61 protein-coding genes (2 of these 61 running past the window's edge) are annotated in these 55741 nt (G+C 63.0%); 41 read left to right on the top strand and 20 right to left on the bottom strand.

The features are described 5' to 3' along the window. A protein-coding gene (locus NKH54_RS02490) for a helix-turn-helix transcriptional regulator (protein ID WP_023683474.1) crosses the window boundary here: on the top strand, positions 1-234 show its final stretch. 537 nt of this gene lie to the left of the window's left edge; only the last 234 of its 771 coding nucleotides appear in the window; the start codon falls outside the window, past its left edge; its stop codon occupies positions 232-234. 31 nt (positions 235-265) lie between these two features. Here the strand turns inward: NKH54_RS02490 and NKH54_RS02485 are convergent, their stop codons facing one another. From NKH54_RS02485 to motA, 6 genes are read right to left on the bottom strand one after another with little or no spacing between them, the layout of a single operon-like run. Continuing rightward, positions 266-703 (bottom strand): BspJ family T4SS effector nucleomodulin, encoded by a 438-nt coding sequence (locus NKH54_RS02485; protein ID WP_023671756.1) that lies wholly within the window; start codon positions 701-703, stop codon positions 266-268. Continuing rightward, positions 700-1782 carry a flagellar biosynthesis protein FlhB gene (flhB, locus tag NKH54_RS02480; protein ID WP_023683475.1) on the bottom strand — a complete coding sequence of 361 codons (1083 nt, stop codon included), beginning with the start codon at positions 1780-1782 and terminating at the stop codon, positions 700-702. Before flhB ends, NKH54_RS02485 begins: the two co-directional genes overlap by 4 nt. A 13-nt stretch (positions 1783-1795) precedes the next feature. Continuing rightward, positions 1796-2812 (bottom strand): flagellar motor switch protein FliG, encoded by a 1017-nt coding sequence (locus tag NKH54_RS02475; protein ID WP_023683476.1) that lies wholly within the window; start codon positions 2810-2812, stop codon positions 1796-1798. A gap of 44 nt (positions 2813-2856) precedes the next feature. Further along, entirely contained in the window at positions 2857-3246 is a 390-nt protein-coding gene (gene fliN, locus NKH54_RS02470) for a flagellar motor switch protein FliN (RefSeq protein ID WP_023671753.1), read from the bottom strand. Between the two features lie 33 nt (positions 3247-3279). Next, complete coding sequence (locus NKH54_RS02465) at positions 3280-4212, bottom strand: FliM/FliN family flagellar motor switch protein (protein ID WP_023671752.1); 933 nt, start codon at positions 4210-4212, stop codon at positions 3280-3282. A 35-nt stretch (positions 4213-4247) separates the two neighbouring features. Next, positions 4248-5123, bottom strand: coding sequence for a flagellar motor stator protein MotA (gene motA / locus NKH54_RS02460; protein WP_023691719.1), 876 nt, complete (start codon positions 5121-5123; stop codon positions 4248-4250). A 144-nt stretch (positions 5124-5267) separates the two neighbouring features. Here motA and NKH54_RS02455 point away from each other — a divergent pair, with 144 nt between their 5' ends. From NKH54_RS02455 to NKH54_RS02300, 32 genes are all read left to right on the top strand, one after another. Then, positions 5268-7079, top strand: a complete 1812-nt coding sequence (locus NKH54_RS02455) for a DUF1217 domain-containing protein (RefSeq protein ID WP_353027660.1) — start codon at positions 5268-5270, stop codon at positions 7077-7079. 7 nt (positions 7080-7086) lie between these two features. Further along, positions 7087-7812 carry a flagellar basal-body rod protein FlgF gene (flgF, locus tag NKH54_RS02450; RefSeq protein ID WP_353027659.1) on the top strand — a complete coding sequence of 242 codons (726 nt, stop codon included), beginning with the start codon at positions 7087-7089 and terminating at the stop codon, positions 7810-7812. Positions 7813-7816: 4 nt separating this feature from the next. After that, complete coding sequence (fliI, locus tag NKH54_RS02445; protein ID WP_353027658.1) at positions 7817-9238, top strand: flagellar protein export ATPase FliI; 1422 nt, start codon at positions 7817-7819, stop codon at positions 9236-9238. Continuing rightward, positions 9225-10091 (top strand): hypothetical protein, encoded by an 867-nt coding sequence (locus NKH54_RS02440; protein ID WP_352637437.1) that lies wholly within the window; start codon positions 9225-9227, stop codon positions 10089-10091. Before fliI ends, NKH54_RS02440 begins: the two co-directional genes overlap by 14 nt. An 84-nt stretch (positions 10092-10175) precedes the next feature. After that, positions 10176-10556, top strand: coding sequence for a flagellar basal body rod protein FlgB (gene flgB / locus NKH54_RS02435; RefSeq protein ID WP_023691724.1), 381 nt, complete (start codon positions 10176-10178; stop codon positions 10554-10556). A gap of 2 nt (positions 10557-10558) precedes the next feature. Beyond that, a complete protein-coding gene (gene flgC, locus NKH54_RS02430) occupies positions 10559-10975 on the top strand; it encodes a flagellar basal body rod protein FlgC (RefSeq protein WP_023686341.1) in 417 nt (138 codons plus the stop codon). Further along, positions 10975-11310 (top strand): flagellar hook-basal body complex protein FliE, encoded by a 336-nt coding sequence (fliE, locus tag NKH54_RS02425; protein WP_023673649.1) that lies wholly within the window; start codon positions 10975-10977, stop codon positions 11308-11310. Before flgC ends, fliE begins: the two co-directional genes overlap by 1 nt. A gap of 12 nt (positions 11311-11322) precedes the next feature. Then, the gene (gene flgG / locus NKH54_RS02420; protein WP_023673650.1) at positions 11323-12111 is read left to right on the top strand and encodes a flagellar basal-body rod protein FlgG; all 789 of its coding nucleotides are present in this window, start codon (positions 11323-11325) and stop codon (positions 12109-12111) included. A 6-nt stretch (positions 12112-12117) separates the two neighbouring features. Further along, the gene (flgA, locus tag NKH54_RS02415; protein WP_023807240.1) at positions 12118-12645 is read left to right on the top strand and encodes a flagellar basal body P-ring formation chaperone FlgA; all 528 of its coding nucleotides are present in this window, start codon (positions 12118-12120) and stop codon (positions 12643-12645) included. After that, complete coding sequence (locus tag NKH54_RS02410; protein WP_023673652.1) at positions 12642-13883, top strand: flagellar basal body P-ring protein FlgI; 1242 nt, start codon at positions 12642-12644, stop codon at positions 13881-13883. Before flgA ends, NKH54_RS02410 begins: the two co-directional genes overlap by 4 nt. 3 nt (positions 13884-13886) lie before the next feature. Beyond that, positions 13887-14468, top strand: coding sequence for a MotE family protein (locus tag NKH54_RS02405; RefSeq protein ID WP_353027657.1), 582 nt, complete (start codon positions 13887-13889; stop codon positions 14466-14468). Beyond that, entirely contained in the window at positions 14465-15169 is a 705-nt protein-coding gene (gene flgH / locus NKH54_RS02400; protein WP_023691727.1) for a flagellar basal body L-ring protein FlgH, read from the top strand. Before NKH54_RS02405 ends, flgH begins: the two co-directional genes overlap by 4 nt. Positions 15170-15186: 17 nt before the next feature. Further along, positions 15187-15687, top strand: coding sequence for a flagellar basal body-associated FliL family protein (locus NKH54_RS02395; protein ID WP_023673655.1), 501 nt, complete (start codon positions 15187-15189; stop codon positions 15685-15687). Next, complete coding sequence (gene fliP, locus NKH54_RS02390) at positions 15684-16415, top strand: flagellar type III secretion system pore protein FliP (RefSeq protein WP_023686348.1); 732 nt, start codon at positions 15684-15686, stop codon at positions 16413-16415. Before NKH54_RS02395 ends, fliP begins: the two co-directional genes overlap by 4 nt. 210 nt (positions 16416-16625) lie before the next feature. After that, on the top strand, positions 16626-17510 hold the full coding sequence (locus NKH54_RS02385) for a flagellin N-terminal helical domain-containing protein (RefSeq protein ID WP_023683303.1): 885 nt from the start codon (positions 16626-16628) through the stop codon (positions 17508-17510). Positions 17511-17792: 282 nt separating this feature from the next. Beyond that, positions 17793-18677, top strand: coding sequence for a flagellin N-terminal helical domain-containing protein (locus NKH54_RS02380; RefSeq protein WP_023683302.1), 885 nt, complete (start codon positions 17793-17795; stop codon positions 18675-18677). Positions 18678-18868: 191 nt separating this feature from the next. Continuing rightward, positions 18869-20509 (top strand): flagellar basal-body MS-ring/collar protein FliF, encoded by a 1641-nt coding sequence (fliF, locus tag NKH54_RS02375; protein ID WP_023683301.1) that lies wholly within the window; start codon positions 18869-18871, stop codon positions 20507-20509. 3 nt (positions 20510-20512) lie between these two features. After that, positions 20513-21139, top strand: a complete 627-nt coding sequence (locus NKH54_RS02370) for a hypothetical protein (protein WP_023683300.1) — start codon at positions 20513-20515, stop codon at positions 21137-21139. A gap of 31 nt (positions 21140-21170) precedes the next feature. Next, the gene (locus NKH54_RS02365; RefSeq protein WP_023737674.1) at positions 21171-22517 is read left to right on the top strand and encodes a MotB family protein; all 1347 of its coding nucleotides are present in this window, start codon (positions 21171-21173) and stop codon (positions 22515-22517) included. Then, complete coding sequence (locus NKH54_RS02360) at positions 22514-23944, top strand: MotC family chemotaxis protein (protein ID WP_023740986.1); 1431 nt, start codon at positions 22514-22516, stop codon at positions 23942-23944. Before NKH54_RS02365 ends, NKH54_RS02360 begins: the two co-directional genes overlap by 4 nt. Beyond that, complete coding sequence (gene fliK, locus NKH54_RS02355) at positions 23941-25326, top strand: flagellar hook-length control protein FliK (protein WP_353027656.1); 1386 nt, start codon at positions 23941-23943, stop codon at positions 25324-25326. Before NKH54_RS02360 ends, fliK begins: the two co-directional genes overlap by 4 nt. After that, positions 25259-25846 carry a transglycosylase SLT domain-containing protein gene (locus NKH54_RS02350; protein ID WP_502907455.1) on the top strand — a complete coding sequence of 196 codons (588 nt, stop codon included), beginning with the start codon at positions 25259-25261 and terminating at the stop codon, positions 25844-25846. The genes fliK and NKH54_RS02350 overlap by 68 nt, the downstream gene beginning before the upstream one ends. A gap of 220 nt (positions 25847-26066) precedes the next feature. Further along, positions 26067-26735: a response regulator transcription factor gene (locus NKH54_RS02345; RefSeq protein ID WP_023683295.1), complete on the top strand. Its 669-nt coding sequence runs from the start codon at positions 26067-26069 to the stop codon at positions 26733-26735. A gap of 94 nt (positions 26736-26829) precedes the next feature. After that, complete coding sequence (locus NKH54_RS02340; RefSeq protein WP_023691731.1) at positions 26830-28083, top strand: flagellar hook protein FlgE; 1254 nt, start codon at positions 26830-26832, stop codon at positions 28081-28083. 176 nt (positions 28084-28259) lie between these two features. After that, positions 28260-29714 carry a flagellar hook-associated protein FlgK gene (gene flgK / locus NKH54_RS02335; RefSeq protein WP_023686357.1) on the top strand — a complete coding sequence of 485 codons (1455 nt, stop codon included), beginning with the start codon at positions 28260-28262 and terminating at the stop codon, positions 29712-29714. A 3-nt stretch (positions 29715-29717) separates the two neighbouring features. Continuing rightward, positions 29718-30761, top strand: a complete 1044-nt coding sequence (locus tag NKH54_RS02330) for a flagellar hook-associated family protein (RefSeq protein WP_023683291.1) — start codon at positions 29718-29720, stop codon at positions 30759-30761. 30 nt (positions 30762-30791) lie between these two features. Then, entirely contained in the window at positions 30792-31139 is a 348-nt protein-coding gene (flaF, locus tag NKH54_RS02325; protein WP_023671893.1) for a flagellar biosynthesis regulator FlaF, read from the top strand. Then, positions 31136-31579, top strand: coding sequence for a flagellar biosynthesis repressor FlbT (gene flbT / locus NKH54_RS02320; protein ID WP_353027654.1), 444 nt, complete (start codon positions 31136-31138; stop codon positions 31577-31579). Before flaF ends, flbT begins: the two co-directional genes overlap by 4 nt. Then, the gene (gene flgD, locus NKH54_RS02315; RefSeq protein ID WP_023683289.1) at positions 31579-31986 is read left to right on the top strand and encodes a flagellar hook assembly protein FlgD; all 408 of its coding nucleotides are present in this window, start codon (positions 31579-31581) and stop codon (positions 31984-31986) included. Before flbT ends, flgD begins: the two co-directional genes overlap by 1 nt. 24 nt (positions 31987-32010) lie before the next feature. Further along, complete coding sequence (fliQ, locus tag NKH54_RS02310; protein WP_023671896.1) at positions 32011-32277, top strand: flagellar biosynthesis protein FliQ; 267 nt, start codon at positions 32011-32013, stop codon at positions 32275-32277. A gap of 71 nt (positions 32278-32348) precedes the next feature. Beyond that, positions 32349-34217 carry an asparagine synthase (glutamine-hydrolyzing) gene (asnB, locus tag NKH54_RS02305; RefSeq protein ID WP_353027653.1) on the top strand — a complete coding sequence of 623 codons (1869 nt, stop codon included), beginning with the start codon at positions 32349-32351 and terminating at the stop codon, positions 34215-34217. A 223-nt stretch (positions 34218-34440) separates the two neighbouring features. Then, positions 34441-36084, top strand: coding sequence for an MFS transporter (locus tag NKH54_RS02300; RefSeq protein WP_023671898.1), 1644 nt, complete (start codon positions 34441-34443; stop codon positions 36082-36084). A 23-nt stretch (positions 36085-36107) separates the two neighbouring features. Here NKH54_RS02300 and NKH54_RS02295 read toward each other — a convergent pair whose 3' ends face one another. From NKH54_RS02295 to NKH54_RS02260, 8 genes are all read right to left on the bottom strand, one after another. Then, positions 36108-36476, bottom strand: coding sequence for a cupin domain-containing protein (locus tag NKH54_RS02295; protein ID WP_081725355.1), 369 nt, complete (start codon positions 36474-36476; stop codon positions 36108-36110). 58 nt (positions 36477-36534) lie between these two features. Then, entirely contained in the window at positions 36535-37920 is a 1386-nt protein-coding gene (locus NKH54_RS02290; RefSeq protein WP_352498661.1) for an NAD(P)/FAD-dependent oxidoreductase, read from the bottom strand. A gap of 50 nt (positions 37921-37970) precedes the next feature. Continuing rightward, the gene (locus NKH54_RS02285) at positions 37971-39086 is read right to left on the bottom strand and encodes an ABC transporter ATP-binding protein (protein WP_023686365.1); all 1116 of its coding nucleotides are present in this window, start codon (positions 39084-39086) and stop codon (positions 37971-37973) included. After that, positions 39083-39880 carry an ABC transporter permease gene (locus tag NKH54_RS02280; protein WP_023695739.1) on the bottom strand — a complete coding sequence of 266 codons (798 nt, stop codon included), beginning with the start codon at positions 39878-39880 and terminating at the stop codon, positions 39083-39085. The genes NKH54_RS02285 and NKH54_RS02280 overlap by 4 nt, the downstream gene beginning before the upstream one ends. Beyond that, complete coding sequence (locus NKH54_RS02275; protein ID WP_023691735.1) at positions 39880-40752, bottom strand: ABC transporter permease; 873 nt, start codon at positions 40750-40752, stop codon at positions 39880-39882. Before NKH54_RS02275 ends, NKH54_RS02280 begins: the two co-directional genes overlap by 1 nt. 22 nt (positions 40753-40774) lie before the next feature. After that, complete coding sequence (locus NKH54_RS02270) at positions 40775-41851, bottom strand: extracellular solute-binding protein (RefSeq protein ID WP_023728389.1); 1077 nt, start codon at positions 41849-41851, stop codon at positions 40775-40777. Positions 41852-41888: 37 nt separating this feature from the next. Continuing rightward, the gene (locus tag NKH54_RS02265; RefSeq protein WP_027049833.1) at positions 41889-42542 is read right to left on the bottom strand and encodes a helix-turn-helix domain-containing protein; all 654 of its coding nucleotides are present in this window, start codon (positions 42540-42542) and stop codon (positions 41889-41891) included. Between the two features lie 71 nt (positions 42543-42613). Further along, a complete protein-coding gene (locus NKH54_RS02260; RefSeq protein ID WP_023695736.1) occupies positions 42614-42973 on the bottom strand; it encodes a hypothetical protein in 360 nt (119 codons plus the stop codon). 97 nt (positions 42974-43070) lie between these two features. Here NKH54_RS02260 and NKH54_RS02255 point away from each other — a divergent pair, with 97 nt between their 5' ends. Then, the gene (locus NKH54_RS02255; protein WP_155921527.1) at positions 43071-43385 is read left to right on the top strand and encodes a hypothetical protein; all 315 of its coding nucleotides are present in this window, start codon (positions 43071-43073) and stop codon (positions 43383-43385) included. Between the two features lie 39 nt (positions 43386-43424). On the opposite strand, the gene NKH54_RS02250 is transcribed toward NKH54_RS02255, so the two are convergent. Then, complete coding sequence (locus NKH54_RS02250) at positions 43425-43724, bottom strand: putative quinol monooxygenase (RefSeq protein ID WP_023691739.1); 300 nt, start codon at positions 43722-43724, stop codon at positions 43425-43427. A gap of 123 nt (positions 43725-43847) precedes the next feature. Here NKH54_RS02250 and flhA point away from each other — a divergent pair, with 123 nt between their 5' ends. The 3 genes from flhA to NKH54_RS02235 are packed head-to-tail and all read left to right on the top strand — an operon-like array spanning position 43848 to position 47069. Next, entirely contained in the window at positions 43848-45935 is a 2088-nt protein-coding gene (gene flhA / locus NKH54_RS02245; protein ID WP_023671908.1) for a flagellar biosynthesis protein FlhA, read from the top strand. Beyond that, entirely contained in the window at positions 45932-46684 is a 753-nt protein-coding gene (gene fliR / locus NKH54_RS02240) for a flagellar biosynthetic protein FliR (protein ID WP_023691740.1), read from the top strand. The genes flhA and fliR overlap by 4 nt, the downstream gene beginning before the upstream one ends. Position 46685: 1 nt before the next feature. Next, on the top strand, positions 46686-47069 hold the full coding sequence (locus NKH54_RS02235; protein ID WP_023695734.1) for a hypothetical protein: 384 nt from the start codon (positions 46686-46688) through the stop codon (positions 47067-47069). 142 nt (positions 47070-47211) lie between these two features. Here the strand turns inward: NKH54_RS02235 and NKH54_RS02230 are convergent, their stop codons facing one another. After that, complete coding sequence (locus NKH54_RS02230) at positions 47212-47976, bottom strand: Stf0 family sulfotransferase (RefSeq protein WP_023695733.1); 765 nt, start codon at positions 47974-47976, stop codon at positions 47212-47214. Between the two features lie 231 nt (positions 47977-48207). Between NKH54_RS02230 and NKH54_RS02225 the strand changes: the two genes are divergently transcribed. Further along, complete coding sequence (locus tag NKH54_RS02225) at positions 48208-49167, top strand: glycosyltransferase family 2 protein (protein WP_050485800.1); 960 nt, start codon at positions 48208-48210, stop codon at positions 49165-49167. On the opposite strand, the gene NKH54_RS02220 is transcribed toward NKH54_RS02225, so the two are convergent. Together NKH54_RS02220 and NKH54_RS02215 are read right to left on the bottom strand one after the other, a co-directional pair. Continuing rightward, positions 49097-49774, bottom strand: coding sequence for a polysaccharide deacetylase family protein (locus tag NKH54_RS02220; RefSeq protein WP_027049831.1), 678 nt, complete (start codon positions 49772-49774; stop codon positions 49097-49099). The two genes, NKH54_RS02225 and NKH54_RS02220, sit on opposite strands and share 71 nt — an antisense overlap. 80 nt (positions 49775-49854) lie before the next feature. Continuing rightward, complete coding sequence (locus NKH54_RS02215) at positions 49855-50688, bottom strand: glycosyltransferase family 4 protein (RefSeq protein WP_353027652.1); 834 nt, start codon at positions 50686-50688, stop codon at positions 49855-49857. A gap of 42 nt (positions 50689-50730) precedes the next feature. Between NKH54_RS02215 and NKH54_RS02210 the strand changes: the two genes are divergently transcribed. Further along, the gene (locus tag NKH54_RS02210) at positions 50731-51078 is read left to right on the top strand and encodes a hypothetical protein (protein ID WP_198028933.1); all 348 of its coding nucleotides are present in this window, start codon (positions 50731-50733) and stop codon (positions 51076-51078) included. An 82-nt stretch (positions 51079-51160) separates the two neighbouring features. Here NKH54_RS02210 and NKH54_RS02205 read toward each other — a convergent pair whose 3' ends face one another. Further along, on the bottom strand, positions 51161-52501 hold the full coding sequence (locus NKH54_RS02205) for a glycosyltransferase (RefSeq protein ID WP_027049830.1): 1341 nt from the start codon (positions 52499-52501) through the stop codon (positions 51161-51163). Positions 52502-52738: 237 nt separating this feature from the next. On the opposite strand from NKH54_RS02205, the gene NKH54_RS02200 reads away from it, so the two are divergent. Further along, complete coding sequence (locus NKH54_RS02200) at positions 52739-53821, top strand: glycosyltransferase (protein ID WP_023814603.1); 1083 nt, start codon at positions 52739-52741, stop codon at positions 53819-53821. Here the strand turns inward: NKH54_RS02200 and NKH54_RS02195 are convergent. Beyond that, positions 53763-55013, bottom strand: coding sequence for a glycosyltransferase family 4 protein (locus NKH54_RS02195; RefSeq protein WP_352594682.1), 1251 nt, complete (start codon positions 55011-55013; stop codon positions 53763-53765). The genes NKH54_RS02200 and NKH54_RS02195 overlap by 59 nt on opposite strands. A 281-nt stretch (positions 55014-55294) precedes the next feature. Between NKH54_RS02195 and NKH54_RS02190 the strand changes: the two genes are divergently transcribed. After that, positions 55295-55741, top strand: the 5' portion of a protein-coding gene (locus NKH54_RS02190) for a rod-binding protein (RefSeq protein WP_023671918.1). The gene runs 126 nt beyond the window's last position; only the first 447 of its 573 coding nucleotides appear in the window; the start codon lies at positions 55295-55297; its stop codon lies beyond the right edge, outside the window.

The raw sequence follows: 55741 nt of genomic DNA, 5'->3' as shown, positions 1-55741 counted from the left end.
GCCGTCGCCCGCATTCGTCCGAACGATGCCGGCCGGATGCGGTCGATCTCCAAGCGTGAACTGGAGTGCCTGAAGCTGACCGCCAACGGCAACACCAGCGAAGAGATCGCCAGGCTGTTGAAGCTGTCGGTCCACACCGCCAACCAGTATCTCACCCAGTCGACGCAGAAGCTCAACGCGGTCAACCGCAACCAGGCGGTGGCCAAGGCGCTGCGGCTGGGGCTGATCGAGTGATCGCGTCTGGCAGTTGGAGTAAGACAAAAGATCAGCGATAGGCGAGCGGCTCGGTCCTGCGGATTCGCGCCTCTTCGATCACCGTCTCCAGCAAAGCGGTGTTGTGCTCGGGGTCTTCCCCGGGCTTTTCGAACGACACATAGTTGACCGCGACCGAAGACCTCTCCTCGCTCAGCGTCAGCTGGAAATAGACGGTGACGCCCGGCGGCCGAAGCTCGAGATCGAGCACGATGCGCGGGCTGCCGCTCCAGTCGACATGTGCCTCTCCGCCATGGCCGAGCCTGAGCGTGCCTGGGAGGAAAAAAAGCTCCACAGCCGAATCCACCAGATCCGACAGGCAAGCGAAATGCTCGAGCCGGATGAAGGCGATGTAGTCGGCGACGTCGATCAGCCGCAACTCGTCGACCACCTGCTCGATGGCCTTGGCGACGATGAGTTCGCGGGATTTTGCGTGCGGTTGGCGGTTCATGAAATTTGTCTCCGCTCAGCCTTTTTGGAGTAGACGATCCGCACCAGTTCGGCGACGGCCTGGTAGAATTGCGACGGGATCACGCTATCAACCGAAACTTGCTTGTACATGGAGCGGGCGAGCGCCACGTCCTCGAAGATCGGGATGTTGTGCTCCTTGGCAATCTCGCGAATCTTGAGCGCCACAAGGTCCTGGCCCTTGGCCAGCACCATGGGTGCTGAATCCTCGTCGCGGACATATCTGAGCGCGATGGAAAAGTGCGTCGGATTGGCGATGATCAGCGTCGCGCGCGGCACCGCCGTCATCATCCGCTTGCGCGCCCGATCGCGCGCCAGCGAGCGCAGCCGCGACTTGATGATCGGGTCGCCCTCGGACTGCTTGAACTCGTCCTTGACCTCCTGCTTGGTCATCCGCAGATCCTGCTTCCAGTGGAAGCGCGACCAGACGACGTCGACCGCCGCGATCAGCCCCATGACGAAGACGATCGCCACCAATATGTCGACGGTGATGCTTTTGATGACGAGGCCGAAAGCGACGGGGTTGGTGATCATGCCGGCCAGGAGCTGGCGGTAGTCCTGCGATAGCGTGAAGTAGAGCACGATGCTGGCGAAGCCGAGCTTGCCCAGCGATTTCAGGAACTCGACCCAGCCCTGAATGCCGAACATCCTGGTCCAGCCTTTGGCTATCGAGATGCGCGACAGTTGCGGCCGGATCCGCTCGCCGACGACTTGCGGCATGTTCTGCAGCACTGAGGCGCCGATGCCGGCCACCACCAGCAGCACCAGCAGGCTGACGACGGCGTTGCCTATTTCCATCATCACGGTCTTGTAGAGCGCGATGACGTCGGTCTCGGTGTCCATCGGCCACGCCTCGGGCTTTTCCAGGAACATCGACAGGAACATGCCGAGATCAACGACCGCGTCCTTGGCGTAGAAGACGGTGAACACCAGTATGGCGATGAAGGACGCCAGAAGTGCGGCCTCTCGCGAATGGGGCAGCTTGCCCTGTTCGACGGTGTCGCGGATCTTCTTTTCGGTCGCGTCTTCGGTTTTGGAGTCTTTGTCCGCCGCTTCAGCCATTCAGCGCTCGGCGTTAAGCCGCTTCGCTCTGCTGCGATGAGGGCAGTTCGAAAGCCCCCTCGCGCGAAAGCCGGATTGTCGCCACCGCGATGTTCTTGCGCGCCGTCATGATGTCGGCAAGCTGAATGCCTTCCGAGCCCTGGCCGAGCTCGGACTCGATCATGCGCCGCGACCGTGCGCCGATCGCCGACAGCACCGATTCCGTCAATGCGGGCGCCGCACCGCGCAGCGCCAGCGTGATCAGTTCGGTCGACAGCCCGTCGAAAAGGAGTACCCTCGCCTTCTGCGTCAAAAGCGGCAGATCGTCGAAGGCAAACAACCTGGAGCGAACACCGCCGAGGTCCGGCGTGCCGGCCTCTTCCAGATCCTGCATGACCTCTTCCAACTGAGGCTTGTCCATCTCGTTGAGCATACTGGCGACGCGCGCCTGTCCCGCCGAGATATCCTTGGTCGCGGTCTGCGCCAGCACGCTGGCGCGCAGCTGGTTCTCGATGATCCTGGTGGCCGCGTCCGGAATGGTCGCCATCGTCACCATGCGCTTGATGATCTCGCTGCGCATCGGCTTTTCCATGGTCAGCAAAATGTTGGCGGCGGCTTGCGGCGCAAGCTTCGACAGCACCATGGCCGCGGTCTGGGGATGCTCGGCGGCAAGGAATGTGCCCAGACGCGTCGGTTCGAGCTTTTCCAGCTCCGGCCAGATCGGCGGTGGCCCTTCCGGCGCAACCTCGAAGCGCTTGTCGCCCATGATGGCGCTCATCTCTTCGGGCGACAGCGATTCATTGAGGATCGTGTCCATCCGGTCGGCGGAATCGAGCAGGCCCGCACCTTCGGTGAACTCGGCCTCGAATTCGGCAACGATGCGTTCGAGGTCGCTTTGCGGAATGGTGCGCAGCAGCCGCGCCCCTTCGATCAGTGCCTTCAGTTCTTCTTGCTTGAAGAATTTCAGCAGCCGGCTGGCCGAAGGCTTGCCCATCGCCACCAGGATGGCGGCGGCCTTTTGCGGGCGCGTGAGCGTCACCGGCGTCGTCATGGCATAAGCTCCGATCGCTGCTGAGACCGCATGTCGTCTAATCCTCAGGCGCTCTTGGCGGCAGCGATGATTTCGGTCAACCTGATGCCAAAGCGCGACGGATCGCTTTCCAGCACGGTGATTTCGCCGCGCGCGATCTTGCGGCCGTTGACCACGACATCGACCGGTTCGCCGATGCGCCGGTTGAGCGCCACCGTCGAGCCCTTCTGCAGCGCCATCAGGTCCGACACCGGCATTTCCGTACTGCCGAGGATGATCTGCACATCGACCGGGATGCTCATGATGATGTTCGAATTGGCGCCGGACGTGGCAGCCCGCAAGGCGGCGTCGGGGCGCTTTTCCTCCTCCTGGAGGACACCGCGCAATTCCTCGATGGCGCGGTCGAGCTGTTCGTCCGGCTGGTCGATATTGGCTTCCACCTTGGTCTTGGCCATCAGTCGTCTCCAAATGCTTGAGCTTGCCCGGCGTCAGCCCGGCATGAGCCCGTCGATAAAATCCTGACCGGCATCGTAAGGATGCCTGATCCGGACGGTGTAGTTCTGCCCGAGTTTGCCGAACTCGCAGACAAACAGCGTCTTGTCGCGCGCGCTCAGCTTGGCGTGCGACTGCGCGGTTTCCTCGAACTCGATGACCTGGCCCGGCTCGAAACCGGCGAGATCGCCGAGCGTCAGGCGGGCCAGCGGCATGGTCGCTTCGAGCGTCACCGTCGAGCGCATGACCTCTTCGGAAAAACGTGCCCGCCAGTCGGAGGTCGTGCCTTCGCTGTCGTGGACATCGGCGATACCGCGTGTGGCCAGCAGGATGCGCTGCGGGATCATCACCGTGACCGTTCCGCTGTCGGTCGGCGTCGAGATGCCGAAGACGATGCGCACCGCCGCGCCATCGCGCAGCACGCGGCGCTTGGCTTCGCTGCCCGAAAGCGCCCGCGGCACCGGCAGCCGCAGCTCGAGCGAGCGCCGGCCTGATCCGTTCAACGCCTGCGCAACTTCCTGGAAGACCGTGGTCGCAACATCGGTCTCGATCTGCGACAGAGCGCGCTCGATCGGCGAAACCGGCTGATCCGGATCGCCGCCGAACAGCGCGCACACCATCACGGCGATGGCCGGCGCATCTGCCACCAGCGTCATCGCATCCGAAGACGTCGGCGATGCTATGATGGCCATGGCAAAGGCATCGCCGGCATTCGTGCGGGCATCGGGAACACGGCTGATCTCGACCGCGCGCAGGTCGACGGTGACCGGTGCGCCGAGTTCGCCGGCCAGGCTCTTCTGCAGCAGCGGCAGGGCGCGCTCGCCCATCGAGCGCCCGGTGCCGATGACATGAGCGGCCTCACCGCTGTCACCGACCAGACGCTCAATGATCAGCGAGCGGGCTTGCGAGGGGCTGCCAGGACTTGTCATGACGGCGTGCGGTCCTGTCTGTCGTCATGCATGGCTCAAGCCGCTTTCTTCTCGGCGGAAGCTGTGTTCATCGTGCTTTGCTCGACGGCATCGATCGTCGGCCGCTCATAGGACGAGATGGTCTTGCGACCGAACTCGATGGCCACCTGCGGCAGGGCGCCGTTCATGTAGGCAAGCAGCGTCTGCTTGACGATGATATAGAGGCGGTTCTTCTTCTCGCGCACCGTCTTGATCTTGGTGGCGACCGGCCCGACCACCGCATAGGACAGGAAGATGCCGAGGAAGGTTCCGACAAGGGCAGCGCCGATCAGGCCGCCGAGGATTTCGGGCGACTGGTCGAGCGCGCCCATCGCCTTGACCACGCCGAGCACGGCGGCGACGATGCCGAGCGCCGGCAGACCATCGCCCACCGCCACAAGCGCGTGGTAAGCCTTCATCTTGTCGGACTTGATGGTCTGGATTTCCTCGTCCATCAGCGCCTCGATCTCATGCGAGCGGGCATTGCCGATGATGATGATGCGGCAGTAGTCGCAGATGAAATTCGTCAGATCGTGATTCTTGAGCACGGTCGGGAATGCCTGGAAGATCGCCGATTCCTCCGGATTGTCGATATGTGCCTCGACCTCGCTGCGCGACTTCGAGCGCAGTTCGCGCATCAGGCTGTGCAGCACGCCCAACGTCTCCAGATAGTCGCGCTCCCTCGGCACCGCCTGCTTGAACGCTTCGAGGATACCCCTGCCGGTGTCCTTGACCGTCTTCATCGGGTTGGCGACGAGAAAGGTTCCAAGTGCGGCGCCGCAGATGACCACCGCTTCCCAAGGCTGCATCAGCACATGCAGATGGCCGCCCATCGCCATGAAGCCGCCGAGAACACAGCCGAGCGTCACCACAAGTCCGATCAGAATGCCCACGCCAGATCCTTCCGCATCACGTCAGGCCTAACCGATAGCCCCCGTGCCTTGTGTGAGGCTTGAATCATGCAAGGTGAGGCGATTCAGCCTCGCGCAAGCAAGTCCGCATAGTCTTGCTTTTGAAGCTGCGACCGGAGGCATGTCGTGTTGAGCACTTTTACCAGCTACCAGCTCATCGCCAGGGACATCCCCAAGGCGATCGACCGCATCGAGGCGGAGCCGATCACCAAGCGCGAAACCGACTACTATCTCGCGAACATCGGCAGCGTGAAATCGATCGACGATTTCGTCAAGAACGACCGGCTGTTCAAATATGCCATGAAGGCCTTCGGTCTCGGCGACATGGCTTACGCCAAGGCCTTCATGGTCAAAGCCCTGAAGGAAGGGGTGTCGGATTCCGACAGCTTCGCCAACAAACTGAGCGACAAGCGTTATGCCGAGTTCGTGTCGGCCTTCAATTTCGCCGCCCTGGGCCTTAATGCCACGAGCTACAATTCGGCGCAGCAGGGCGTGACCAACAATTACGGCCTCCAGGTCTCGGTCGGCCCTTCGCAGAACGGCTTCACCTACTACAAGGGCGAAACCTCGTACTACCTGAGCAACATTTCCAACGTAAAATCGATCGACGACCTGATGGGCAACGATCGCCTGCTCACCTATGCGATGGCCGCGTTCGGCCTGGACGCCGACGCCGAGCCGGTTGTGACCGTGCGGGCCATGCTGGAAGGCGGCGTCACCGACCCGAACAGCCCCGCAAACACGTCGACAAACAAGGGCTATGCGGCTTTCGTCGCGGCTTTCGACTTTGCCCAATATGGCGACCAGGCTACGGCGGGCGACGCCGTCCAGCAGGCGGTCCCAAAAGCTGTGATCGGCGGAACCGGGCTGCTGCTCGTCAAGCCGACCGCGCAATACATCAAGGGCGAGGCCGACTACTACGCAGCCAACATCTCCAAGGTGAAGTCCATCGAAGACCTGCTGAAGGACAAGCGCCTGCTGACCTTCGCCATGGCTGCCTATGGGCTTGATGCATCGACCCAGACGACGAAGCAGATCCGCACCATGCTTACCGGCGGCGTTGCCGATCCGTTGAGCCCCGCCAATTTGTTGACCGACAAGAGCTACGCCAACTTCGTCAGCGCCTTTGATTTTGCCCAGTATGGCGATCAGACGACCACGCGCGACGCGGTGCTGAAGACCACGCCGAAGCTCTACACGACCGAGTCCAGTCTTGGCCTCATCAAGCCGAATGCGGACGCTGTCCAGGCCGAGACCAGTTACTACCTCGCCAACATCATCAAGGTGAAATCGGTCGACGATCTGATGGCCGACAGCCGCCTCTACAACTATGCGCTGTCTGCCAGCGGGCTCGATCCGGCGACGACCAACAAGGATCTCGTCCGTGATGTCCTTGAGGGCGGTGTCCGCGATCCCGCCAGTGTCGCCAACAAGCTCTCCAACAAGGCCTATGCCAGGCTCGCCACCTCGTTGAATTTCGAAGCCTACGGCGAAGCGGCAACGACCCGCAGCCCGTCGCAGCAGCCGGTGGTCGACAAATACATGCGCCAGACCCTGGAAGAAGACGCCGGCAAGACCAATGAGGGCGTGCGGTTGGCGCTCTATTTCGAGCGCAAGGCCTCGACCATCACCAACTGGTACGACGTGCTGGCCGACACGGCCCTGGCCAGCGTGGTACGCACCGCACTCGGCCTGCCTGATTCCTTCGCCGCCGCCGACATCGACAAGCAGGCGCAGGCCTTCGAGGCAAAACTCGACCTCACCGATTTTACCGACCCGACCAAGCTCGAGAAATTCCTCACCCGCTTCACCAGCCTTTGGGAAATCAATCATCCGACCTCGACCGCCCAGACATCGATCGGTGTGCTGTTTGCGCAGCCGACCACCGTCGGCATCTCGACCGATCTGATGATGGCCATGCAGAAACTGAGATTCTGAGAACACCATGCAGGACAGCCTTTACGTCGCCCTTTCCTCGCAGATCGCGCTTGAGCGCCGTCTCGACACCATCGCCGATAATGTCGCCAACGCCTCGACCATCGGCTTTCGCGCCACCGGCGTGAAGTTCGAGGATGTCGTCTCCGGCAGCGGCCCCAAATCGGTGTCCTTCGCCTCCTCCGGCAAGACCTATTTGTCCGGCGCGCATGGCGCGATGACGCAGACCGGCAACCCGTTCGACTTCGCCGTCCAGGGCGATGCCTGGTTCGGCATCGACACCCCGGCCGGCATCGTGATGACGCGCGACGGACGCTTCTCGATGAACGAGAATGGCGAGTTGATGTCGCTCGAGGGCCATCCGGTGCTGGATGCCGGCAGCGCGCCGATCCAGCTCGACCCGCGCGACGGTCCGCCCAAGGCGGGCGCCGATGGCTCACTGCGCCAAGGCGACAAGCTTGTCGGCGCCATCGGCCTGTTCAATTTCGACCCCGGCCCGAACTTCGTCCGCTACGGCAATTCTGGCATCGTGCCCGCGCGTGCGCCGGAGCCGGTCACCGACCGTTCCGATCTCGGCGTCGCGCAAGGCTATGTCGAGGAATCCAACGTCAATCCGGTGCTTGAGATGACACGCCTGATCATGGTCCAGCGCGCCTTCGAGAACACCGCCGCGCTGATGCGCCAGACCGACGCCTCGACCGACGACGCCATCAAGACGCTCGGCTCCAAGTCGTAGCGGCATGTCGAGCAGCAAATCATCGATGCGCGCGCTTGAACGGCAGCCGGAGACAGCACCGGAAAACCGGCTGGCTGCGCTGGAGCGGATCTGGCGCCGCTTCGATGACACCGAGACGTTGCTGCGGCGCGGCGGCCGTGTTTCGGAGGTTTCGCCAACGCATTACAAGGTGCGCGGCCTGTCTGAAGTCGCCAGGCTTGGCGACCTCGTCGAACAGCGCGGCAATGCCGGCACGCGCCGCGGCGAGATCGTCAGGATCGGCCGCGACGAAGTCGTCATCGCCCCTTTCGAACGCAGCGCCGACGCCGGCATCGGCGACGCCGTGTTTCGCCGCGGCCCGCTGACGGTAACGCCGCATGCTTCGTGGCGTGGGCGCGCCATCGACGCGCTGACCCGCGTCATCGACGGCGGCCCGCCGCTGATCAGGATCGGCGAGGCTGCGAGCGGCGACGGCACAACGCCCGGCGCCATGGCGCGGCAGCGCGTCGGCACCGCCTTCACGACCGGGGTCAAGGTCATCGACATCTTCACGCCGCTCTGCCTCGGCCAGCGCCTCGGCGTCTTTGCCGGTTCCGGCGTCGGCAAGTCGACGCTGCTCGCCATGCTGGCCGGCGCCGACGCCTTCGACACCGTGGTCGTGGCGCTGATCGGCGAGCGCGGCCGCGAGGTACGCGAATTCCTCGAAGACACGATCGGCGCAGAGAGCATGGCCAAGACGGTCGCCGTCGTCGCTACCAGCGACGAGAGCGCCATGATGCGCCGGCGCGCGCCGGATACCGCCATGCGCGTTGCCGAACATTTTCGCGACCAAGGCCATCGCGTGCTGCTGGTGCTGGATTCGATTACCCGCTTTGCCCATGCGATGCGCGAGGTAGCGACCGGCACCGGCGAGCCGCCGGTCGCCCGCGGCTATCCCGCTTCGGTTTTCACCGATCTGCCCAAGCTGCTCGAACGCGCTGGCCCGGGCGCTGAAGGCCCCGGTATCAAAGGACAGGGATCAATCACTGCCATCATCTCGGTGCTGGTCGACGGCGACGACCACAACGACCCGGTCGCCGATTCGGTACGCGGCATCCTCGACGGCCATGTCGTGCTCGACCGCGCCATTGCCGAACAGGGCCGCTACCCCCCGGTCAATCCGCTGTCGTCGATCTCGCGCCTCGCCGACAAGGCATGGAGCCCCGAGCAACGCATGCTGGTGACCAGGCTGAAGTCGATGATCTCGCGCTTCGAGGACACGCGCGACATCCGCCTGCTCGGCGCCTATCAGGGCGGCGCCGATGCCGAGCTCGATATTGCCGTGCGCCAGGTGCCGCTGATCTACGAGGCGCTGACGCAGTCGCCCAGGGATCGCGCCTCGAGCGACGCATTCTCCGACCTCGCCCGTCATCTGAAAGGCAAGCAAAGTGTCGATGCAGGAGACTGAGCTTCAGTACACCGAGCGGCTTTTGCGCGAGATGATCGCAGAGGCCAGTGCCGCCGAGGAAGCCCGGGCCAACGAAGCGAGAGCTGTCAGGGCAAAGGCCGATCTCGACAAGGTCGCCAAGGCTGAGGCCATTCTGGCCAGGGCCGCCAGGCCATTCTTGCCCAGGGTAGCCAGCGTAGTCGAGTCCACTGTGCCTCGCTTGGCCGAGCCTGCCTTGCCCAGCGTCGTCAAGCCTGAATTGCCAAGGACCCCTCGCGCCGGCCCCAAAGAAGCTATCGAGACCAGTCGCGACTCGCTTCTCGACGGGCTGTTCCCGGTCACCGAATGGCCGCAGCCGCCAAGGCCGCAATATCCCAGGCTCGACAAGAAATCCGACCGCCGCAGCGATATCGTCTTTGCCGCGCTCGGCATCACGCTCGGCCTGATCTGCGCGCTGTTTCCCTGGTATATCTTCTTCAATCAGGACCAGTTCGGCGTGCAGGCGATCAAGTTCGGCGGCAGCGGCACCAATGCAGGGCGGGTCAGCGGCGGTTCGCAGATGGAAAACAGCGGTCAGCCGCTGACGGCAAACGATGTTCCCGATGTCGACCTGTTCGCCACCGGCACGCTGCAGGACCCCGAGGACAAGACCCAGCCTCCCGGCGTCGACGAGCAGCCCTTCCCGGCGGATCCCAAATTTCGCATGGTTCATGTCGCCAATGGCCGCGCCATGATCGAGGACGATGCCGGCCTGTGGATTGTCCAGCGCGGCTCGAAGCTGCCCGACTCCAGCGTCGTCTCGTCGATTGAGCAACGCGGCGGCAAGTGGGTCATGGTCACCAGCACCGACCAGGTGATCGAACTCTCCAAATAGCGGCACACCGGCTTACGCCTGGCCCGCGCAAGGTCCGCGCAAGACTGGCAGCCTAGTCTTGTACGTACCAGCCTGGAGATCCCCATGGAGCCCATCAACCTTTTCGATCTCGCCGCCAAGCAGTCGCAATGGCTGTCGGTGCGCCAGTCCGCAATTGCCGGCAACATCGCCAACGTCAACACGCCCGGCTACACCGCCGGCGATGTCGAGCCGTTCGAGAAGGTGCTCGACCGCACGGCAGTGTCGCTGACCGCCACCCAGGCAGGCCACCTCGGCACTGCCGCCACTAATGCCGGCTTCACGGTCAAGCCAGAAGAGACGACCGGCGCCATCATGCCCTCGAAGAACACGGTGGTGGTCGAGAACGAACTGATGAAGGCCGGCGAGGTCCGCCGCTCCTTCGAGCTCAACACCGCGATCGTCAAGGCCTTCCATTCGATGATGATGATGGCGGTGAAGAGCTGACAATGGACGCCTTGACCTCAGCCCTCAAGATCGCCGCGTCCGGCCTCAGCGCCCAGTCTGACCGTTTGCGCGTCGTTTCGGAAAATCTCGCCAACGCGCAGTCGACCGGCAACACCCCGGGCGCTGACCCCTATCGCCGCAAGACCATCAGTTTCGTCTCGGAACTCGACCGTGCCTCGGGTGGCACGACAGTTGAGGTCAACTCCATCGACCGCGACCCCAGCGACTTTCCCGTCGAATTCCAGCCCGGCAACGAGGCCGCCGACGACAAGGGCTACGTCAAGATGCCCAATGTAAACGTGCTGGTCGAGATGGCCGACATGAGCGAGGCCAACCGCTCCTACGAAGCCAACCTTCAGGTCATCAAGCAGGCGCGTGATCTGATCTCCATGACCATCGACCTGATGAGGAACCAGTAATGATCAGCGGCATTGGCGGTATCGGATCGCTTCCCCTCAAGCCGGAGATCGGTGGCGCCGATACCACGACCGACCTGTTCCAGGGCACCAGGGCGCCGATGGCCGGCAGCGAAATCGGCACCACCTTCGCCGAAGCGCTGAGCCAGGCTGCTTCAAAGACCGTCAACACCTTGCAGAATGCCGAGCAGGTGTCGATCCAGGCGCTGAGGGGCGACGCCGACACCCGCCAGGTCGTCGACGCCGTCATGAGCGCCCAGCAGGCCCTGCAGACCACGATCGCCATTCGCGACAAGGTCGTCTCCGCCTATCTCGAAATCAGCCGTATGGGCATCTGAGGAGAACTTGCCGTGAAAGCACTCGCCATCGCAGCGACCGGCATGAATGCCCAGCAGACAAATCTGGAAGTCATCGCCAACAACATCGCCAACATCAACACCACCGGCTACAAGCGCGCGCGCGCCGAATTCTCCGACCTGCTCTACCAGGTCGACCGCACGCAGGGCGTGCCCAACCGCTCCAATTCATCGCTTGTGCCGGAAGGCGTGTCGATCGGCCTCGGCGTCAAGACGACGGCGGTGCGCAACGTCCATACGCAGGGCGAACTGACCTCGACCGGCAACAGTTTCGACATGGCGCTGACGGGCCGCGGCTGGTTCCAGATCGAGGGCGGCGACGGCGGCACGCTCTACAGCCGCGCCGGCGCCTTCAACACCAACGCCACCGGCCAGCTGGTGACCGTCGACGGCGCCAATGTCATCCCGGCCATCACCGTGCCGACCGATGCCATCGAAGTTGTCGTCAACAAGACCGGCCAGGTCTTTGCCCGCATCGACGGCCAGACCGACCTCCAGCTGCTGGGCCAGCTGCAGCTCGCCAACTTTGCCAATGAAGCCGGCCTCGCGCCGCTCGGCGACAATCTGTTCCAGGAGACGCCGGCCTCCGGCCCGGCCAATGTCGGCGTGCCCGGCGATCCCGGCTTCGCCTCGGTCGAGCAGGGTTATCTCGAGGCCTCCAACGTCGATCCGGTCAAGGAAATCACCGAGCTGATCTCGGCGCAGCGCGCCTATGAGATGAACTCCAAGGTCATCCAGGCCGCCGACGACATGGCCTCGGTCGTGTCCAAGAACATCAGGTAAGGTTTGATGGTCTCTCCGGCCTCCCGCTCCGCGCTTTGCCGCACCGCGCTGATGCTCGCGCTGGTAGCCGGCGGTGTCCCGGCGTTTGCGCAGGAAGCGGCAAATCAGGAGACCACCACCCAGGTCGCAAGCAGTCAGGCAACCGGCGAGATCGTGCTGATCCCCAACCGGGTCATCTATCCCGGCGAGATGATCGACACCGGCGCGCTGAAACCGGTGACGCTGCTCCCCGGCAAGCACAGGCCAGATGCGGTCGCCACGCGGGCCATGGAACTCCAGGGCAAGGTCGCCAAGCGCACGCTGCTGCCCGGCCGCTATATCCCGGTCGCCGCCATCCGCGACGCCTGGCTGGTCGAACAGGGCGCCGACGTGCAGGTCTATTTCATCGCCGGCGACCTCACCATTTCGGCCACGGCGGTGTCGCTGCAGCCGGGTGCCGCCGGCGATTTGATAAAGGTCCGCAACACCGACAGCGGCAAGATCTTTTCCGGCACGGTGATGGCTGACGGCACCATCCGGGTCAGCGCGTCATGAGACGCGGAGCTGCCCTTCTGCTCGCGGCCGTTGTCGGCCTGCAGCCGGCGCTGGCCGACGGTCTTACGCCGAAGCAAAAGCGCGATCTTGCCGGCCAGAATGGCGGCGCCTTTGTCGATCCCGAATACGATCCGGCCACCACCAACCGCATGTTCAGGGTCTCCAACGGCCCAAGCTCTCTGCCACCCGGCCAGGTCGCATCGCGCATCAAGGACATTGCGCAGCTGCAGGCTTCGCGCGACAACCAGCTCGTCGGCTACGGCCTCGTCATCGGCCTCGCCGGATCGGGCGACAGCCTGCGCAATTCGCCCTTCACCGAACAGTCGATCCGCGCCATGCTCGAAAATCTCGGCATCGCCACCGAAGGCGGCAGCGCGCGGGCCAAGAACGTCGCCGCCGTCATCGTCACCGCCAACATGCCGCCTTACGTGCAGTCGGGCGCCCGCATCGACATCGACGTCTCCTCCATGGGCGACGCCACATCGCTTGCCGGCGGCACGCTGATAATGACGCCACTGAAGGCGGCCGATGGCGAGATCTATGCTGTCGGGCAAGGCTCGGTCATCGTTTCCGGCTTCACTGCCCAAGGCGATGCCGAAAAGCTGACGCAGGGCGTGCCGACGGCCGGCCGCGTGCCCAACGGCGCCATCGTCGAGCGCACTGTGCGCGCCGAATTCGAGGACCAGGCGCTGCTCACCTTGCAATTGCGCAACCCCGATTTCTCCACTGCCGTCCGCATCGCCGACGCCATCAACGGCTACACCTCGCAACGCTTCGGCATGCGCGTGGCGGCGGAGCGCGATGCACGCACCGTGCAGATCAGGCGGCCGAAGAATGTTTCGGCGGCGCGCTTCTACGCCGAGATCGAGAATTTGGTGGTCGAGACAGACACGCCGGCACGCGTCGTCATAGACGAACGCACCGGCACCATCGTCATCGGCAACGAGGTCAAGATCTCGCGGGTGGCGATCAGCCACGGCACGCTCACCGTGCGGATCACCGAGCAGCCGAAGATCGTCCAGCCCGAACCGTTCTCCAAGGGCGTGACAGCGGAGGAACCGTTCACCACCATCGACGCCACGCGGCCTGACGCCCGCGTCAATGTGCTCGACGGACCGAACCTCGAAACGCTGGTGTCGGGCCTCAACCGTCTCGGCGTCAAGCCGGACGGCATCATTGCCATTTTGCAAGGCATCAAGTCGGCCGGCGCTTTGCAGGCCGATCTGGTTCTCCAATAGGCCATGCCGATGATCGATTTCTTTTCCCAAAAGCAGCACCGCCGCAGCGCAGCCTTGGCAGCTTGCGTCATCGCCGCCACCGTCCTTGCCGGCGGCAATGTCCGCGCGGAAGAAGCGGTGCGGCAGGTTCTGCCTGGCGGGCAACAGCCGGCGGCAGTGCAGCAGCTGGTCCGCGAGAAGGTGCCCGATGAAAGCGAGATCCAGCGCTTCTGCTCCAACATCGCCGACGCCGCCCGCGACCGCCGTTACGCGCTGCAGGCCGAAGAGCTGAAGCAGCTGCAGGCCGGCATCGACCTGCGCATGAAGGCGCTGGACGACAAGCGCGCCGAATACGAGCAATGGCTGAAACGGCGTGAAGTCTTCCTGGCCCGCGCCGAGGATGGCGTCGTCAAGATCTATGCCGGCATGAAACCGGATGCCGCGGCCGAGCGCCTGGCCATGGTCAACGCCGATCTCGCCGCCGCCATCCTGATGAAACTCGATTCGCGCAAGGCCGGCGTCATTCTCAACGAGATGGACCAGAAGGCAGCGGCCACACTCACCGGCATCATGGCCAGCGCGGCCCGAAGGGTAGATCCGTCATGAAGTCGCATATTCTCGCCCTGGTCGCCACGGCTTCACTTGCCGGCTGCGCCTCCGACCCCAGGGAGATCGGCAGGGAGCCGGCGCTGTCGCCGGTCGGCACCGGCATTACCGGCAGCGTCAATGCGCCCTACTCCTATCCCGAAACGCCAGCCGCGCCGGTGAAGAAATTCTCGCTGTGGGACGACCGCCAGAGCCGGCTGTTCACCGACCCGCGCGCGCTGCGCGACGGCGACATCCTGACCGTCAGGATCAAGCTCAACGACAAGGCCAACTTCAAGAACCAGAACGATCGCAGCCGCACCGCCGGGCGCAAGCTCGGCTATGACGTCAACCTCGGATGGGAAGGTGCCACCACCAGCGGCAAGGGCGACGCGGGGCTGAGCTCCACCACCGAAACCAATGCGGACGGCGAAATCAAGCGCTCGGAGAACCTCGAGCTCAACGTCGCCGCCGTCGTCACCGAAGTCCTGCCCAACGGCAATCTGATGATCCGGGGCTCACAGGAGGTGCGCGTCAATTACGAGCTCAGAGTGCTGACCATCGCCGGCATGGTGCGTCCATCCGATATCGGCGCTGAAAACACCATCTCTTATGAACGCATCGCCGAGGCGCGCATCTCCTATGGCGGCCGCGGCCGCGTCAGCGAAATCCAGCAGCCCGCTTACGGTCAGCAGATCCTCGACCAAGTCCTCCCCTTTTAGGACTGGAGAACGGCGCCGTGGCAAATGTCGAACAGGTTCAGCAAAAAAAGGGCCCGTCGCTTGTCATCCAGCTTGCGATGCTGCTGGCGGTGACGGGCGCCGCGATCGGCATGGGCTGGATGTCCGGCGGCTATCTGAAGGGCGTCGGGGGACCGGTGCCTGTGCCCGCCGCACCGGAGAACCAGTCCAATGCCGAGCAACCGAGCAAGGCGGCCGAACATGCTCCCGGCACCGGGCCGACGCTTGTCCAGCTGGCGCCGATCACCACCAATCTGGCTTCGCCTGCTGACACCTGGATAAGGCTGGAAGCGTCGGTGGTCTACGATGCGCCGCAGCCGCCGGAACTTACCGAAAGCATTCACCAGGACCTGCTTGCCATGGTCCGCACCCTGAAGATGCATCAGATCGAAGGCGCCAGCGGCTACCAGCATTTGAAAGCCGACCTCGAGGAGCGCGCCGCAATCCGCAGCGGTGGCCATGCCAAACAGGTTCTGATCAGGACATTGCTGCTCGAATGAGAAAACTCGTCCTCGCCGCCGCGATCGTCGTCGCCGCCACCTCTGTCGCCGCCGCCCAGCAGCTCGATCTCGGCGGCATCGGCAAGGCCGACGGCGCCACCGTCGGCTATATCATCCAGATGTTCGGTCTGATCACCGTGCTGTCGGTGGCGCCGGGCCTGTTGATCATGGTGACGAGCTTCACCCGCTTCGTCATCGCCTTCTCGATCCTGCGCGCCGGCATCGGCCTGCAGTCGACGCCGGCCAATCTGATCCTGATCTCGCTGTCGCTGTTCATGACCTTCTACGTCATGGCGCCGACCTTCGACCAGGCCTGGAACACCGGCGTCAAGCCGCTGATGGACAACCAGATCAGCCAGACCGAGGCGTTCGAAAAGATTTCGGACCCGTTCCGCACCTTCATGCTGCATAATGTCCGCGACAAGGACTTCGACCTGTTCGCCGATCTCGCCCGCGAACGCGGCCAGGTCGTTGCCAGGGACACCGTCGACCTGCGCATCCTGGTGCCGGCCTTCATGATCTCCGAAATCCGCCGCGGCTTCGAGATCGGCTTCCTGATCGTGCTGCCGTTCCTCGTCATCGACCTGATCGTCGCCACCATCACCATGGCCATGGGCATGATGATGCTGCCGCCGACCGTCGTTTCGCTGCCCTTCAAGATCCTGTTCTTCGTCCTCATCGACGGCTGGAACCTGCTTGTCGGCAGCCTGGTGCGCTCCTTCACCTGACCGTCCGCGCGCCCTTGGCGCCTTGCTAAAATTTTATGCAATATATTTCCGGTTAACCGTCCCGTTTAGCCCTTTGGTAGGGACTTGCCCGCATATTGCTCGCAGATGGCGGGTGATCGGATCTCACGATCATTGGCATGATGCCGCTCCGTCATACCGGAAAAGCCGGTATGTCAAAAACACCCTGTAAAAATCAAGGTACGAGTAGCCATGTCCAGTATCATGACGAACGCCTCGGCGCTGACCGCGCTGCAGAGCCTGAACAACACCAACAAATCCCTCGAGCAGACGCAGGCCCGCATCTCGACCGGCTACCGCGTTGCCACCGCTTCCGACAACGCCGCTTACTGGTCGATCGCGACCTCGATGAAGTCCGACAACAAGGCCAACTCGGCCGTGCAGGACGCCCTCGGCCTCGGCGCCGGCAAGGTTGACACCGCCTACACCGCCATCAACGACGTCAAGGACCAGGTCGACCTGATCAAGACCAAGCTGGTCACTGCCCGTAGCGCCTCGAAGGAAGACCAGCAGAAGATCGCGACCGAAATCAACGCCATCCAGGCGCAGATCAAGTCCTCGGTCGCCAACGCCAACTTCGCCGGCTCGAACCTGCTGCAGAACGACGCTGCCGCTGCGTCCGACCTGAAGATCGTTGCGGCTTACAACCGTACCGGCGCGACCGTCACCATCGACACCATCGACGTCAAGGCTGCCGATACGCAGGTTCTCGATGTCGCCGGCACGGGCGGCATCGTCGGCGGCCTGCTCGCCGCTGCCTTCTTCGACCCGAGCACCACGGCGGTTACCCCCGCCGCCATCGACACCGCGCTCGGCACTGTTGAAACCGCGCTTGCCAAGCTGTCCACCGGCGCTGCCTCGCTCGGCGCCGCCAAGTCGCGCATTGACACCCAGAAGAGCTTCCTGTCGAACCTGTCGGACTCGATCGACAAGGGCGTCGGCGCTCTGGTCGACGCCGACATGAACAAGGAATCGACCCGTCTGCAGGCCCTCCAGGTCCAGCAGCAGCTCGGCATCCAGGCGCTGTCGATCGCCAACGGCAACTCGCAGTCGATCCTGTCGCTCTTCCGCGGCTGATCTCTCGACATTACGACTGACACCATCCGTCGGGCCGCGCCAACAGCGCGGCCCGATTTCTTTTTGCGGCTGTTGATTTTCTTGCTAAATGGCTGCCGATTTTTGCTCTTGGCCAGCGCCCTGAATGGCTTGGTTTAACAGGCCGTTAACCATATCCCGGTAGTCATGGTTAACCATTCCATGGCGGGCAGACCATACGGTCGATGGGCTTATGCCTACCCCCTTGATGAAGTTGATCCGGCGTGTTCGGGACACGCCAGTGTTTGAAAAGGGGTAAATATCTTGGCTAGCATCATGACGAACGCTTCGGCTCTGACCGCGCTGCAGAGCCTGAACAACACCAACAAGCAGCTTGAAACCACCCAGTCACGCATTTCGACCGGCTACCGCGTCGCCACCGCCAGCGACAACGCCGCCTACTGGTCGATCGCCACCACGATGAAGTCCGACAACAAGGCGCTTTCGGCCGTTCAGGACGCGCTTGGCCTCGGCGCCGGCAAGGTCGACACCGCCTACACCGCCATCACCGACATCAAGGACCAGGTCGACCTGATCAAGGCCAAGCTGGTCACTGCACGCAGCGCCAGCAAGGACGACCAGCAGAAGATCGCCACTGAGATCAAGGCTATCCAGGACCAGATCAAGTCGTCGGTCACCAACGCCTCCTATGCCGGCTCGAACCTGCTGCAGAACGACGCTGCTGCGACCTCCGACCTGAAGATCGTCGCGTCCTATAACCGCACCGGCACGACCGTCGCCATCGACACCATCGACGTCAAGGCGGCCGACACGCAGGTCCTCGATCTTCCCGGCACCGGCGGCATCGTCGGCGCTCTGCTGGCGACGACCTTCTTCGATCCCAGCACAACCCAGGTCCTTCCGGCAGCCATCGACACCGCACTTGGCGCCGTTGAAACGGCGCTTGCCAAGCTGTCCACGGGCGCTGCCTATCTCGGCGCCGCCAAGTCGCGCATCGATACCCAGAAGAGCTTCCTGTCGAACCTGTCGGACTCGATCGACAAGGGCGTCGGCGCACTGGTCGACGCCGACATGAACAAGGAATCGACGCGGCTGCAGGCCCTACAGGTCCAGCAGCAGCTCGGCATCCAGTCGCTGTCGATCGCCAACGGCAACTCGCAGTCGATCCTGGCGCTGTTCAAGCAGTAAGCCTGACCCGGCTTTCTCCTTCTTGAATTGAAGGGCCGCGCCGACAGCGCGGCCCTTTCGCTTTGTGGCTGTGTTTTGACGCATGTCGTTGACCCGGAACCGCTGCACTTCCGGGCGACATGCTCTATCATCTTCGCACAAGCTTCGCGGTCTAGTGTTCCACGGAATATCATGCTGGGAGCGCTTGAATCGTGCCGCAACAGATCCAGAGCATCATCTCGAATCTCAGGGCATTTGGCGTCAGGCGCCTTGCCATGCTGGCCGGCATTGCCGCATTGGTGATGGCCGTCATCGGCATCGGCTCGGTCTATCTCAACCGCCCTGCCTATGAGACGCTCTATGTCGGGCTCGATCGCTCCGACGTGAACCAGATCGGCCTGGTGCTCGGCGAGGCCGGCATCGGCTTCGACGTCGGCTCCGACGGCACCTCCGTGCTGGTGCCGGCCGGCACCACCGCGCAGGCGCGCATGCTGCTCGCCGAAAAGGGCCTGCCGACCAGCGCCAATGCCGGCTACGAACTGTTCGACAATGTCGGCTCGCTCGGGCTGACCTCCTTCATGCAGCAGATCACCCGCGTGCGCGCGCTGGAAGGCGAGATCGCCCGCACCATCCAGTCGATATCCGGCATCAAGGCCGCCCGCGTTCACATCGTCATGTCCGAGCGCGCCAATTTCCGCCGCGACGAACAGCAACCCTCCGCCTCGGTGGTCATCCGCTATTCCGGCATCGACGCCGAAAAGAGCGCCATGTCGATCCGCCATCTCGTCGCCGCCGCCGTGCCGGGCCTGTCGGCCGACAAGGTTACCGTGCTCGATTCCAACGGCAACCTTCTCGCCGCCGGCGACGATCCCTCCAACACAAGTGCTGCCCGCACGCTCGGCGTCGAGCAGACCGTCGAGGCGCAGATCGGCGACAACATCCGCCGCGCGCTGACGCCTTATCTCGGCCCCGACAATTTCCGCGCCAGCGTCAAGGCCGACGTCAACACCGACACCCGCCAGACCGAAGAGACGATCTTCGATCCGGAGTCACGCGTGGAGCGTTCCGTGCAGTCGGTGCGCGCCAACGAAAACAGCAATCAGAGGCAGGCCTCGACCCCGGCCACCGTCGAGCAGAACCTGCCCGAGACCCAGGCGACCAGCACCGATGGTCCGCAGACGTCATCGGAGAATGATCGCAAGGAGGAGATCACCAATTACGAGATCAACTCCAAGAAGATCGCCACAGTCTCCAACGGCTATTCCGTCACCAAGATGTCGATCGCCGTCGTCGTCAACCAGCAGCGGCTGATGACCATCCTCGGCAAGGACGCCACACCCGAACAGATCGCCAAGCGCGTCGCCGACATCCAGAAAATGGTCGCCTCAGCCACCGGCTTCGACGACAAGCGCGGCGACATCATCGATGTCTCGGCGGTCGAGTTCATCGACGGGCTGGACGGCGAGCCGGTCGAACAGCCGGGCATAATGGCGTCGATCGGAACCCATGCCGGTACGATGATCAACGCCGGCGCGTTCATCGTCGTGGTGTTCCTGGTCGCCTTCTTCGGCCTGAGGCCAATGGCCACCGCGCTGAGCGCGCGGCCGACGCCGGCACTTGCCGGTCCGAGCTTCGACGACGTCCAGCGTTCGCTGCCGACACCCGAAGCCGCCGGCGCCGAACCGGCGCCGGCTGCCTTGCCCGGCAGCCGCCCCGGCCCGACTCCACTCGATGATCTTCGCCAGAAGATCAGGCCGGCGCCACAGGAGCGGCTTGCCCGCATGGTCGACATCAATGAGGAGCGCACCGCGCAGATCCTGCGCAAATGGGCGGCCCAGGAAGCAGCGGTATAGACCATGGCCTCGGCAGCGCTTTTCGACCTTTTGCCGGATTTCGGCGCACGCAGCCAGCGTGCCGGCCAGCCCTCGCTCGCGGCCATGGCCGAGCCAAGGCCGGAGACGTCGGCGCCGCAGGCCGACATCGGCGCGCTGATCGCCGAAGCGGTCATCGATGCCGAAGCCGCCCTTGAAGCCCGCCTTGCCATCGCCCACCAGGCAGCGCTCGAGGCGCAGAGACAAGCCAATGCCGATGAAGCAAAGGCCTTTCTGGAAAGTTTCGGCGGCGATCTCGGCGCGGTCGTCACTGCCCGTATCGAGATCATGGAGGCCAAGGTCAGCGACCTCGTCGGCGCCACCATTGCGCGCATCATTGGCGGCCTTGTCAGCGACGATCTGCAGAAGCGTTCGCTGGAAGCCCTTGCCGGCACGATCCGCGAAGCCGTCGGCGACAGCGAGGCGGTGCGCATCGCCGTGCGCGGACCGCTGTCATTGTTCGAGGCACTGAAGGCTTCGCTCGGCCCACGCGCGGCCAATCTCGATTTCATCGAGGCGCCCGGCTTCGACCTTACCGTCGCCATTGACGAGGCGGTGTTCGAAACCCGCATTGCCGAATGGTCGGCCGCCTTGTCGGAGGCCCTGTCATGAGCGGGGGCCCTATTATGAACGAGTGGACGTCATGAGCGTTGTCGAGGCCGCAGACGCCAGGCACGAGATCATCATCGTGCGGCGCAATCACGACGACCACGACGACGCCCACCATGGCGGCGTCTGGAAGATTGCCTTTGCCGATTTCATGACCGCCATGATGTGCTTCTTCCTCGTCATGTGGCTGATCAACGCCGCCAACGAGCAGACCAAGGCGGCGGTTGCCAGCTACTTCAATCCGGTCAAGCTGGTCGATCGCAACGCCAGCCGCAAGGGCCTCGAAGACCTCGGCGATGGCCCGAGCAAGGTCGGGCTGACGGCGGACGACCCGCGGGACAAGACCAGCAAGGCGGGACAGGACGGCATCGGCGGCGCCGGCACCTCGGACAAGAAGCAATCGAAGGAATCGGCACCGAAGACCGATCTTTCCGACGAGCATCTGTTTGCCGATCCCTATGCGGTGCTGTCGGAAATCGCCACCGACACCGGCGTCATGCAAAATGTCAGCGAGAAGGGCGATGGCGGCGCGCAGGCGTCCGGCCCGGCTACCGGCGCATCCGGTGGCCAATCCTACCGCGACCCGTTCGCGCCGGATTTCTGGTCGCAGCAGGTGGCTGCACCAGGCGCCGAAGCCACCGCCGAACGCAGCAAGATCGAAGGCGATCCGCTGAAGCCGGGTGACAAGGCGGCACAGACGCAAGTGGCGGAGGTGAAGGCCGTGCCGGCCGCGCCGCCAGTGGCCGCGGCGCCGCTCGAGCCGCTGGCGAAATCCGTTTCCGATAAGCCACTGACCAAGGCTGAAGCCAAGGCAGAGGCCAAGGCTGAAGCAGCGAAGGCCCAGATTGCAAAGGCCGAAGCTGCCGAAGCACAACCCGCACCCAAACCCGAAGCCGCGGAAAAGGCGCCGACGGCCGCCACTGTTAGAGCCGCGGCGCAGGTCAAGCAGGAACTGGCCGAGGCCTTCAAGCCAGGCGACAAATTGCATAATGGCGTCTCCGTCGAAGCCACCGACAAGGGTGTCGTCATTTCGATCACGGACCAGTTCGATTTCGGCATGTTCGAGATCGGATCGGCGGTGCCTAGGCGTGAACTGGTGCTGGCGATGGAAAAGATCGGCCGCATCGTCAACGAGCAGAAAGGCACGATCAGCATCAACGGCCACACCGACGCGCGGCCGTTCCGCAGCGACACTTACGACAATTGGCGGCTGTCCACGGCGCGCGCCCATTCCGCCTATTACATGCTGGTGCGCGGCGGCGTCGACGAGCGCCGCATCACCGAGGTCGCCGGCTTCGCCGATCGCGAGCCGAAAATTGCAGCCGACCCGATGGCGGCCGCGAACCGCCGCATCGAAATCCTGATGGCGACCGACGGATGAGGCGCGCCGCGATCATCGGCCGCGCCGTCGGGCTGCTGCTGCTGAGCGCTGTCCATCCGCCATCGGCCTTCGCCGAGGACGGCTTGCAGCCCTATCAGCTGGTGCGCTCGCTGCAGCTTGTGCAGGACCGCATCGCCGCCGGCGATCACGCCGCGCTGCCGATGCAGGCCAAGCTGCTCGAAATGGCCGACACAAGGCTGCGCGCGGCGGACGCAGATGATTTCAGCGACCCGAAGAATTTTCGCGCCTTGCTGGTCTATGGCATGAGTGGCGGCAACCCCGTCACCGTCGAGGCGGCGGTGTCGCGCGCCAAGACCGACCCGCAAAGCCTGACCATCGCCAAGGGCATTGTCGATTATCTGAACGGCCGGCAGGCGGCTGCGATCGAGGCGCTGAAGCCGATCGATCCGATGACCCTGCCCCCCGATGTCGGTGCCTTTCTGGCGCTGGTCAAGGGCTCGCTTCTCGCCACCGAGCAACCGGTCAGCGCGCTTGCGCTGCTCGACGATGCTCGCCTGCTCAGCCCCGGCACGCTGGTCGAGGAAGCAGCGCTGCGCCGCTCGGTCGGCATCGCCGCCGCGCAAGGCGACGGTGCGCGTTTCGCGCTTGCCTCAACCCAATATGTCGAAGACTACCTCTATTCGCCCTATGCCAGCCAGTTCGCCGACGCATTCGTCTCCGGCGTCATCACGCTGCACATGGCAATCAGCCAGGACAAGCTCGCCGACATCACCGCAATGATGGATCCCGAGCGCGAGAAGGTGATCTATCTGCGCATCGCCCGCCGCGCCGCGATCGACGGCTTTGCCGATCTCTCCGCCTTCGCCTCGGCCAGGGCTGAACGGGGCCGCGACGGCATCCACAATCAGGACGATCCGCGCGCCCAGCTCTATTCCAGCCTGTCCACGGTAACGTCCGGCACCATCGGCGAGGTCCGCGCCAAGCTGGACAAGATCGATCGCAACCAGCTTTCGCAAAGCGACCGCGACCTGCTCGATGCCGCGCAGGCCGTGGCGGGTGAAGTCATCGCCCCGCCGGCGCCGTTGCCTGCCGAAAAGCCCGCACCTGCCGCGGCCAGGCAGGAGCCGGTTAAGACCGCGGCAGTGGAAAAACCCGACGAGCCAGAGCTGCCGCCGGTCGAAGGCGCGATGCCAGAACAGCCAGCCGTCACAACATCGAGTGAACCGGCAGCAACCGACCGACCGAAGGCGGCAAGTGAACCGGCCGCGCAGGCACCAAGCACGCCAGAGGCAAAGGCGGCGGAAACGCCTGCAGTCGCCTCGGCCAGCGATGCGGCTCCGGTCGTGCCGGCATCGGTGCCGGCCCCCGCCGCAGTAGAGCCTACCGATCCCACCGACGCCGCCATGGCGAGGACGCGTCGCCAGCTCGATTTGATCGACCAGATGCTTGGAGCAGCCCCGAAATGACCACCAATGTTGGCCAGGCCCTGCCGGCTCCCGCGCACGCCGGATCGAAGCAGTCGGCCTCAAACGCCAAGGGCGGCGACAAAAGCTTCGGCGACATGGTGCGCGGCGACGACGATGCGCCGACACCGATAGGCCAGGGAGCAATTGAGGCCGCATCGCACGAGCCGCATTGGGCCAAACGCAGCCCTGCCGGTCCCGGCAAAAGCGAAATCCCACACACCCAGTCTGGCAAAACGGGGACGAAATCCGCTGCCGGCAAGGCCGCAAAAGAACATGCCGATAGTGTCCCGGACAAACCATCCAAGGACGCTGAGGTGGCCGGACGAGACGCGGATGCAGGATCGCTGCAGGATCATTTGCCACTGGTGCTGGCGCTGCACGATATCAGGCATTTCTCAACGGTCCGGACAAGCGGGAACGGCATCGCGACGAATGGACAGACTGGGCAACCGGCGCCCGCTGGCGAGGCCATTTCTGCACAGACGTCGCCTCTGAAGAGACACCGCGCAGCGTCCGGCATTGACAACAGACTCGACACGACGACGCGATCGGAACGGGCCAAGCCCGGTACCAGCGTTTCCGCACAGGACCAGGGGCAAAAGCTGCCCGCGATCGGGCTCCAGTCCGGCAAACTGCCGCACCAGGATGGTCCGACGCCTCCTCTACCGGCGGACCAGACGGCAAGCGACGTTTCGGCACCCGAGGCAAAACGGTCCGCGCCGTCGGCGAAGTCCGTCGATGGAGCCCATTCCGCGGCATCGTCCACACAGGGAAAACAGCCGCCATTCGCTGCGCGCGTCGACATTGTCGCCGAACAGAGCTTCCCCGCGCCGGCGCATAGTCCGATAAGCCAAACGACTTCGGCGCTTATCGACGCGCTGGCTTCGGATAACGGCCTGCGGCAAGCGGTTTCGACGCCGTCGACGACCGCCCAGACGGCCGGTTCTGTTGCCGTTCCGACACATATATTGAAGATCGAGCTTCACCCGGCAGAGCTCGGCATGGTCACCGCCAGTCTCAGGCTTTCCGGAGAACAACTTTCGATAGAATTGAAGCCCGAAACCCATGAGGCTTACCGCCGTCTCGCCACCGACAGCGACGCCATCGTGAAGTCGTTGCGCGGGCTCGGCTTCGATGTCGACAAGGTCACCATCTTGCAACCCTCGATAGCGATCCACGCAGCGGCCCGCAGCGATGCAGCGAACTCGCATCCAATGCCGCAAGGCCGCGACCAGTCCGCTTTTCAGCCCGGAAACTCGAGCGGCAACAATACGGGTTCGGGCGGCCAGCAGTCGGGAAGAAACCGCAATGACGATGCCCAGGAATTCGGCCGCGCTGGCGCGCCTGCTCGCGAGCGCGCTGGCGACGATATGTTTATCTAGCCTCGCCACCAAGCCGGCCACCGCCGCCACCAACCCTTGCGAGCCCGAGATTTTGCGTGCCGCCGACCGCTATGGCGTGCCCACCGGCATCCTCTATGCGGTCGGGCTGACCGAGACCGGCAAGAAGGGTAGCTTGCAACCTAATGCGCTGAATATACAGGGGAAAGCGGTATTTCCAAGGAACCGCACCGAGGCCCTGGCCACCTTCGAAGCAGCCCGGCGCGAGGGCAAGACACTCATCGATCTCGGCTGCATGCAGATCAACCATCACTATCACGCCGCGCATTTCCGCAGCGTCGACGACATGCTGGACCCGCGCCAGAATGTCGACTATGCCGCGCGCTTCCTGGCCAGCCTGCATGCGCGTCATGTCAGCTGGTCGATGGCCGTCGCCCGCTACCACGCCGGCCCCGACAATGACCCCGCGCAGAAATTCTATGTCTGCCGCGTCATCGCCAATATGGTCGCCACCGGCTTCGGCAAATGGACCCCGAACGCCCGCAACTTTTGCAACCATTAGGTGAATCATCTCTTGCGAACGGCTGCAAATCCACGCCCGGCGGGTGACGTGCCACGTCACCCGTTCGGCAACCAACGATACAACCTCCTGATTGCGGTTATTTCGAAACTCGAAATAACTCCCAAGAAAATAGCTACAAGAAATGATGGTTGTTCAGGATTCCCGGCACCGGTTACGGCTCTTCCCACGGGGCAGATGATCTGATTCGGAGGCGGGGCCGATGATTGTAATCGTTGACGAGCGTGAGCTCGTAACTGAAGGCTATAATTCACTTTTCGATCGTGAGGGCGTCGCCTGTGCAGGCTTCGCATCCGGTGAATTCGGCGAGTGGGTGACATCGGCCGCCGACACGGATTTGCGATCGGTCCGAGCCTTCCTCATCGGCGACTGCCGCGAAGGCGCCATCTCGCCACGCCAGATCCGCGACCGCACCGGCGCTCCGGTTATCGCGCTCAGCGAACAGCACTCGCTTGAAAATACGCTGCGGCTGTTCGAGAGCGGTGTCGACGACGTCATCCGCAAGCCGGTCCATATTCGGGAGATCCTGGCCCGCATCACCGCCATCCGCCGCCGCGCCCATGAGGACGTCAGCTACACCGAGATCGGCGCCATGCGCATCTTCATGGATGGCCGCGATCCCGAGATCGATGGCCAGCCGCTGCCTCTGCCGCGCCGCGAACGCCGCATCCTCGAATATCTGGCGAGCAACCGCGGACGCCGCGTCACCAAGACCCAGGTCTTCAACGCCATCTACGGCATCTTCGACGAAGAGGTCGAGGAGAACGTGGTCGAGAGCCACATCTCCAAATTGCGCAAGAAACTGCGCGAAAAGCTTGGCCAGGACCCGATAGATTCCAAGCGCTTCCTCGGCTACCGGCTGGTGTTCTGATGCCGGTCTGCGCCAGCCTCGCGCAAGACAAAAATTATATCCTCGCGACCACAGACATGGGCCCAACGATGTTGGGCATTGAGGAGACGTTTCGATGAGCCTTTACGGAATGATGCGGACCGGCGTTTCCGGCATGAACGCGCAGGCCAACCGCCTTTCGGCGACAGCCGACAACATCGCCAATTCCGACACCACCGGCTACAAGCGATCCTCGGCCGAGTTTTCGACGCTGATCATGCCGCAGGTTGGCGGCGCCTATAATTCCGGCGGCGTCAACACCACCATCCGCTCGGCCATCAGCGCCCAGGGCGTGCTGCAGTACACGACCTCGGTTTCCGACCTTGCGGTCAACGGCAACGGTTTCTTCGTCGTCCAGGACCCCAGCGGGACGCCTTTCCTCACCCGCGCCGGCGCATTCGTTCCCGACGCTCAGGGCAGGCTGGTCAACGCCGCCGGCTACCAGCTGATGGCCTACAGCTACGCCAACGGCACGCCGGCTGCCACCGCCAACGGTTTCGAAGGGCTGGTGCCGGTCCAGATCTCCGACCAGGAAATGACCGCGACGCCCAGCACCGCGGGCAACTTCAACGCCAATCTGCCGGCCGGCGCCACGCCGCCCGCCGGTCCGCTGCCGTCCACCAACAGCCCGACGGCGGAATACACGTCGAAATCCTCGATGGTCACCTACGACAATCTCGGCAACAAGAAGCTGCTCGACCTCTATTTCACCAACACCGGGACCGGCACCTGGTCGGTCTCTGTGTTCGACCAGTCCCAGGCGACGCCGGGCACATCCTTCCCCTATACGGGCGGCGCGCTGGCCACGGCCAACCTGACCTTCGACACCACCACCGGCAAACTCACCGGCGCCGTCGATTCGATTACCATCCCCGTACCGGGCGGTGCGTCGCTCGACCTCGATTTGTCCAAGCTGACTCAGCTCGGCACCGGCTTCACGGTCTCCGAAGCCAAGGTCAACGGCAACGCGCCCAGCACGATCGAAAAGATCCAGATCGGCGAGGACGGAGTCATTTACGCCCAGTATCAGGACGGCTCGACCAAGCCGCTGTTCAAGATCCCACTGGCCGACGTCCAGAGCGCCGACAACCTCACCGCACTGCCTGGCAATGTCTATGCGCAGTCCACCGACTCCGGCACCGTGCGCATCGGCTTCGCCAACGAAGGCAAGCTCGGCAGCATCATCTCCGGCGCGTTGGAAAATTCCAACGTCGATATCGCCGAGGAATTGACCAACATGATCGCGGCGCAGCGCAGCTACACCGCTAACTCGAAAGTGTTCCAGACCGGTTCCGACCTCATGGATGTCCTTGTCAACCTGAAGAGATAAACGACGGGCGCCAGGGGAATGAACCCAAACCAGAGCAGCGCGGTGCGCGGATTTCGAATTCAAGGCCACACCGGCAAACCGGCCGGGGTGGTCTGGAATTGCAGGTTTCCGAACGCCGATGCCGCCGACAGGGCAGAGACGTCATCCCCTCCCCACTGGCCTCGTGAAAGACCCGCATGTCGCTGACTTCCGCATTGACCATAGCCCAACAGTCGCTTCAGACCACATCGAAGCAGACCAGCGTCCTTTCCCGCAACATTGCCGACGCCAGCAACCCCGACTATGCCCGCCGCACGGCGGTCGTCGTCAGCAGCGCGCCCGGCGCCCGCTCGGTCGAGATCCAGCGCGCCACCAACGCCCTGCTGTTTCGCCAGAACCTTAGCGCGCAATCGGCATGGAGCGGCCAGAGCACGCTTTACAGCGGAATTGACCGCCTCGCCGTTGCCGTCAACGGCGTCGACAACGCCTCCTCTGCCTCGACCGCGATCGGCAAGCTGCAGAACGCGCTGCAGCTTTACGCCGCTACGCCATCCAACCAGAACCTCGGCTCCAGCGTCATCGACGCGGCCCAGCAGGTGGTGCGCGCTCTGAACGACGGCACCAACGCGATCCAGGATTTCCGCACCCAGGCCGATGGCGAGATATCAACGGCGGTTAACGATCTCAACTCGCTGCTTAGTCAGTTCCAGGACGCCAACAAGGCGGTCATCTCCGCAACCCGTTCGGGTACCGACGCATCCGACGCGCTCGACCAGCGCGACGCTTTGCTGAAGAAGATCGCGGACTATGTGCCGGTGTCGACCTTCACGCGTGGCGACAACGACATGGTCATCACCACCAAGGATGGCACGACGCTGTTCGAGACCATTCCGCGCTCGGTAAGTTTCACCCCGTCGGCGGGCTACACGGCCGGCACACCAGGCAACACCATCTACATCGACAATGTGCCGGTCAGCGCCGGGGCTGGCGGCAACACCAGCGCCGACGGCAAGCTCGCCGGGCTCATCACCTTGCGCGACGGCGTCGCGGCGACGATGCAGAGCCAGCTCGACGAAGTCGCGCGCGGCCTCATCACCGCCTTTGCCGAAACAGCACCTTCGCAGCCCGACCGAACCGGCCTGTTCACCTGGTCGGGTGCGCCCGCCATTCCGGCCGCCGGCACGCTGATCGACGGCCTTGCCGGCTCGATCAAGGTAAACGCCGCAATGGACTCGAGCGTCGGCGGCAATCCGGTGCTGCTGCGCGACGGCGGCGCCAATGGTGCGGCCTATATCGCCAACACTGCCGGGAACGCCTCCTATTCGCAGCTCTTGATCGGCTATGGCGACAAGCTCGACAAGCCGATGCCTTTCGACGCTGCGGCCGGCATCACCGTCACGTCCAGCGTGTCCGACTACGCCGCCAATGCCATTGGCTGGTTCGAAGGCCAGCGCCAGCAGGCCTCGAGCAACGCCGACGCCAAGGAAGCGCTGGCATCGCGCACCGCCGAGGCGCTGTCCAACGACACCGGCGTCAATGTCGACCAGGAGATGTCGCTGCTGCTCGACCTCGAACACACCTATCAGGCCTCGGCGCGCATGATGAAAACCGTCGACGACATGCTGTCGGCCCTGCTCGATGCCGTGGGATAAGCCATGAAAGCCACATCCGTCTCCTCAGCCGCTCTCTCCAACGCCGCGCGCTATCAGCAGATGCGCATGCAGGGCGAACTGGTCAAAGCCACTAAGGAATCGACGACCGGCACCGTCGCCGATGTCGGTCTGGCGCTCGGCGCGCGCACCTCGCAGGCGGTCACCTTCTCGCGCGACCTCGACCGGTTGAACGTCATCATCGATTCCAATTCGCTGGTCACCGCTCGGCTGTCCTCGACGCAGGCTGCGCTTGGCCAGCTTTCCGACACTGCGCAGAATTTGCTGACCGCGCTGACCGCCGCCGGCAATTCCTCGAGCACCATCACGCAGCAAGCCGGCAAGGCCGCCGTGCAGCAGATGACCTCTATCCTCAATGCCAGCGTCAACGGCGAATATCTGTTTGCCGGCACCAACACCGACGTCAAGCCGATCGACGATTTCACCGCCGCCGGCTCGCCGGCCAAGGCGGCGTTCGACGCTTCCTTCTCGTCGTATTTCGGCTTCACGCAGACCGATCCGCTCGCCGCCAACATCACCGCCGCCCAGATGGACGGCTTCATCACCAGCAATGTCGTGCCGCAGTTCATGGGCGCCGGCTGGCAGGCCAACTGGTCGAACGCCACCGACCAGCAGATCGTCAGCCGCATTTCGCTGGGCGAAACCACCCAGACCTCGGCCAGCGCCAATGAAGACAGCATCCGCAAGCTCGCCATGGCTTCCGCCCTGGTCACCGGTCTGCTCTCCGGCAACATCAGCCAGGCGGCGAAGACCACCGTCGTCGGTCGCGCCCAGGCGATGGTCGGCGAGGCGCTGGGCGGACTCGGCCAGTTGCAGGCCGAGACCGGCCTTGCCGAGAAGCGTGTTTCCGACGCGAGCGACCGCATGAAGACGCAGGTCGACCTGTTCGAGCGCCATATCCTCGATCTGGAGGGCGTCGATCCGGCCGAGGCCGCCACCCGCGTCGCGGATCTGACGCAGCATATCGAGACGTCCTTCGCGCTGACCGCGCGCCTGCAGCAGATGAGCCTGCTGAACTACCTGACCTGACAATCTCAACCGCAACGGTAGAGCCAAACGATGTACCAATTCTCCTACGCCGACATCCAGACCGACTCCGTTGCCGATGCGAAAGATCGCGAGCGGCAGCTTTTGACCCGCTCGATCGAAATGCTGGCGGCGGCGGCGGCGGTCGGCCACACCTCGATGGAAGCGGTCGAGGCGCTGCACTTCACCAACCGGGTCTGGACCACCTTCGTCGAGGATCTCGGTTCCAGCGACAATGTCCTGCCCAAGGAACTGCGCGCCAACCTCATCTCCATCGGCCTGTGGCTGCTGCGCGAGGCCGAGGACATCCGCCAGGGCCGCACCGACAATTTCGAAGGGCTGATCGAAGTGTCCCAGATCATCCGGGACGGCATTCAATGACCAACACGCTGAAGATATCGCTGAAGCCGAACGAGAAGATCTACATCAACGGCGCCGTCATCCGCGTCGACCGCAAGGTCACCGTCGAGCTGATGAACGACGTACAGTTCCTGCTCGAGAACCATGTCATCCAGGCCGACGATGCCTCGACGCCGCTCAAGCAGCTCTATTTCATCCTGCAGGTGATGCTGATGAACCCGGCCGGCGCCATCGAGGCGCGCGCCATGTTCCGCCGCTCGCTGCCCTTGCTTTTGGCAAGCTTCGAGGATGGGCAGATCAGTGGCGCGCTGAAGCAGATCGACCGCATGGTCGGCGAAGACCATATCTATGAAGCGCTGAAGGCTATCCGCGCGCTTTATCCGCTCGAACGCCGCGCACTTGGCGGCAATGACGATGTTCAGGGTGCGAAGCGCCCGCTGGCCGTGGGAGCACAATACTGATGAATGTGGACATGACGACGACGATCCCCACGGGCGCCAACCAGGGTACCCAGCAGACGTCGAAGACAGCGGTCGACTACCAGTCGTTCCTGAAGCTGTTGATCGCCGAGATGAAGAACCAGGATCCGACGAAACCGATGGATTCGACGCAGTACGTCGCCCAGCTCGCCACCTTCTCGCAGGTCGAGCAATCGGTGCAGACCAACACCAAGCTCGACCAGATCATGCAGTCGTCGGCGCTGTCGCAGGCCGATGCCCTGATCGGCCGTTCGATCACCTCGGCCGATGGCAAGACGACCGGCGTCGTGGCCTCGGTCAGGCTTGCAAGCAACGGCGTGATCGCCGTGCTGCAGAACGGCACCGAAGTGCCGGTCGGCGCGGGCGTTTCGATAAAGCCGGCCAGCTAGACAGTTCCATAGAGGCGCGCTCACATGAACGAGGCCGACGCCCTAGACATCGTCCAGTATGCGGTGTGGACGGTGCTCGTCGCGTCCGCGCCGGTGGTGCTGGTTGCCATGGTGGTCGGCATCGGCATCGCGCTGATCCAGGCCCTGACCCAGATCCAGGAAATCACCCTGACCTTCGTACCCAAGATCGTAGCCATCATGCTGGTCGTGGCGCTGACCGGTCCGTTCATCGGCAGCCAGATATCGGCCTTCACCAACGTCATCTTCGAGCGCATCGAAAACGGGTTCTAGGCAGCGCTTGCAGGCGGCTGTGTTCCGGCTAGATTGCAGGCCATGACTCAGGCAGAACTCACCGGCAGGCCATGTGCGGAATAGCCGGCGTCTGGCGCAAACGAAACCCGATCGACGCCAACGACCTGTCGGATGTCGCCAGCATGATGCAGGCGCTGGTACATCGCGGCCCCGACGATCATGACAGCTGGCACAACAATCGGCTGGCGCTCGGTCACCGCCGGCTTACCATCATCGATCCCTCGCCCGCCGCCCGTGAGCCGATGCTGACTTCTTCCGGCGATGGCGTTCTCGTCTACAATGGCGAGGTCTACAATTACCGCTCGCTGCGCGAAACGCTGCAGGCGCAAGGCGTCGTCTTTCGAACCATCTGCGATGCCGAAGTGGTTCTCGAAGCCTTGCATCACTGGGGTCCCGAAAAAGCCGTGCCGCTGTTCGACGGGATGTTTTCCTTCGCCTATTTCGACGCTCGCAGCAGTGCGCTGTGGCTTGCGCGTGACCGTCTTGGAATCAAGCCGATGTCGGTGGCCGACACGCCGGAGCGAATCCTGTTCGCCTCGGAGGACAAGGCGATCCTCGCCTGCGACGGTTTTCCGCGCGACATCGACAGCCGCGAGATCACCTTGCGGCTTGCCTGGCAGAGCCGCGATTCCAGCTACAGCCTGTTCGACCGCATCGAGCGCCTGCCGCCCGCCGGCCTGTGGAAGATCACCGATGGCGTTATCGAGAAGCGCCGCTTCTGGCATGTGCTGGACGTGCTGGAGACCGCGCGCATTACCGGCGATGCATCCGCTGATGCTGAACACATGGCGACGCTCGAGGCGTTGCTCAAGGACAGCGTCGGGCTTCACTGCATCGCCGATACCAGCGTTGCCACCGCCTGCAGCAGCGGTGTCGACTCCGGCCTGATAACGGCGCTGGCAAAGCGGTTCAGGCCGGAAGTCCATGGTTATGTCGTCGACCCGCAGCTCGGCAACAGCGAGGCCGAAGACGCCGAACGCACCGGCCGCCATGTGGGCGTGCCCTTGCGCCGGGTGCAGGTCGACAGGAACCGGTTTTTCGAACTTTGGCCAAGTGTAATCTGGCATCTTGAAAGCGATGGCTGGCACGCCAGCCATGTCGCGCTGCTGGCGCTTGCCGAACAATGCCGGGCCGATGGCGTCAAGGTGCTGCTCACCGGCGAAGGCGCAGACGAATTGTTTGGCGGCTACCCATTGCAGGCCTTGAGCATGAAGAAGTGGCGTTCCTGGTCGTGGCCCCGGCGCCTGGTCCATTCGAAGCGCTCGCTCGACCGGAGATTCGAGCAACAGCGTCATGCCCCCTACAAGGTCTCGGCTGGAAGCCACTCACAAATGGATCGCAGCATGGTCCTGCGTGCTTTGTCGCCGGAGCTGAATTTCCTGCAAACCGAGATCTTCGACCGCCTGGAGCCGGTTATGCCGCCCGCGGATCGCGCCTTTCTCGGTAGTTGCCTCTACGACCTCTATTCGCATCTGCAGGACATACTGCACCGGCACGACCGGCTGAGCATGGCGGCGTCCGTGGAACTGCGGGTCCCGTTCCTGGAAAACCGCCTGATCGACTTCGCCATCCATTTGCCGAGGCGGCAGAAATACCGCGACAAGACAGGAAAATGGCTTTTGCGAAAGGTCGCTGAAAAGCATATTCCGCGCCAGAACGTCCAGGCGCGCAAGATCGGCTTCGAGATGTCGTCGCAATTTTCGGCCGGCACGGAGACTTTGCTACGCGGCGGTTTCCTGCGCGATGCCTTGAAATGGCCCGCCGCGAATTTAGAGGACATGGTCCAGTTGGCGCGGCGCGAGCAACCATCCAGGCTGCGGCTTGTCGGCATGGAGCTTTTCCTGCGCCTTCACGCCGGCGGCGAGACGCCAAGCACGCTGACCGAAGCCTTGCATGCCGCTGCCCGGGACAGAAGCTGAATTTGCGCACGGCCGACACCCCCGCGCAGTGGACCAATGAGAACATCGCTCTGGGTAGCGGACCCTTCCCGGCTGACGTATTTTCGCCTTGCTATCCTGTTGTTGGACCATGATCTTTTTCGAAGACGCGTTCGCCCTTTTGGATGTCGTGCTCTATTTCAAACGGATGCCATGATTGTCGTCCCGGCGGACGAAACCAGCACGTGAAGGTGGGACAGGTCCAATGATCGATGACGAGCCGGACAGCGAACGCGTCTCGGCGCTGGCGCCGTTCCGGCACGGCATCTTCCGCGCCGTCTGGTCGGCCAGCCTGGTGTCGAATTTCGGTGGCCTGATCCAGGGCGTCGGCGCCGCCTGGATGATGACCACCATCGCCACGTCGCCCTATCAGGTGGCGCTGGTCCAGGCCTCGGCCACTCTGCCGATCATGCTGTTTGCACTCGTCGCCGGCGCCATCGCCGACAGCTTCAACCGGCGCAAGGTGATGCTGATCGCCCAAATCTTCATGCTGGTCGTCTCTGCACTTCTAACGCTGTTCACCTGGAACGGCTGGATGACGCCGTGGACGCTGCTTGCCTTCACCTTCCTAATCGACAGCGGCACGGCGCTCAACAACCCGTCCTGGCAGGCATCGGTCGGCGACATGGTGCCGCGCAACAAGCTGCCGGCCGCGGTTGCACTCAATTCACTGGGCTTCAACCTGACACGCAGCGTCGGCCCGGCGATCGGCGGCATCATCGTTGCCGCCGCTGGTGCGGCTGCTGCGTTCGCCGCCAATGCGCTGAGCTATATAGGTCTCATCATCGTGCTCTTCCGCTGGAAGCCGGAGCTGCCGGTCTCGACGCTGCCGCGCGAGACGCTGGGCGCCGCCATGGGCGCCGGCCTGCGCTATGTCGCCATGTCGCCCAACATCGGCAAGGTGCTGGTCAGGGGCTCCGCCTTCGGCTTCAGCGCCGGCGCGGTTTTGGCGCTGCTGCCGCTGGTGGCGCGCGACGTCGTCAAGGGCGATGCCTTGACCTACGGCATCATGCTCGGCGCCTTCGGCATCGGCGCCGTCGGCGGCGCGCTGATAAGCGTGCGTCTCAGACAATTGCTGTCCAGCGAGACGATGGTGCGGATGGCCTTCGCCGGCTTTGCCGTCTGCGCCTTCAATGCCGCCATCAGCCTCAATGCCTGGCAGACTGCGGCGGGTTTGCTCATCGGCGGCGCCTGCTGGGTGATCGCGCTGTCGCATTTCAACGTCACGGTGCAGATGTCGACGCCGCGCTGGGTCGTCGGCCGGGTGCTGTCGGTCTACCAGACGGCGACCTTCGGCGGCATTGCGCTGGGCAGCTGGATCTGGGGCGTCGTTGCCGATGCGCATGGCGCCGAAACCGCGCTGATTGCGGCGGCCATCGCGATGCTTGTTGGCGGCGCCATCGGCCTGTTCCTGCCGCTGCCGCAGCAGACGACTCTCAACCTCGACCCGCTCAACCGCTTCAAGGAGCCGCATCTCGGCCTCGACCTGAAGCCGCGCAGCGGCCCCATCGCCATCATGATAGAGTACATTATCCGCGACGAAGATGTACCCGAATTCCTCGCCACCATGGCCGAGCGCGGGCGCATCCGCCGCCGCGACGGCGCCCGCAACTGGACGCTGGCTCGGGACCTAGAAAATCCCGCAGTCTGGATCGAACACTACCACACGCCGACCTGGCTGGAATACATCCGCCACAACCGGCGCGCCACCCATGCCGACGCCGTCGTCGGCGAGCGGGTGCGGGCGCTGCACAGCGGCGACGAACCGCCGCGCGTGCGCCGCCTGATCGAGCGCCCGACGACCGCCGGCACCGCGCTGGTCTCGCCGAAGGGGCCGATCGATCACTGAGCTCGCCATAGCCGTAGCGCCGGTCAGCCGGCGCTCTGGATCATGTAGAGCTTGCGCGTGGTCTCGCGTATCAGCCACTCGCCCTTCCAGCCCTGCGGCAGGACGAGGAGATCGCCCGGACCGAGTTCCCGCACCTCGCCATCGATGCGGCTCAGTTCCACGCGCCCCGAAATGATGTGGCAGATCTCCGACGAGTCCGAACGATCGGCGGTGAAGCGGCCGGGCGTGCATTCCCAGATGCCGACATCGACAGTCCCGTCAGGCGATTGAAAGAACGAGCGCACGGCCTCGACCTGATCGCCTTCAATCGAGCTTGGCTTAGGAGAGAACGCGCCGATCTCGGCCTTGGCGAGATCGTGGAAGGTCGAAAGATCGATCAAGTCTAGCTCCATGGATAAGAGCAATTCCAGGAAAGGGGTCTGCCCCGGAATTGCGTGAGAACAAATGGCTTTAGTGGCCGGTGATGCTGTCGGCCAACGCGGCCAGCTTCGAGGTGCGCGCAAGCCCTGCCGCCTCGCGGCCATCGGCAATGCGATAAAGCTGGTACATCGAATGCACGCCCAGCCAGCGGAAGGGCTCCGGTTCCCATGGCCTGACCTTGCGGTTGACCCAGGGCAGCTTCGTCAGCTCGGTGTTTGCCCCGAGAACAAGGTCAGCCAGCGTGCGCCCCGAAAGGTTGGAGCTGGACACGCCGAGGCCGACATAGCCGCCGGCCCAGCCGATGCGGGTCGCGGGATCGAGGCCGACCGTGGTGCACCAGTCGCGCGGCACGCCGAGCACGCCGCACCAGGCGTGATCGATGCGGCATCCCTTGGTCTGCGGCAAGAGCGTCGTCAGGATCGTGTGCAGCTGGTCGATCGTGGCCTGCTGCGTCTGGCCGTTGACGTCGGTGCGCGAGCCGTAGCGATAAGGCACGCCGCGTCCGCCCATCGTGATGCGTCCCTCACGCGTGCGCTGGGCATAGCAATAGGCATGCGCCGCATTGCCGAGCAGTTCGTGCCCTTCCCAACCGATGTCGCGCCACAGGTCGGCAGGCAGCGGCTCAGTCACGATCTGCGCGCTGTTGAGCGCCAGCCAGGTCCGCTCCTCGCCGGGGATGCCTGATGTAAAACCCTCGGTCGCGCGGATGATCGTCTCCGCCTGCACCGTACCGCGGTCTGTCGTCACGCTGCCCTTGGCGATGCTTGTCACCGTCGTCTTCTCATAGATCGGCACGCCCAGCCGCTCGACGGCATCGGCAAGCCCGCGCACCAGCTTGGCCGGCTGCACCCGCGCCTGGCCATGGACGACGAAGCCGCCCATTACGTTACGGATGTTGATGCGCGTGCGCGTTGAGGCGGCGTCCAGCATCTCGACGCGGTTCGGGTCGACATCCCAGGAACGGATCGTCTCGCATTCTTCGCGCACGCGCTCCAACTGCGCTGCGTTGGTGGCCACCGTCAGATTGTCGACGCGGCGAATGTCGGCGTCGATGCCTTCCTCGGTCACGACCCGGATCACTTCATCAACGCAGCCTGCCATCGCCGCCTGCATCGCCATCACGCCTTGGCGGCTCGATGTCTTGAGATATTTTTCGCGCGACCAGCTGAAGCCGCCCGACAGCCAGCCGCCATTGCGCCCCGAAGCGCCGAAGCCGGCAAATTCGCGCTCGACGATCACGACGCGCAGCGATGGCTTCGCCTTTTTCAGATAGTAGGCGGTCCACAGGCCGGTATAGCCGGCGCCGACAATGGCGACATCGGCCTCGATGTTTCCAGGCAAGGACGGGCGCGGAACGGGAACCGCCCCCAGATCCGCATACCAGAACGATATGTCGCCGTTGCGCTTGGCTTGCATGGAATGACTTTCAGATGGGATCAGGCCAGATGGGATCAGGCCAGATGGAATCAGGTGAGTGTGGTGTCGGCGCTTGCGTCGTCCGCGAGCAGCTTGGCATCGCTGCCGTCGAAGCAGAGCTCGACCTTGTCGCCGAGGCCAAAACTCTCGCCGGTCAGTGGTGAGCGCACGATCGCGGCCGAGCCGTCGGCGAGCTTAACTTCGTATTTCGATTCCGAGCCGAGATAGATGGCTTCCGCGATCGTCCCCGACAGGCGGTTGGCGCCATTGGCAGCACTTTGGCCGGCTCTTCGGATCGCGAGCTTTTCGGGACGCAGCAGCATCACCGGACTGGCTTCTCCCGACAGCTTACGCGGTACCGTCACCGTCTCGCCGGCGATGCTCAGCGCGGTGCTGTTGCCATCGCTGCGCGCCTTGCCGCGCAGCACGGTGGAATCGCCGATGAAGCGGCCGACGAACAGCGTTGCCGGCTCGTCATAGAGCTGGCGGCCGGTGCCGACCTGCTCGATGCGCCCGCGGTTGAACACGGCGATGCGGTCCGACAGCACCAGCGCCTCTTCCTGATCGTGCGTGACATAGACGAAGGTGGTGCCGAGTTCGCGATGGATGCGCTTGATCTCGAGCTGAAGCCATTCGCGCAGCTTCTTGTCGAGCGCGCCGAGCGGCTCGTCCATCAGGAGCAGCGGCGGGTCGAAGACGATGGCGCGTGCCAACGCCACGCGCTGCTGCTGGCCGCCCGACAATTCGCTGGGATAGCGATGCGCGAAATCGCCCATCTTGACCATGTCGAGCGCCCTTGCCACGCGTGTCTGCCTCGTCGCCTGGTCGACGCCGCGAAGCGTCAGCGGATAGGCGACGTTGCGGCCGACGCTCATATGCGGGAACAGCGCGTAATGCTGGAAGACGACGCCGATGTTGCGCTTGTGCGCCGGCACGCCGACGACGCTTTTTTCCCCGACCAGAAGCTTGCCGCTGGTGACATCGGTGAAACCGGCAATCACGTTGAGCGTCGTCGTCTTGCCCGAGCCGCTGGGGCCGAGCAGCGTCATGAACTCGCCGGGCTCGATGCGCAGCGACACGCCGTCCAGCGCCTTGAAGCCGCCATAGGCCTTGCTGATCGCTTCGAGATCGATCGCCGCGCCCTTGCTTGTCGGCTTCGGATTCATTGGCGTCCTTTCCGCTCGCGGCCAAGAAGGAGCATGCCGCCGCCGATCAGGATCGTGGTCGCGAAAAGCAGGATCGTGCCGACAGCCGCCACCGTCGGATCGGCGTCGCGCGTGATCGAGGCAAAAATCTGCACCGGCAATGTCTTGAGATAGGGGTTCGTGATGAACAGCGACACGACAATCTCGTCGAACGAGGTGGCGAAAGCGAACAGCAGGCCTGAGAGCACGCCCGGCGCGATCAGCGGCAGCGTCACCGTGCGAAACGTGGTCAGTGCGCCGGCGCCCAGGCTCGCGGCGGCTGTCTCCAGCCGGCGGTCGAACACTTCGAGACTGGCCGAGACCGCGATCAGCACGAAGGGCAGCGCAAGGATGGTGTGGGCCAGCACGAAGCCGAGCAGCGTGCCGACGAGCTGCGTGTCGAGATAGACGGCATAGATGCCGATCGCCAGCACCACGCCCGGCACCACCATCGGCGTCAGCATCAGCATACGCAAAAGGTTCGCCGGCCGCGCCTTCATGCGGTCGAGGCCGAAGGCGGCAAGCGTGCCGAGCACCGTTGCCAGGACGGCAACGATGGAGGCGACTTTCAGCGAGTTCAGGAAGCTGTTCGACCAGTCCGGATTGGTGGCGAAATTCTGGTACCACTGCCAGGAAAAGCCTTGCGGCGGAAACGCCAGCGATTTGTTTTCGTTGAACGACATCGGCACCACGACCAGCGTCGGCGCCACCAGCCATATCGCCACCAGCAGGCAGACGAGCCCGAGAAGAACGCGGGTGAGCGGCTTCATCTCCATCAGCGCCGCCCCGCTTCCCGATGACTGGACCGCATCACAGGTGCTGCCAGCGCCAGCAGCACGAAGGTGGTGACCAGCAGAACGACGCCCATGGCGCCGCCCCTGCCCCATTGCAGCAGGCTGAGCACCTGCGTCTGCACCAGCGTCGACAGCATGGTCGAGCGCGGGCCGCCGAGCAAAGCAGGCGTGATGTAGAAGCCGAGCGACAGGATGAAGACGATGATCGCGCCGGCATAGACGCCGGGCAGCGACAGCGGCAGATAGACGGTGAAGAACGCGCGCGACGGCCGCGCACCGAGGCTTTGCGCCGCACGCATCAGCCTGAGGTCGATGCCTTGCATCACGGAATAGAGCGGCAGGATCATGAACGGCAACAGCACCTGCGCCATGCCGATGACCACGCCGGTCTGGGTGCGGATCAGCTTGACGCCGCCGAACCCGACCGAGCGCAGCAACGAATTGATGACGCCCGAATCCTGCAGCAGGATCACCCATGACAACGTTCGCACCACACCACTCACCCAGAACGGGATCAGCACGCAAAGCACAAGCACCAGCCGGACGCGCGGCCCGACCGCGGTCATCAGATAGGCATAGGGATAGGCCGCGATGACGCAGACCAGCGTCACCCAGGCCGAAATGACGAAAGTCCGCTGCAGCACTGTCAGGTTGACCGGCGCGCCGAAGAACCAGGCATAGTTCTGCAGCCCCCACTCAGGTTCCGACAGGCTGCGCAGCACGATGGTGAGCAGCGGATACCCGATCACCGCGACGAGCAGGATGAGCGCCGGCGCCGTGAGCGCGAACGGCCGCCATGCCCGACCCGGCCGCGCATGGGCGGCGGGTTGGGCGATGGGTTCGGACGCGCTCACGGCCTGGCTCTCACTTGGCTGTTCAGTTGCCTGCCATCAGCGCCGACCACTTCTCCTGCGCCACCGGGAAGTTCTCGACCCAGAACTTGATGTTCTGCTTGTAACCCTGCTTCTGGCGCTCGGGCGTGTTGGTCAGGAAGGCGGCGACCGACGCATCGACCTTGGGCTGCGCGTCATTGTTGATCGGCGTATAGGAGGTCTGCTGCGCCAGGATCTCCTGCGCCCCCTTGCCGAGATAGGCATTGAGCAGCGCATAAGCCGCATCCGTATCCTTGACGCCGACCGGAATGGTCATCTGGTCCATCACCACCAGCCAGTCCTGCCAGGCCGGCGCATATTTGGCGCCGTTCTTCACCGCCGTCATGGCACGTCCGGTCCACATCATCAGCATGTCGGCTTCGCCAGATTCGGCAAGCTGCTGCGACTCAGCGCCGGTCTTCCAATAGATCGTGTCGGGACCGAGCTTGCGGATGACATCGATGGCCTTGTCGATGTCGGCCGCCGTCATCGCCTTCGGGTCGCCGCCAGACGCCTTCAACGCCTGCTCCAGCAGGCCGCCCGTCGGGTCGCCCGAACCGTCGAGCGCGCGCGTGCCGGGGAATTTTGCCGTGTCGAAGAAATCGGCCCAGTTCTTGGGCGGGTTATCCCCATACTTCTCCTTGTTGTACATCAGCACGACGCCGTAGTTCATGGCCGGCACCGAGCATTCGCCGACCTGGCCCTCGGGCACCTTGGAGACGTCAAGCTTGCTGAAATCAAGCTTCTGGAACAGCTTGCCGCAATAGACGTAAGGCGGCAGGTCGGCGGTGTCGACGACGTCCCAGGTGACGTTGCCGGATTCGACCTGCGCCTGCAGCTTGGCGATCTCTGTCGGCCCGTCATTGAGCAGCGTGGCGCCGGACTTTTCGACGAACTCCTTGAGCGCGGCGGCCTGGCCGTCCTGGTAGATGCCGCCATAGGAGACGAGCGTCAGCGTCTTGCCCTTGAGCGAGCCTTCCTTGACCTCACCCGCGACAGGCTTTTCCTGCGCGAACGCTGCGGTTGCCAGAACGCCGAGCGCCAGCACGGCGCCAAGGCCAAGATGTCTTGTTTTCAGCATGATTATTGTTCTCCCATTTGACCCGCATGGATTGAACCTACCTGGCTGCGAGCGGTTTCCAGGCCCTGTATTGATCGAGTTCGGCGCGCACCGAAGTCGGTGGCGCAATGATCCACATCACCTCGGCTCGGCCACTGCCGATGTTCTCTGAGCGATGTGCTGTCGATGTCGCGTATTCGATGCTGTCGCCCTCTTCCAGCACATGCCTGACATCGCCGAGCGAAACCTCGACGATGCCGCGCAGCACGACGAGCATCTCGTGCGCGTCGCCATGGGTGTAGAGCGCTGGGCCGGTCGAGCCGCCGATTTCGAACTCGCCGACATAGACTTCCATGTCGCTTAAAGGGGGACGCGAGAGCAGCATCTTGCGGCAGCCGTCGCTGGGCGGCAGGCTCGGCCGCTCGCTGCGCAGCAAGACCCCGCGCTGCCCGGCGGCACTATCCTCGAACAGCATCGCCACGCTCACCCCAAGCGCCGAGGCCATCTGGTTGAGCGAGGCGGTGCTGGCGCCGGTCAGGCCGCGCTCGAGCTGGCTGATGAAGCTGGCGCTGGTCCCGGTCAGCTCGGCGAGTTCGCGCAGGGAAAGCCGCCGGCCGAGACGCAGGCTCTTCAGCCGCTGGCCCAGCATCTGATGGGCATGCGTCGCCGTCGAGGCGACGCCATTCTTGACCGGAGCCTGGTCGGTGCTCATCCCGTCTTTTTCTCCCACTGAACAATTTGTACAGTGACACTGTACACGTGGCAAGCGCCGAGTAGGGACATTTAAGATGCCGGCCGAGGCCTAGTCTTCGCCCGACAGGTCCGCCGCGCCTTGTCGAGTTCCTCGGCGTAGCGCCGTATCAGATGGCCCTCGGTCAAAAGCCCGACAACGGCCCGGTTGTCGAAATTCTCGACCACCGCCAGTTCCTCCGCGACGGCGCGCTGGATGGTTTCGGCGGTGGACTGGACGTTCATGGTCGGCACCAGCACCGCATGCCGGAATTTAGCCGGCGCCAGCACCGGCGTCTCACCATCGAACGGATCGCTGTGCAGTTCGGCGACGATCAGCACGCCGACATAATGCCGGCTGCTTGCGGCGCCATTCTGGCGCTGAGGCGCAGTCAGGCTTGCCGCCCGCTTCAATTCCCCGCGAGCGTGTCGAGGTATATGAGCGATCGCTTACGCAATCGACGCAGCTGTGTTATTTTTGGCCGTCTCTATTTCCCTCAAGGAGGAGAAGATGAGTGCGCGGGGATTTTTTTCATTAGCTGTTGGCATGATTTTTTTGAGCTCGTCTGCGGTGAGCAATTCAAGCATGGATATGCCGGTTAGGTCTGTTGTGTCACACCCGATGTCTCTTTTTTTGGCGGGAGGCAATCCGGAAAACCAAAGCCGGCCGGCAAAGGAATTTATCCAGACTGCACAACAAGATGTTTGCTGTCCTGGCGGCTACCCTTGGTATCGCAATTCGACGAACACCTGCTACGGCAGCTATGAAGACTGCCACGATACCGATGGCGGCGGATGGTCCTGCAGACAGGTCAACGCCTGCTAGACTTTCTTGGGCCTACGCCTTCTTGACTCTGCCCGGTCCTCAGATCGGCTTCGGCTCGCCGGCCTCGTAGAGCATGAGGTTGCGCTCGCCTATGCCGAGCGATGCCCAGCTCGCCCGCCAATCGGCGATGTGAGGCGAGCGGAAATGCGCGTCGAGCGCGGCCCTGTCGCTCCACACCTCGATTACATGGATGAGCCCGGCGTCGAGCACGTCCTGCGCGTAGGAGTATTCGATGCAGCCGGGCTCCGCCCAGCTGCCCAGTATCATGCGCCGCATGGCCGGCCTTGCCTCGTCGAGCCGTTCCGCCGGCAAGCGAATGGTGCCGATGATCACCAGCATGATCTCTCTCCTCAAGGCCTCTGTCGTCCCGGCAACTAACCAGTCCTCCCACCCTCGCGCAAGCTTGACCGGTTAGGCTCGAAGGGCTGTCGCGTGCTCGGCAGGCTTGTGATTGGGGACGACATGGCGGTCAGCGAAAGCTTAGCGACAGGAACAGTGGCCAAGAACGGCCGCGATGTCTTCTTCGCCATCGGCATCGTCATCATCCTGGCCGTGCTATTCCTGCCGATCCCGGCCTTCCTCATCGACATCGGCCTCGCCTTCTCGATCGCACTGTCGGTGCTGATCCTGATGGTGGCGCTGTGGATCCAGCGGCCGCTCGATTTCTCGTCCTTCCCGACCGTGCTGCTGATCGCCACCATGCTACGGCTATCGCTCAACATCGCCACCACGCGCATGATCCTGTCGCACGGCAATGAGGGCACGCACGCCGCCGGCTATGTCATCGCCGGCTTCTCCAAACTTGTGATGGCCAGCGATTTCGTCATCGGCCTGATCGTCTTCATGATCCTGATTGTGGTCAACTTCATCGTCATCACCAAGGGCGCCACCCGTATTGCCGAAGTCGGCGCCCGCTTCACCCTCGACGCCATCCCCGGCAAGCAGATGTCGATCGACGCCGACCTGTCCGCCGGCATGATCGACGACAAGACAGCGCAATTGCGCCGCCGCGAGTTGGAAGAGGAATCCTCCTTCTTCGGCTCGATGGACGGTGCCTCGAAATTCGTGCGCGGCGATGCCATTGCCGGCCTCATCATCACCGCAATCAACATCGTCGGCGGCATCGCCATCGGCTACATCAGGCACGGCATGGGCATGGGCGAAGCCGCCGATGTCTTCATCAAACTGTCGGTCGGCGACGGCCTGGTCACCCAGATCCCGGCGCTGATCGTTTCGCTCGCCGCCGGCCTGCTTGTGTCCAAGGGCGGCACGCGCGGCTCGACCAACCAGGCGGTGTTCGGCCAGCTCGGCGCGCATCCGCGCGCGCTCTATGTCGCGGCCTCGCTGCTCGTCCTGCTCGGCCTGATGCCCGGCCTGCCGTTCTTCCCGTTCTTCACGCTGGCCGCCGGCATGGCCGGCCTTGGCTACGTCATCCCGATGCGCGCCAACCGAGAGGCTGCCGCCGCCGAAGCGATCAAGGATCTGGAGAAGGCGAACAAGGTCGAGGAAGAGAAGAACTCGGTCAAGGCTTCGCTGACCACCGCCGAGATCGAGCTTCTGATCGGCAAACAGCTGTCGACGCGGCTGCTGGTGTCGCATCAGGAACTGGTGTTCCGCATGGCCAAGATGCGCAAGAAATTTGCCACGCAATATGGCTTCGTCGTGCCGGAAGTGCGCGTCGCCGACGATTTCGGCATCCCGCCGAAAAGCTATCAGATCAAGGTCCACGGCACCGTCGTCGCCGAATACCAGATGCGCGTCGGCGAGATCATGGTGCTGCTCGGCAACCGGGATTTGCCCGACGTTCCCGGCGAGGAAATCCGCGAGCCGGCCTTCGGCATGCGCGCCTTCTCGGTGCTCGAAACCTTCGCCGAGGATCTGAAGCGCGAGAACTATACCTTTGCCGACAACATGTCGGTGCTGCTCACCCATTTGTCCGAGGTGATCCGCAACAACCTGCCGCAGCTTCTGTCCTACAAGGACATGAAGGCGCTGCTCGAGCGCCAGGATCCGGAATACCGCAAGCTCGCCGACGAGATCTGCACCTCGCACATCTCCTATCCCGGCCTGCAGGCGGTGCTGAAATTGCTGCTGGCCGAACGCGTATCGATCCGCAACCTGCATTTGATCATCGAGGCTATCGCCGAGATCGCGCCGCATGTGCGCCGCACCGAGCAGATCGTCGAGCATGTCCGCATCCGCATGGCCCAGCAGATCTGCGGCGATCTCTCCGAGGGCGGCATGCTCAAGGTGCTGCGCCTCGGCAACCGCTGGGACCTCGCCTTCCACCAGAGCCTCAAGCGCGACGCCAAGGGCGAGGTGCGCGAATTCGACATCGACCCGCGCCAGTTGGAGGAATTCGGCCAGGACGCGACCAAGGCGATCCGCAAGCATCTCGAGGCCGGCGAGCGTTTTGTCCTCGTCACCGCGCCCGATGCTCGCCCCTATGTGCGCATGATCATCGAGCGCCTGTTCACGACGCTTCCCGTTCTCTCCCATGTCGAAATCGCCAAGGGCGTCGAGATCAAGGTGCTCGGGACGATCTCGTGAACATACTGTCGCAAGGCGTCGTCATCGCCGCCTTCCTCGCCTTCTGTCGCATCGGCGCCTGCTTCATGCTGATGCCGGGCCTGTCCAGCGCCCGCGTGCCGGTCCAGGTCCGGCTGTTCGTGTCGATCGCCGCCACCGGTGGCCTGCTCGCCTTCCTGTGGGACAAGATCTTTCCCTTCGTCGATGCGCGTCCGCAGGTGCTGGCGCCGATGATCATCTCCGAACTTTTGGTCGGCGGGCTGATCGGCGCGATGACGAGGCTCTACATGGAGGCTCTGCGCTTCATGGGTTCGGCCATCGCCATGCTGATCGGCTATGGCGGCACCGGCGGCCCCGCCATCGAGGAGCCAGAACCGCAGGCGGCTCTCGCCGCCATCATCTCGTTTTCAGCGTTGCTGCTGCTCTTCGTCTTCGATTTCGACCACGAGATCATCCGCGCTCTGGTCGCCTCCTACACGGTGGCGCCGGTCAACGTCTTCTTCAATCCGCAGGCCGCCCTGGTCGATCTCACCGACACGGTGTCGGACGCCTTCTTCCTGGTCATCCGGCTCGGCAGCCCGTTCATCGCCTATGCCATCCTGGTCAATTTGACGATCGGCTTCGTCAACAAGCTGACGCCGCAGATTCCGGTCTACTTCATCTCACTGCCTTTCGTCATCGCCGGCGGCATGATCATCTTCTACTTCGCCATCGGCACCATGCTGTCGCTGTTCGTCGACGGCTTTGTCGATCTGACGCTGGCGAGGTGAGATGAGCACGCGCAAGGAACGGCTGAAGAAACTGGTCAAGGTGCAGGAGCAGTTGAAGGCCCTGCACGAGACGCGCCATGCGGCCTTCCTGGCGGCAGCGGCAACCGCCGAAACCGAGGCCAGGGAACTTGTCCAGCATTTCGACGCCGACCAGTCGATGGCGGTGCTGTTCCCTGACCTCTACCATCGCCGCATCGCCAATGCGCTAGTCCGGCAGGAAGCGAGCCTGGAAAGCGGCAGGCAGGAGGTCACGCTCATCGCCACTGCGACGGCGCGCACCAACATGGTCGAGCGCGCCTACAAGGACGTGCGCCGACAGGACGAACGCGAACGCTCCGACCGCGACCGGCTCGATCTGATCGCGCAGAGGCGAGGCGGCGAGTAGCTGCGTTCCAGTAAATGCAAGCTTTTCCGGCAGCCTGTCGACAGGCTGGCTTGCGCGCATTGCACGTTCCGCGGTTTGCCGCGATCTTAAACGCGTTTCAGCTTCGAGCGAGATGACCTCTGCAGCTGCGCAGCTCGATATCCTACGAATAGGCTTTGGTTAGTGGCCGCTTTTTGAAGAACCGCCGAAGATTGGACAACGTCCTTACAGCTGGTCTCTCCTCAAGCAGCAGATCAATAATCCCGTTGGCTGCGGCATCCGATCGAAAACGCTCTGCCCATTCTTCTGTCAGGCCATCGCGCTGGATCTGAATCGAAGAAGCCGGTCTCTCGGCTGGAGCTCCAACAGCCATATGCTCAGCGACCGCTTCCAAAAAAGGTGTCGGATCCTCAAACATCTCCTCATAGACGACATGCTTGTGGGGCAGCCCAAGCATGTCGAGATATTTCGACCAGAACGAGTACCCATCTTCAAGAGAAATGCAGGCTCGGGAGATCTCCGCGAAATCGTAGGCGGCTTTCGCTCCCGTTCCCCTTGCTCTGTTGGTCCATTGCCTGGAAACACTGGCGCGATAGTACGAAATGGCCTGCCGGAGCCGGTCTCGCCGTTCAAGGAAAATCAACCCGATTTCGTGCTTCTTCAGCGTTTCAAACAGAAAGTCTTTCTCAAACTTTTCTCGCGTCTCACGCAGATGGCCAGGGAACAGCTTGATGGCGAAACGCCCGTTTTCTGACGATCCGGCCTTGAGGACGGCGCTTTCCAACTCGTCATAGGAGCGGGCCACGAATTTGAGATGGTCTGGATCCAGCCATTCCCCGAAACACCCCATGGAACCTGTGGCGTTCGCCAGGCTTCCAAGCCATTCGGAGCCGCTTCTCGGTACGGTTAAAAGCGCAACGCCCTTCAAGAGTATCCCCTCCAACAGCAATGGGTTTATAACGGCGCTCCTCGCAGAACAAATCTCAATTTGCCGTTAGGCAAAGCCGAACGCCCGAAAAACAGTCGCCCGCCGGCGAGCAAAGCGAACCGGCGCGCTCCTGTTCACCGGAAAGTTGCCGCAAGAAGGCGCCCGCGCCAAACTGCGGCTTGACCCGAACCTGCAAATCGCAACTGCTGATGTCGGGTGGGGGGCATACGGATGAAGGACATTTCAGTGATCATCCCTGCACACAATGCAGGGCGTTCGATCGCTTCGACGATCCGGTCGCTGGCTTCGGAAGCCGACCTCATCGAGGAAATCCTGATCGTCGACGACGGATCGACGGACGGCACCGCTGAAATCGCCGAGCAGACCGGCCGGCAAAGCGGGCTTCCGGTGTTGGTCAAACGGGTGGCCCGATTTCAGGCGGGCGCCGCCCGCAATGTCGGCATAAAGATGGCCGTCTCGCCATGGCTCTACTTCATCGACGCCGACGACATCCATATGAAGGATGGGCTGCGCAACTTGCTGCGCAAGGGGACCGAGCATGGGAGCACCGGAATAGTGGTCGGCTCCTATATCAGGCGCACAGATGGCGTTGACCGGCTCATCGACGCGCCAGCCGGATATGGTCTATCAAAGCTCGAAAACGCAGGCAATTATCTCATCGACAAATGTGAGACGATCAATGTCGGCGCTGCCCTGATCAGAAGCCTGGCGATCGGCACAGTCCGCTTTCCCGAAGGCGTCGCCTACGAGGAGGACACACTGTTCTGGGCAAGGCTGTTGACCCAGGCCGGCGTCGACAAGATGCCCGACCCGGTGCTGACCTACCAGATATCGACAGAGCGGGCCGACAATCGGCTTTTGGTCCAGCCCGCTACGCAGTTTTTCATTTGGCGCAAGGCATTGCGCGAGCTTGGCACTGTTCGGATCGACGAGGATACATTGCGCAGGCGGGAAGCTCTTCTGGCCATCAAGATTGCCCGCGTCCATTACCTCCACGGCAGTTTCCGCACAGCCGAACGATTTCTCATGATCGCCAGGCCTTTGCCGAAGACCGCAAGGACGCAATGGCGGTTCTGGCGGTATCGGCTCAAGCTATGGCTCAATCGGTCGACGAGAACGCCTGAAGGGCCAGGTCGGTCGCACAAAGAGTCGCCGGATCTTCGAATGTAATCGGGCCGGCTTTCTTCAGGAACGTGATGAACAGGTCGAAATTCTCGGCGGTTGTGGGCAGGCTATCGTGGGTGAGGATAACGCAATCCCGCTTCGCTCGAACTTCGCGAAGCGCGCTCCTGATCCACCCCTTCGGCTGGCGGTGAGGATCCCAATCGTTTGGATCCACATCCCACAGAACGGTGCGATGCCCGAGTTCATCCGCAATCTCTGAAACGACCCGGCTCAAAGCCCCGAAAGGCGGACGAAAAATCTTCCCTCCCGGCGTGAATGCGGAAATCAGACTACCGGTGCTCTCGATCTCATGGCGAACTTCCGCTGGTTTAAGCTCGGTCAGACGGCGATGCGAAAACGTATGATTTCCGATCCGGTGTCCCGCATCGAAGACGCGCTGGACGATGGCCGGATGAGCGGCCACCTTTTCTCCAATCACGAAGAACGTAGCCTTGATCCGATGAAGGTCGAGCACCTTCAAAATCTGCTCGGTATGACCGGGCTCCGGACCATCGTCGAGCGTAAGCCAGACGCGCTTCGGCAATTTCCCGGCGTCACGCTTCCGGGCGTCAAACGGTGATGAGAAGCGTGGGATTTTCATCTTGCCGGCCATGCACCCCGAAATAGTCAGGCTTCTGTTCCAATGCCCAGCCGCTGAAAGCAACTGCCTCGGCTCGGCGCATGTGGCCGTGTCTACCAAAGCTCTCCGACAAACAGGCGCGCCGCTTCCTCGTGCCCATGGGATAAGGAAGGATCGCCGCCGAAAGCTTTGGCATGTGACGACCATGCTGCTTGCTGGCCCGGTGCTCGTGCCATGGCGATGGCTTCGACGAGCGCCCGAAAAGAGTACGCGCCGGCGATGACGACGCCGGCATCGGCCTTTTCGACCAAGGGAGCAAACCCGCACGTATCGGTGGTGATCACCGGAAGTGCATTGGCAAGGGCTTCGACGATGACCGTTCCCGTGGTTTCGATTCGGGCAGGATGAATGAGAAGATCCGCCGCAGCCATAACAGCCGGTATGTCGTCTCGGATTCCAATGATCTTTGTTCGGCCCCGGGCGTGTATTGTCACCTTCTGGATCAGGCGGCTGCCCATGCCGCTGACAGGCACGACGCCCACCACCACCCAGACCGAGTCGGGAAATGCCTCCAGCGCGGCCGCCACCCTGTCGAAGCCCTTTACCCAAGCCGAGGAGCCGATCGACAGCCATACCTTGCTGTTTGGCGCAATGCCCAATTCAGCCCGGATGCGTTCGCGCGTTCCGTCGGTGCGTAGATGCGGCATGCGCCTCGCCGGATCGAGATTGGGCGAAATGCGTCGAAACCGACTCTCCGGCGTTTTCCAGACGCTCTGATACTCATTTTGCTGGCGCTCGGTCAGCATGATGAGGCTGGTGCGCGAACTTGGCGAAAAGCAAGGCTGCTCCAGCCGCATCTGGGTTCGGTGGCGTGGTGAAAAAGGGCGCCACGCGCCTGTCTTGATCTTCGCGTAAGAGCGATCGCCGGAATAATAGATGTCGAGCATCGGAAGCTTGTTGAAACCGATGATCCGGTCAAACCCCTGGCGATGCGCCTTCAGCGCGGCGCCAAGCGCGATATCCCTTCCGGGATTGGTGCGATTGTTGGCTTCTACAATCTGGATCGAACAGCCGGGGTCTGCGATCGACCCGCGTATTTCCGTGGTCAGGATCGTAACCTCATGCCCCGCCGCCACGATATTCCTGGCGATAGAGAGGCAATCCCTTTGCAGCCCGCCGAAAGTCGACAGGTTGCTGATCGCTATCCCGAAGCGCATTCACCAGCCCTCGGAACGGAAGTAATCCCGGCAAAACACTATATTTGGCCCCCACAGTCGAAACGCTTTGAAAACAAGGAATGCGACAAAAACAAGAATGTAGCGTTCACGCTTTGGTGAAAAAACCTCGGAGTTTTCGAGGCTTGTGAGGGGCTCCGGTATGCAATGGTGGATCGCGACCAACTGCGTGAAACACGATGGCTTATAGGTACGCTATCGGCGTGTTCACTGTTGCATCGACGTCCAGTTCGGATTTCGATGTCTGCGCAGTGTCCGGATCGACCATCGACCTTGCCAACGCTGCCAGATTGGATCGCACCTGTTCCGCGCCGTAAAGTTGGCGTGCCCGTTCCTCCGCTGCAGCGCCGATGCTGGCCGACCTTTCATCGCTGCTCATCAACTCGACCATCGCTTCGGCAAAGGCCCCTTCCTCATTGGCAAGGACCACTTCCTTGCCATCGATGAAACCGAGCCCTTCCGCTCCGATGGAAGTTGAAACGACCGGTCGGCCGTACAGCGCAGCCTCAATGATCTTGATCCGTGTGCCGCCGCCACGCTTGACCGGACAGACAACAACCCTTGCCCTCGCATAAGCAGATGAAAGATCCGTGACGAATCCTAGCGTCTCTACCCCTGCGCCGGCGTCATCTATTCCAAGTTCGCGGCCGCCATCACCGGCGATGAGGAGCCGCGCTCGCGGCAGCCGTGCCCGGACCAGCGGAAAAACCTTTCCAACAAGCCAGAGGATAGCCTCGGCATTCGGTGGATATCGGGTGTAGCCGACAAAAAGAGCCGTTGGCTCGGAAGGCATCGGGGAACGGCCGGTCATCACGGCAGCATTGGGTGCGACTTCGATGCGGGCGCCCGGCGAAAGCTCTTCGACGATTTTGCGATCATGCTCGGAACACACGAGGCCCACCGTCGCAAACCCCGCGACGAGTCTTTCTGTCCGGCGCGCGACCGCGGACACCAGGCTCAGTTTAAGGCGTTTCGCGGGAGAGCGCTCCATCTGGCGAGACCTGCCAAGGGCGACATGTTCGAGGTCATCGAAGTCGACCAGCACCGGAGGCAAATCCATCACCGTGCGGATCAGAGCCGCTGTCGACGCCAATCGATGCGCCAGGATGAGGTCGGGCTTCAATTCGCGGATCGCCCGCTCAAGCCGGGAAACTTCCGCCATACGGCTGGACCGCATCGTGACCCGGCCCTCCGTGAAACTGACTGCGCCGCGCGTCGCGGCGATCACGTCGCGGATGCCAAGATCGCGCGGCCAGCGCCGGAACCAAGACGGCAGAGCGGGCGGTGAAATCAGTATGATCCGCCCGGCAACAGACCATGACCGCCGAAAATCCTCGACGGATTGACGTTGCCGGTCTTCGTTTTCGGACCAGTGCAACGGCCACATGAAAACGAAATCGACGGAACCGACACTACCCAGCGCATCGGCGTGACGCCGGAGCCTCTGGAAGACGCCATGGACCATCTGGTCCGGCAGGTGGGGAAAATACTCCGACACGATCAGGGTTTTGATTGATTGCGTCACTTCGAATTTGCCCGGTTGCGGAACTGAGGTTTACGGGCTCTTTGCCGAGTAAAGGCGACGCTTGTCCCTGCCGTCCAGCCACCCTGTGAAGCGCCACCATGAAAGGCGATTGTCTCGTAAAGATGGCGCTGGGAGCGGTCCCCCGTTTCCGACGCCGTTGCAACGTGGTTTCGCAGCAGGCGGAGAAAGCGCTGCGGTCCGTAGGCAGGCGCTGCGGCTTGCAAAGCGGCGCGAGGAGTGACAAGCCTGCCGGTGAACCTGCTGTCCAGGGCCTGCAAGGCGCAACAGCGCGTCGTGGCACCGGCTTTCAACGCAAGAGCCCTTATGTCAGAGCGAGCCTGCACGGTCATCATTCCAACCTACAATCGCCTGCCTTATCTGCTGAAGGCGGTCGCCTCGGTTACGGCTCAGACGTTCGGGGACTGGGAGCTGCTCATTGTCGACGACGGAAGCACGGACGACACCTTGGCCGCTATCACTGCGCTCTCTCTGGCCGAGCCACGTCTGCGCATTCTGCGAAACCCCGGCACGAGCGGACCGGCCGGCGCGCGCAACGCCGCGATTCGCGAGGCGCGCGGACGGTATATCGCGTTTCTGGACAGCGATGATCGGTGGGACGACGACAAGCTGGCGCAATTCATTGCGGCGGCCAACACCCGGCCCGACGCGATCCTGATTGGCAGCGACTATCGCATGGTCGACGAGCTTGCCGACACGTCCATGACCGCCTGCGACATGATCTTCGGTACCATGATGCCGTGGTGGGAAACCTATGATCGGACCGCATCTCTTCTGCCATGCCGGGAACTCAAGGCGGACCGTTCTCTGCTGGCCCGCTCTGATGTCGTGCTGACCACGACCATCGCCGGATACCTTTGGATTCACACCTCCTCGACGATGGTTCGGCGCGACGCGATACTGGCGGCGGGAGGGTTCGATGAAAGCCTCGCCCGCACCGAGGACATCGACCTTTGGCTGCGGCTCAACACGCGCGGACCCTTCGTCTATATCGACCGGCAATTGGCGACCTATGACGTCACTGGGCGCGATACGGCAGAAGGCGAACGCTACCAGACGCATTCAGAATCACGACATCACGACGAATACACGGAGTGGAAGCACCATCTCGCGCTCATGCTGCGCATTCGAAAACAATACCGACTTTCTCCAGCGCTTAACGCTCTGATGGAAGACCGGCTCGACTATTTTGACAAAAATTGTGCCAGGGCCGCCTGGCGGACAGGCCGGAAAACCCTCTGGCTCAAGCACTGGATTTCGAGCCTGCGGCGGGCGATCGGGCTTGTGCGTTCCGATAGGTGAGAACGCGCGGAAATGGCTGCGGCAGGCCTGAGCCATCGAGCGGGATGTCAAGTGCCCTAAGGACTGCGGGCAAGCGTGCGCTGCGTGAGAAGCTGGTCGCCACGGTCTGCGCGGCAGCCTGACCAAGACGGCTCACCGTCGCTGCTTCGGCGTCCAGAAATTCCTTCAGCTTTTCGCCCAACAAGCTCGCCGTCGATATGTCGGACACAAAGCCGTTACTGCCGTCTTTGATCAGCTCCAGCGCGCTCGCCATGGGATGGGCGACACAGGGTAGGCCTGTGGCCATCGCCTCGAGCAGGCTGAGGGAAAAACCCTCGACTGAGCTGGCCAGGACGAAGAGGTCAAGCGCATGGTAGATCGCACGCGGATCGTTTTGCCAGCCGAGCAATTTGATCCGGTCAGCAGCTCCGGACGAGCGCACTTTGTTTTCCACTTCGGAGCGAAACCAGCCATCCCCGGCGATGATCAGAGCGACGTTGGCGGCGGGCCGACTCGCGCGAAGAGCCGAGAAAGCATCAATCAGCACGTCGATATTTTTTTCCGGCCCGAACCGGCCGACATAGCCGATCGTCCGCACATCGTTTAACAGTCCAAGCCGTTCGCGCGCTTGGCGCCTTTCATTGGCAGTCGGAGGTGCGAAGTTGGGGTCTACCCAATTGGCACAGACACGGACCTTATGGGGAGCCATGTCAAACTCTTTCGTCGCGATCTCTGACAATTCGCTCGACACGCCGATGGCGCGTTGGACGCAGGCATTCATGACCGCGCCATATCTGCGCTTTGAAAACATGGATCGCCACGCGGCCTCGCGCGGCCTGTGTTCGATGGTGTAAATTCGCCGGCCCGCGGCCTTGGCCATGAGCAACTCGACGACAGGCGTTTCCGCGAAAGCACCACGGCAGAAAATGATATCATGGCCGGGATGCCTGACCAGCACAGACCCCCAAAGGATGTATCTTGAGACCGGGAACCGTCTCGGTTTGACGATGAGCCTTTGATAAGAAAGGCCCTCGACAAGCTCTACATCGATTGTCTCAGGGGGAAGAAGGTCGGAAAAATAGTCGGTGTTGACGGAAATGATCTTGACGGGAAACCCAAGCGAAGCGGCGGTGTGGGCCACGTCGGCGGTATGGATATGAAGACCGCCAGGATCCCCGCTCCCGCCGACAAACAAGAGGCGTCTTCTTTTCACTTTGGGATCTCACTGAATCCGCCACTCTGGCGGTGATAAACCGCACAACGGGTGCGGTAAAGGATTGGGCCGGGATTACAAGTGGGATAGCCGCCTCGTCGAACAGGCTTCGGTAAGCAGGCCTTCACCGTCGGGGTCATTGAAGACCACCCGTGTGGACGGCCGCTATTGGCGCGTAGCAGACGAGCTGACAGCATTCCGCCTCCCCTCTCCTTCGCAAGCCTGCCACAAGCTTGTTGCGGCATGGTCGCTCAGGAAACCCGGCAAAGAGGCGGACTTTCTTGGCGATTTCTCCACCCAGTGACATCGTTCTCGATGTTGCCCGAGCCGTCGACCCGGCGGATATCGAGGCTGCCCGTGCCGCGCTGGCCAAGCGGGCCAACGGCGTTGGCGGTAATTTTTCTGTCGACATGGCTGCTTCGGTAGATGCCGGCTCGATCCTGTCGCGCGCTACCGCCGACAAGGCCGCCGCAAATGCCGATCCCGCCAGCAAGTTCAAGAAGTTCGAGGCGATGGTCTTGCAGACCTTCATCCAAAACATGCTGCCCAAGGACACCGAGGGCGTCTACGGCAAGGGGCTGGCCGGCGACATGTGGAAATCGCAGCTTGCCGAGCGTGTCGCCGACGTCATGGCCGAGCGCGGCGGGATCGGCATCGCCAAATCGCTGCTCGCCGACCACTACAAGGACGGCAAGCGCACCGTGCCGATCGGCCCGGTGTCAACCGGG

It is taken from the genome of Mesorhizobium sp. M1004 (assembly GCF_040318795.1).
GTDB lineage: Bacteria > Pseudomonadota > Alphaproteobacteria > Rhizobiales > Rhizobiaceae > Mesorhizobium.
The sequence above is the reverse complement of the archived record's forward strand: the minus strand, read 5'-3'. Positions and strand labels throughout refer to the sequence as shown.

What these genes read in the sequence shown, in the direction of transcription:
- NKH54_RS02485 (WP_023671756.1), bottom strand. Translation starts at nt 703, where the DNA reads ATGAACCGCCAACCGCACGCAAAATCCCGCGAACTCATCGTCGCCAAG.
- flhB (WP_023683475.1), bottom strand. Translation starts at nt 1,782, where the DNA reads ATGGCTGAAGCGGCGGACAAAGACTCCAAAACCGAAGACGCGACCGAA.
- NKH54_RS02475 (WP_023683476.1), bottom strand. Translation starts at nt 2,812, where the DNA reads ATGACGACGCCGGTGACGCTCACGCGCCCGCAAAAGGCCGCCGCCATC.
- fliN (WP_023671753.1), bottom strand. Translation starts at nt 3,246, where the DNA reads ATGGCCAAGACCAAGGTGGAAGCCAATATCGACCAGCCGGACGAACAG.
- NKH54_RS02465 (WP_023671752.1), bottom strand. Translation starts at nt 4,212, where the DNA reads ATGACAAGTCCTGGCAGCCCCTCGCAAGCCCGCTCGCTGATCATTGAG.
- flgF (WP_353027659.1), top strand. Translation starts at nt 7,087, where the DNA reads ATGCAGGACAGCCTTTACGTCGCCCTTTCCTCGCAGATCGCGCTTGAG.
- fliI (WP_353027658.1), top strand. Translation starts at nt 7,817, where the DNA reads ATGTCGAGCAGCAAATCATCGATGCGCGCGCTTGAACGGCAGCCGGAG.
- NKH54_RS02440 (WP_352637437.1), top strand. Translation starts at nt 9,225, where the DNA reads ATGCAGGAGACTGAGCTTCAGTACACCGAGCGGCTTTTGCGCGAGATG.
- flgB (WP_023691724.1), top strand. Translation starts at nt 10,176, where the DNA reads ATGGAGCCCATCAACCTTTTCGATCTCGCCGCCAAGCAGTCGCAATGG.
- flgC (WP_023686341.1), top strand. Translation starts at nt 10,559, where the DNA reads ATGGACGCCTTGACCTCAGCCCTCAAGATCGCCGCGTCCGGCCTCAGC.
- fliE (WP_023673649.1), top strand. Translation starts at nt 10,975, where the DNA reads ATGATCAGCGGCATTGGCGGTATCGGATCGCTTCCCCTCAAGCCGGAG.
- flgA (WP_023807240.1), top strand. Translation starts at nt 12,118, where the DNA reads ATGGTCTCTCCGGCCTCCCGCTCCGCGCTTTGCCGCACCGCGCTGATG.
- NKH54_RS02410 (WP_023673652.1), top strand. Translation starts at nt 12,642, where the DNA reads ATGAGACGCGGAGCTGCCCTTCTGCTCGCGGCCGTTGTCGGCCTGCAG.
- NKH54_RS02405 (WP_353027657.1), top strand. Translation starts at nt 13,887, where the DNA reads ATGCCGATGATCGATTTCTTTTCCCAAAAGCAGCACCGCCGCAGCGCA.
- flgH (WP_023691727.1), top strand. Translation starts at nt 14,465, where the DNA reads ATGAAGTCGCATATTCTCGCCCTGGTCGCCACGGCTTCACTTGCCGGC.
- fliP (WP_023686348.1), top strand. Translation starts at nt 15,684, where the DNA reads ATGAGAAAACTCGTCCTCGCCGCCGCGATCGTCGTCGCCGCCACCTCT.
- NKH54_RS02385 (WP_023683303.1), top strand. Translation starts at nt 16,626, where the DNA reads ATGTCCAGTATCATGACGAACGCCTCGGCGCTGACCGCGCTGCAGAGC.
- NKH54_RS02370 (WP_023683300.1), top strand. Translation starts at nt 20,513, where the DNA reads ATGGCCTCGGCAGCGCTTTTCGACCTTTTGCCGGATTTCGGCGCACGC.
- NKH54_RS02365 (WP_023737674.1), top strand. Translation starts at nt 21,171, where the DNA reads ATGAGCGTTGTCGAGGCCGCAGACGCCAGGCACGAGATCATCATCGTG.
- NKH54_RS02360 (WP_023740986.1), top strand. Translation starts at nt 22,514, where the DNA reads ATGAGGCGCGCCGCGATCATCGGCCGCGCCGTCGGGCTGCTGCTGCTG.
- fliK (WP_353027656.1), top strand. Translation starts at nt 23,941, where the DNA reads ATGACCACCAATGTTGGCCAGGCCCTGCCGGCTCCCGCGCACGCCGGA.
- NKH54_RS02350 (WP_502907455.1), top strand. Translation starts at nt 25,259, where the DNA reads ATGCCCAGGAATTCGGCCGCGCTGGCGCGCCTGCTCGCGAGCGCGCTG.
- NKH54_RS02345 (WP_023683295.1), top strand. Translation starts at nt 26,067, where the DNA reads ATGATTGTAATCGTTGACGAGCGTGAGCTCGTAACTGAAGGCTATAAT.
- NKH54_RS02340 (WP_023691731.1), top strand. Translation starts at nt 26,830, where the DNA reads ATGAGCCTTTACGGAATGATGCGGACCGGCGTTTCCGGCATGAACGCG.
- flgK (WP_023686357.1), top strand. Translation starts at nt 28,260, where the DNA reads ATGTCGCTGACTTCCGCATTGACCATAGCCCAACAGTCGCTTCAGACC.
- NKH54_RS02330 (WP_023683291.1), top strand. Translation starts at nt 29,718, where the DNA reads ATGAAAGCCACATCCGTCTCCTCAGCCGCTCTCTCCAACGCCGCGCGC.
- flaF (WP_023671893.1), top strand. Translation starts at nt 30,792, where the DNA reads ATGTACCAATTCTCCTACGCCGACATCCAGACCGACTCCGTTGCCGAT.
- flbT (WP_353027654.1), top strand. Translation starts at nt 31,136, where the DNA reads ATGACCAACACGCTGAAGATATCGCTGAAGCCGAACGAGAAGATCTAC.
- flgD (WP_023683289.1), top strand. Translation starts at nt 31,579, where the DNA reads ATGAATGTGGACATGACGACGACGATCCCCACGGGCGCCAACCAGGGT.
- fliQ (WP_023671896.1), top strand. Translation starts at nt 32,011, where the DNA reads ATGAACGAGGCCGACGCCCTAGACATCGTCCAGTATGCGGTGTGGACG.
- asnB (WP_353027653.1), top strand. Translation starts at nt 32,349, where the DNA reads ATGTGCGGAATAGCCGGCGTCTGGCGCAAACGAAACCCGATCGACGCC.
- NKH54_RS02300 (WP_023671898.1), top strand. Translation starts at nt 34,441, where the DNA reads ATGATCGATGACGAGCCGGACAGCGAACGCGTCTCGGCGCTGGCGCCG.
- NKH54_RS02295 (WP_081725355.1), bottom strand. Translation starts at nt 36,476, where the DNA reads ATGGAGCTAGACTTGATCGATCTTTCGACCTTCCACGATCTCGCCAAG.
- NKH54_RS02290 (WP_352498661.1), bottom strand. Translation starts at nt 37,920, where the DNA reads ATGCAAGCCAAGCGCAACGGCGACATATCGTTCTGGTATGCGGATCTG.
- NKH54_RS02285 (WP_023686365.1), bottom strand. Translation starts at nt 39,086, where the DNA reads ATGAATCCGAAGCCGACAAGCAAGGGCGCGGCGATCGATCTCGAAGCG.
- NKH54_RS02280 (WP_023695739.1), bottom strand. Translation starts at nt 39,880, where the DNA reads ATGGAGATGAAGCCGCTCACCCGCGTTCTTCTCGGGCTCGTCTGCCTG.
- NKH54_RS02270 (WP_023728389.1), bottom strand. Translation starts at nt 41,851, where the DNA reads ATGCTGAAAACAAGACATCTTGGCCTTGGCGCCGTGCTGGCGCTCGGC.
- NKH54_RS02265 (WP_027049833.1), bottom strand. Translation starts at nt 42,542, where the DNA reads ATGAGCACCGACCAGGCTCCGGTCAAGAATGGCGTCGCCTCGACGGCG.
- NKH54_RS02255 (WP_155921527.1), top strand. Translation starts at nt 43,071, where the DNA reads ATGAGTGCGCGGGGATTTTTTTCATTAGCTGTTGGCATGATTTTTTTG.
- NKH54_RS02250 (WP_023691739.1), bottom strand. Translation starts at nt 43,724, where the DNA reads ATGCTGGTGATCATCGGCACCATTCGCTTGCCGGCGGAACGGCTCGAC.
- flhA (WP_023671908.1), top strand. Translation starts at nt 43,848, where the DNA reads ATGGCGGTCAGCGAAAGCTTAGCGACAGGAACAGTGGCCAAGAACGGC.
- NKH54_RS02235 (WP_023695734.1), top strand. Translation starts at nt 46,686, where the DNA reads ATGAGCACGCGCAAGGAACGGCTGAAGAAACTGGTCAAGGTGCAGGAG.
- NKH54_RS02225 (WP_050485800.1), top strand. Translation starts at nt 48,208, where the DNA reads ATGAAGGACATTTCAGTGATCATCCCTGCACACAATGCAGGGCGTTCG.
- NKH54_RS02220 (WP_027049831.1), bottom strand. Translation starts at nt 49,774, where the DNA reads ATGGCCGGCAAGATGAAAATCCCACGCTTCTCATCACCGTTTGACGCC.
- NKH54_RS02215 (WP_353027652.1), bottom strand. Translation starts at nt 50,688, where the DNA reads ATGCTCGACATCTATTATTCCGGCGATCGCTCTTACGCGAAGATCAAG.
- NKH54_RS02210 (WP_198028933.1), top strand. Translation starts at nt 50,731, where the DNA reads ATGCGCCTTCAGCGCGGCGCCAAGCGCGATATCCCTTCCGGGATTGGT.